This window comes from Streptomyces sp. NPDC058646 (genome assembly GCF_042716875.1).
Classification (GTDB): Bacteria; Actinomycetota; Actinomycetes; order Streptomycetales; family Streptomycetaceae; genus Streptomyces.
The window spans coordinates 1-55,352 of the sequence record NZ_JBHXRK010000030.1 but is presented as its reverse complement, the minus strand read 5'-3'; the positions used below and the strand labels follow the sequence as shown (position 1 = coordinate 55,352).

The following is a 55,352-nucleotide window of genomic DNA, read 5'->3' as shown; positions in this document are numbered from 1 at the left end:
TCCCCACCAGCGGCTCCCGCTCCTTCACGTCGATCACCGTGCCCTCGAAGGTCTCCCCGACGCGGTCCTTCAGCAGGGCGGCCTCCACCAGGTCCACGCACTCCCGCTCGACCGTGTTGGCCAGCCGGGTGCCCGCCGCCATCCCGCGCGGCAGCTCCGCCAGTGCGGACACCGCCCACCGCGGCGGCTCGGCCCCCGCCACGGCCGCCACGCACAGCTCGCCCGTGTACCGGTCGACGAGCCGGCGCAGGGGCGCGGTGCAGTGCGCGTACGGGGCGGCCACCGCGGCGTGGATCGCCGGGTCCGGGGTCTCGCCGCCGGTGAAGGAGGTGTAGCCCGCGCCGCGCAGCAGGGCCGTGCACTCCTGGAGGAAGGCGGCGTGGGCGGGGCGGTGCGGGTCGAGGGAGCGTACGAGTTCGGCGTACGGGACGTGGTGCGGCCAGTCGATCCCCAGGGCCCTGGCCGTCCGCCGGAGCCGGCCGACGGCGCCGTCGGGGGCGGTGGGCAGGGTGCGCAGGATGCCGGTCCCGGAGGCGAGCATGAGGTCGGCGGCGACCATGCCGGTCATCAGGGAGACCTGCGCGTTCCAGCCGTCCGCGGGGAGCGGGGCGCGGTACGCCAGGGAGTAGCGGCCGTCGTGCTCGACGACCTCCTGCTCGGGCACGTTCAGGGAGATGCCGCCGCGCTCCCGCTCCAGGGCTTCGCGCAGCCGGCCGACGTCCTTCAGCAGGGCCACCGGCTCCTCGGCCGTGCCGGTGTCGACGGCCTTCTGGACGCCTTCGTAGTCGAGTCGTGCCCGGCTGCGGACCAGGGCCCGGTGGACCTCCGCGGTCTCCACCCGGCCGTCCGCGTCCAGGTCGAGGCGCCACAGCAGCGCGGGGCAGGTCTGGTCGGGGAGCAGGCTGGCCGCGCCCTCCGAGAGCACGGCCGGGTGCAGCGGGACCTTCCTGTCGGGGAAGTACAGGGTGGCGACCCGGCGGTGGGCCTCCGCGTCGAGCGGGCCGCCCGGGGTGACGAAGGCGGCGACGTCGGCGATGGCGTAGTGCACGCGGTAGCCGGCCCCGCCGGGGCGTCGGGCGAGGTGCATGGCCTGGTCGAGGTCGACGGAGCCCGGGGGGTCGACGGTGAACAGGGGGATGCCGGTCGCGTCGACGCCGGGCAGGCGCGGCTCCCGGACGGCCCGCTCGGCCTCGGCGAGCACCTCCGCCGGGAACCCGTCCGGCACGCCCAGCCTGGTCCGCAGGTCGCGCAGCGCCGCCCGCAGGGCAGCCCCGTCTGCGCCGGTCATGTGCATAGGGCGGCGTGGCATGGGTCGAGCGTAGAGGCGGCGGGCCCGGGCGGCACGGCGAGCGGTGGGCGGCGGGCCGTCTACCCTGGCTCGGGGGCCGCATCCCCTGCGCCGTGTCGTACCGAAGGAGAACCACCGTGCTCGTGCTGCTGCCGCCGTCCGAGGGAAAGGCCGCCGGCGGCTCCGGCGCACCGCTGAAGCCGGAGGCGCTGTCCCTGCCCGGTCTGGCCGCGGCGCGTGCGGCGGTCCTGGAGGAGCTGGTCGAGCTGTGCGCGGGCGACGAAGCGGCGGCGCGCGAGGTGCTGGGCCTGAGCGAGGGGCTGCGGGGCGAGGTCGCCAAGAACGTGGAACTCCGCTCGGCGGCGGCCCGTCCGGCGGGTGAGATCTACACCGGTGTCCTGTACGACGCCCTGGGCCTCGCCGACCTGACCCCGGCGGCCCGCAAGCTCGCCGAGGACGCGCTGCTGGTCTTCTCGGGCCTGTGGGGCGCCGTGCGGATCACCGACCCGATCCCGTCCTACCGCTGCTCGATGGGCGTGAAGCTGCCCGGGCTCGGGGCGCTCGGCGCGTACTGGCGCGGGCCGATGGCCGAGGTGATGCCGGGCGCGGCGGGGGAGGGGCTGGTGCTGGACCTGCGTTCGTCGGCGTACGCCTCGGCGTGGAAGCCGAAGGGGGAGGTGGCGGGGCGGACCGCGACCGTGCGGGTGCTGCACGCGCAGGTCGTCGACGGGGTGGAGAAGCGGTCGGTGGTGAGCCACTTCAACAAGGCGACGAAGGGGCGGATGGTCCGCGACCTGCTGTCGGCCGGGGCCGTGCCCGCCGGGCCCGCGGAACTGGTCACGGCCCTGCGGGACCTGGGCTACGTCGTCGAGGCCGAGCCGCCCGCGAAGGCCGGCAAGGCCTGGTCCCTCGACGTGGTCGTCACCCGGATCCACTGAGGCGTACGGGGCGGGGGAGGGACCGCCGCGCGGAGCTGCCCCCCTCCCTCCGTTTCCCGGGCCTCCGCCCGGGACCCGGCGCCGGGTCCCGGCGGGCTATCGGCCCAGGGGCCAGGCCACCGCGGCCGGGGTCTGGGCGGTGGTGCCCGCGTACCGGGCGCAGGCGTCGGTGAGGGTTTCCAGCAGGGTGAGGGGGTCCGGCAGGGGGTGTTCCATGCCGCGGCGCCAGGTCACCGCCTGCTCACCGGGCAGGGCGGCCGGGGGGACCAGGACGTAGCTGCCGCGGCAGTGCCAGCGCAGGCCCGGGTGCTCGTCCATCGTCTCGGGGTGGCAGTCCAGTTCGCACGGCCACCACTCGTCCTCGTCCTCGGGGGTGCCGCGGGTGGCGGTGAAGAAGAGCATCCGGGCCTGTTCGCCCGTACCGCCCGACTCGGCGACGGGACCTACCTCGATGCCGGCCTCCAGCAGGCGCTCCAGCGCGGCGAGTCCGGCTTCCAGCGGGACGTCCAGTACGTCGTGGACCATGCCGGTGGCCGTGATGAAGTTGGCCTGGGGCTGGTTGCGCGCCCAGCGCTCGACCTGTGCGCGGTCGGTGGTCGACTGGGTCTGCCAGGCGAAGGAGAGGGGATGCCGTGCGGGCGTCGGACAGCCGATCCGGTCGCACGAACATCGGTAGCCGGCGGGATGGGCGGCGGGGGCGAGCGGCAGACCGGCGGCGGCGACGGCCAGGAGCAGCGCCTCGCGCTCCTGGCCGGGGTCTTCGGCGGTGGGTTTCTGCCGCCGGCGCAGCCACTGGGAAATCCTGCTCTGCTCGCCGCGTTTGACGCGGCCGGATTCAGACCCCATCTATCCCCTCACCTCACCGTTGCCCCGGCAGACCCTCACATGGTCCCACCATCCTGCGCCCCGGGTGACCGGTCTCCTCAACCGGGGGGCTGGGCATGGGGGGCCTGCAAGGCCCACATAACCATAGAATTAGTGCACATGTTCTCGGCTTGCCGTCGGTGGCTACCTGCCGGTGACGTTCGACACTCCGCCGAGCACCTGGTCCACCAGTGCGTCCACGAAGCCGTGGGTGAGCGGGGCCGTCCGCAGCAGCCAGCGGTGGGTCAGCGGTCCGACCAGCATCTCGACGGTCACCCGCAGATCGGCGTCGGGCGAGAGCTGGCCGGCCTCCCGCGCGGTGCGCAGCCGTGCCTCGTACAGGGCGAGCTGCGGCTCCAGCAGCTGCTCGGTGAAGCGGGCGCCCAGCTCGGGATCGGTCGCACCAGCTGCCGTCAGGGCGCGGGCGGGGGCCTCGTACTTCTCGTCGTTGAACTCGTCGACGGTCGCCCGCAGCACGTGCTTCAGGTCGGCCGCGAGGTCTCCGGTGTCGGGGAAGCCGGTCCAGCCGCCGTCCGTCTCCGCCTCCCCGGCGAGCGCCAGCGAGGCGTCGAGGAGGACCGCGGCCTTGGAGGGCCACCAGCGGTAGATGGTCTGCTTGCCCACGCCCGCGCGGGCGGCGATGGCCTCGATGGTGAGCTTGTTGTAGCCGACCTCCCCGACGAGGGCGAGCGCCGCGTCGAGGATGGCGCGGCGGGAACGGTCGCTGCGGCGGGTGGCGTCAGGGGACTTGGTCATCCTTCCAAGATATCAAACGAGACGTATCGTCTTCGACTTCTTCCGTAAACCACCCCATCAGTGCACTGCGCCGTCATCCTGGAGGAGAGACGATTCTGTCCACACCGGCATGAGCCGCAAAGCCATGCACGTCGTGCAAGTCGTGAGGAGCCTTCTTTGCGCAGAGACGCCACACCCCGGCGCTACCTGATGTGCCCACCCGCACACTTCAGGGTCACGTACTCCATCAACCCGTGGATGGACCCCACGAAACCGGTGGACCTGCCCCTCGCACACGCCCAATGGGAAGACCTGCGGGACCGCTACCGCGCCCTCGGTCACACCGTCGAGACCCTCGTCCCCGATCCCGCACTGCCCGACATGGTCTTCGCGGCCAACGGGGCGCTGGTCGTCGACGGCCGGGTGCTCGGAGCCCGCTTCGCCCACCCGGAACGGGCCGCCGAGGCCGAGCTCCACCTCGAATGGTTCCGCTCCCACGGCTTCCAGGACATCCACGAGCCCGCCCACATCAACGAGGGCGAGGGAGACTTCGCCGTCACCGCCAGCTACCTGCTGGCGGGCCGCGGCTTCCGCTCCAGCCCGCTCTCGCACGACGAGGCCCAGGAGTTCTTCGGCCGCCCGGTCATCGGCCTCGACCTGGTGGACCCGCGCTACTACCACCTGGACACGGCCCTCAGCGTCCTCGACGGCGACGAGGTCATGTACTACCCGCAGGCCTTCTCACCGGGCAGTCGGGCCGTGCTGCGGCGGCTCTTCCCGGACGCCCTGATCGCCACCGCCGAGGACGCGGCGGCCCTCGGGCTCAACGCGGTCTCCGACGGCCGGCACGTGGTGCTGCCGCAGGCCGCGACCGGGCTGCTGGAACCGCTGCGCGCCCGCGGGTTCGAACCGGTCCCCATGGACCTGGGAGAACTGCTCAAGGGCGGCGGCAGCGTCAAGTGCTGCACCCAGGAGCTGCGGCCGTAACTACTCGGCCGGCGGCCAGGCCTGACCCCAGTCGGCGTCCCGCGCCGCCTTGTACAGGTCACCGTGGCGCTTGGTCACGGTGGCCCGGGTCAGGCCCTCCGCCTCGGGACCGCACAGCTCCAGCAGGACCAGCCCCTTCCGGATCTGCGGCCTCCGCGTGATCCGGGAGGCGGCCGGTTCCACCGGGAAGCGTGTCGCGGCGACGTAGCTGAACTTCTCGTCCTCGTACGGCAGGGAGCCGCCCTTGACCTGCCGGTGCAGCGAGGACCGGCTCACCCGCGCCGAGAAGTGGCACCAGTCCTGCCCGACCTCGATCGGGCAGGCCCCGTCGTGCGGGCAGGGCGCGGCCACCCGCAGCCCGGCCGCGATCAGCTGCTCGCGGGCCTCACGGATGCGGAGGTAGCCCTCCGGGGTGCCCGGCTCGATCAGTACGACGGCCTGCCCGGCCCGCGCCGCCTCGGCGACGACCGCCGTGCGCGCCTGCGCCGTCAGCTCTCCCAGCACGTACGAGACCGTCACCAGGTCGGCTTCGGGGAGCGCCATCCCGGCCCCGATCACGGTCCGCCGCCAGTCCGCCCCGCGCAGCGCCGGCGAGGTGGAGGCCGCCGCCAGCTCCTTGCCCAGGGCCAGGGCCGGCTCGGCCCAGTCCAGCACCGTGGTCGGCCGCGGCCCGTCCCAGGTGGCGTCCACCGCCCAGGTCGCCGCGCCGGTCCCGCCGCCGACGTCCACGTGCGAGCCCGGTACCCAGCCCGGCGCGGCCTCCGCGAGGCCGTCCAGGGCGGACCGCACCGCCTCGAAGGTGGCCGGCATCCGGTACGCCGCGTACGCCGCCACGTCGGAGCGGTCGCGCAGCACGGGAGCGTCGGTCGGGGTCCGGCCCCGGTAGCTGGCGATGAGCCGCTCGACGGCGGCCGAGGCCTGCTTCGGGGGGATCCCGCCGAGCAGTCCGCCCAGCGCGGTGCGGAGGGTCTCGGCGGAGGTGGGGGTGGGGGCGGAGGCGTTCACCTGCGAAGTTTACGGCGCGGCCGGAGCCGCCGGCTCCCGGTCGCGCCACGGGCGGCACATCCCGAGGAAGCAGGCCGCCGCGAGCACCGCGCACACCAGCTGGACCACGGCCATCGGCACGGCCGTGTCCTCGCCGGCGATGCCGACCAGCGGCGAGGCGACGGCACCGACCAGGAAGGAGGCCGTGCCGAGCAGCGCGGAGGCCGACCCGGCGGCGTGCGGGGTGCGCATCAGCGCCTGGGCGTTGGTGTTCGGCAGGATCACGCCCATCGAGGACATCAGCACGAACAGGGCGGCGGCCACGGGGAACAGCCCGACCTCACCGAACACCCCGGTGGACATCAGCAGCAGGACCACCGAGGAGGCCCCCGCGACCGCGAGCCCGGCGGCCAGGACCTTGTCGAGGCCGACCCGGCCCACGAGCAGCTTGCCGTTGACCTGGCCCACGGCGATCAGGCCGACGGAGTTGAGCCCGAACAGCAGGCTGAAGGCCTGCGGGGAGGCCCCGTAGATCTCCTGGATCACGAACGGCGAGGCCGATATGTAGGCGAAGAGCGCGGCGAAGGCGAACCCGCCGGCCAGCGTGTACCCGGCGAAGACGCGGTCGCCGAGCAGCCCGCGCATGGTGCGCAGCGCCGCGCCCACCCCGCCGGTGTGCCGCCGCTCGGGCGGCAGCGTCTCGTCGAGCCGCCGCCAGACCAGCAGGGTCAGCAGGGCGCCGACACCGGTCAGGACGACGAAGACGCCCCGCCAGTCGGAGAAGCGCAGCACCTGGCCGCCGATGAGCGGGGCGATGATCGGGGCGGTTCCGGAGACCAGCATCAGGGTGGAGAAGAAGCGGGCCATCTCGACCCCGTCGTACAGGTCGCGCACGACGGCCCGCGCGATGACGATCGCGGCCGCGCCGGCCAGGCCCTGGAGCAGGCGGAAGGCGATCAGCAGCTCGGCGGTCGGGGCGAAGGCGCATATCGCGGTGGCGAGGACGTAGACGACCATGCCGGCGAGCAGGGGGGTGCGCCGGCCCCACCGGTCACTCATCGGACCGATCACGAGCTGGCCCAGGGCCATGCCGGCCAGGCAGGCGGTCAGGGTGAGCTGGACGGTCGCGGCCGGGCTGTTCAGGGCGTTGGTGACCTCCGGCAGGGCCGGGAGGTACATGTCCATGGACAGCGGCGGCAGGGCCGTGAGCCCGCCCAGCATGAAGATGACGAGCAGGCCCGTGCGGCGGGCCGCCGCCGGGGGAGCCGCGGCCGCACCCTGGGCCGGCCGGGCTGTCCGAGGTGTCCCGGCCGTCGGGGAGGCGGAGGGCGATGCGGGCGACGACGCGTCCGAGGGGGTCGTCGCTGGGGCTCTCTCCGGCATGCGGGTCTCCACTCTTCTCGTCCTTCTCGCGAACCCCTGACCGGCCCATGCTCTCAGCTGTCGGAACGTCCGGTACCCGATGCGCGGTGTGACGTACCCTGCCGCCCCATGGACGCACGTGTGAAGAAGACCGCTGTGGTGACCGGTGCCGGCTCCGGGATCGGCCGCTCCGTGGCCCTCGCCCTGGCCGGGGCCGGCTGGGCGGTGACCGTGGCGGGCCGCCGCCCCGAGCCCCTGGAGGAGACGGCCCGGGCGGCCGGAGCGGACGCGGACGTGCTGGCCGTCCCCGCGGACGTGAGCGCCCCGCAGGACGTGGCCGCGCTCTTCGCCGCCGTACGCGAGCGGTACGGGCGCCTGGACCTGCTCTTCAACAACGCGGGCACCTTCGGGCCGGGCGGGGTCCCGCTGGAGGACATCACCTACGAGGCCTGGCGCTCGGTCGTCGACGTCAACCTGACCGGTGCCTTCCTGTGCGCGCAGGCGGCCTTCCGGCAGATGAAGGAGCAGGACCCGCAGGGCGGCCGCATCATCAACAACGGCTCCATCTCCGCGCACGTGCCGCGCCCCCACTCCATCGCCTACACCGCCACCAAGCACGCGATGACCGGCCTGACGAAGTCCCTGTCGCTGGACGGCCGGCCGTACCGGATCGCCTGCGGCCAGATCGACATCGGCAACGCGGCGACCGAGATGACCGAGCGGATGCAGACCGGCATCCTCCAGGCCGACGGCCGGCTGGCGGTCGAGCCGGTGATGGACGCCGCCGACGTGGCGCGCACGGTCCTGCACATGGCGGAGCTCCCGCTGGAGGCGAACGTGCAGTTCGCGACGGTGATGGCGACGGCCATGCCGTACGTCGGCCGCGGCTGAGCCGGATCCCGGACCCGGTCGCCCGGCCCCGTTGCTCCGGCGCGGGGGCGTCGCCGATCATGAACGCATGACCGCTGCCGAGGTACTGCGCTACGCCGCCTTCTCCGCCGATCCGGACGGAGGCAACCCCGCCGGTGTCGTGCTCGACGCGGCCGGGCTGGACGACGGGGCGATGCTGGGGATCGCCGCCGCGCTGGGCTACAGCGAGACGGCCTTCCTGACGGCCCCGACCGCGGCCGCCCCGCCCGCGGGAGCGGTCGCGGAGGCCGGGCGCGGCTTCACCGTGCGGTACTTCAGCCCCAAGGCCGAGGTGCCGTTCTGCGGCCACGCCACCGTCGCCGCGGCCGTGGCGCTGGCCGAGCGGACCGGCGCCGGGGAGCTGGTCTTCGAGACGCGGGCCGGGACCGTACCGGTGTCCGTCACGGCCGTCGAGGGCCGCCTGCGGGCCACCCTGACCAGCGTCGTCCCGCACGTCGAGGAGATCGGCGCCGCCGACCTCGCAGAGGCGCTGGCCGCGCTGGACTGGCCGGCGGCGGACCTGGACCCGGCGTTCCCGCCGCGGATCGCCTACGCCGGAGCCCGGCACCTGGTGCTCGGCGCGGGCAGGCGGGCCCGGCTCGCGGACCTCGCCTACGACTTCGCCCGGCTGGAGACGCTGATGCGGCGCCTCGACCTGACCACGGTCCAGCTGGTGCACCGGGCGGGCCCGGCGCTGTTCCACGTACGGGACCCCTTCCCGGTCGGCGGTGTCGTCGAGGACCCGGCCACGGGGGCCGCGGCGGCCGCCTTCGGCGCCTACGCCCGCGAGCTGGGCCTGGTCCCGGCGGACGCCGTGCTCACCCTCCACCAGGGCGAGGACCTGGGCCGCCCGGGGGTGCTGACCGTGGAACTGCGCGCCGGGGACCCGCGGGTGCGGGTGTCCGGCGAGGGTGTACGGATCCCCTGATGCGGGTCCTGGCGTACGCGCGGGCGGCGCTCCCTGCGGAATTCGCCTGCCGGCCCTCGACGCGGTCCCGACGGCCTTCACCGCGCAGGGCACGGCGGTTTTCGTGAACCACGCCACCGGCTCGATGGACAGGGCCGGCGACGCCCTCGGCACGCTCGCCTTCCCGGTGGCCGCGGCAAGGACGCCACCCTCCCCGCGGGCGGCGGACCCGCGGGCGGCTCGGGCGCCGGTTCCGTCGGCGGTTCCGTCGGGGGAACCTCGCCGCCACCGGTGCCGTGTTCCTCGCGCGCAGGCATCGCACGGCCCGGTCTGAGCCGTGCTTCAATTCCCGCGTGAACGATCTAGACGTCCTCAAGGTCTTCTGCGCGGGTGACGGCCGGTTCGGCAACCTGCTCGGTGTCGTGCGCGACGGCCGGACCTGCCCGGACGACGCGTCCCGGCAGCGGCTCGCCGCCGAACTCGGCTACAGCGAGACGGTGTTCGTCGACGACCCCGAGCGCGGGGTCGTCGACATCCGAACCCCCGGCACGCGGATGTCCTTCGCGGGACATCCGCTGGTCGGGGTCGCCTGGCTGCTGGACATCGAGGAGCTCCGGCCGCCGGCCGGGTCCGTATGGGCGCGCGACGACGGGGAGTTCACCTGGATCACGGTCCGCGCCGAGTGGGTCGAGGACAAGCGCACGGAGCAGTACGCGAGTCCCGCCGAGGTCGAGGCGCTGCCCGCCCCGCCCCCGGGCGAGGGCTGGCTGTACGCCTGGGCCTGGGAGGACGAGGCGGCGGGCCGGGTACGGGCCCGCGGTTTCCCGCGCCGCCCGGACGGGGCCGTGGCCGAGGACGAGGCCACCGGTTCGGCGGCGGTCCTGCTGACGGCCCAGCTGAACCGCGCCCTGAACATCATCCAGGGCGCGGGCTCGCAGATCCTCACCGCGCCCGGGCCCGACGGCACGGTCGAGGTGGGCGGCCGTGTCCGCTTCGCCCCGGCGGGCCCGGGCCGGGAAACCCCGTAAGGCGGGACCGGTGCCCCGGGCCGGCCCTCCCGTGGTGTCGTGCGGGCGGCCCCGCAGGGCTACGCGCTGAGCGGGAACTGCTCGCCCAGCTCGCGGAAGACCGCGCCGTTGAAGTCGAAGGCGCGCTTGCACTCGTCGATGATGCGCTGCTTCTCCAGGTCGTCCGCGGCGATCGCGTCGAGCAGCTCGCGGTACGTCCGCTTGAAGGCCGCCGGGTTGGAGATGTCCGCGAAGACGTAGAAGCGGACGCCGTCGCCCTTGCGCTCGAAGCCCCAGGTGCGCTCGGCCTTGTCCCGGATGATCTGGCCGCCGGACAGGTCGCCCAGGTAGCGGGTGTAGTGGTGGGCGACGTACCCGCCCGGCCACCGGGCCGCGCACTCGGCCACGCGGGCGGCGTAGGCCTCGGTCGAGGGCAGCGCCGCGACCGTCTCGCGCCAGGACGGGCCCAGCAGGTGTTCGAGGTCGCGCTCGATCTCGGCGACGCGCATCAGCTCCGGCCGGATGAACGGCCCCGCCACCGGGTCGTCCTTGAGGGATCCGGCCGCGTCCTCCAGGGCCCGGTACACGAACCACAGCTGTTCGGTGTAGCGCGTGTAGGCGTCCACGCCGAGGCGGCCGCCGAGCAGGTCGCTCATGAAGGTCGACGTCTCCGCCTCGGTGTGCTGCTCGTGCGAAGCGACGCGGATGACCGTGGAGAAGGCGTCCAAGGCGGACCTCCGAAGAAGAGGAGACAGGCGCGGCGGCACCGCCGCCACACCTGATCCTCCTTCTTAGGCATACCTAAGTCAATGTGTTCCCGACGTTCTGTCGGTAAAAGAATCCGGCCCTGACCCGGACGGGCTACGGCAGGGTCAGGATCTCCGCCCCGCTGTCCGTCACCACCAACGTGTGCTCGAACTGCGCGGTGCGCTTGCGGTCCTTCGTGACGACCGTCCAGCCGTCCGCCCACATGTCGTACTCGTGGGTGCCCAGGGTCAGCATCGGCTCGATGGTGAAGGTCATCCCGGGCTCGATGACCGTGGTCGCGTGGGGGCTGTCGTAGTGCGGGACGATCAGGCCGGAGTGGAAGGAGGAATTGATGCCGTGCCCGGTGAAGTCCCGGACCACGCCGTAGCCGAAACGCTTCGCGTACGACTCGATGACCCGGCCGATGATGTTGATCTGGCGGCCCGGCTTGACGGCCTTGATGGCCCGGTTCAGCGCCTCGCGGGTGCGCTCCACCAGCAGCCGCGACTCCTCGTCCACGTCCCCGCACAGGTACGTGGCGTTGTTGTCGCCGTGCACGCCGCCGATGTAGGCGGTCACGTCGAGGTTCACGATGTCGCCGTCGCGCAGGACGGTCGAGTCGGGGATCCCGTGGCAGATCACCTCGTTCACCGAGGAGCACAGGGACTTCGGGAAGCCCCGGTAGCCGAGGGTCGACGGGTAGGCGCCGTGATCGCACATGTACGCGTGGGCGACCCGGTCCAGCTCGTCGGTGGTCACCCCCGGGGCGATGAGCTTGGCGGCCTCTTCCATCGCCTGGGCGGCGATCCGGCCGGCGACGCGCATCGCCTCGATGGTCTCGGCCGACTGCACCTCCGGCCCGGTGTAGGGAGTGGGCGCGGGCTTGCCCACGTACTCGGGCCGGCGGATGTTTCCGGGAACGGAACGGGCGGGAGAAAGCTCGCCTGGTACGAGCAGCGACTGGCCAGACATGCAAGCGAGTGTATCCAGCGGGGATGGGGCAGCATGGCGGCAGAGACGGCATCGAGAGGGGACTGACAGCGATGGCCCTGTTCAAGAAGCGCCAGGTGGGCAAAGCGGGCGAGTGGTACTACTGCCTCGTCCACCAGAAGGTCGAGGAAGGCCCCGACTGTCCGGCGAAGGACCGTTTCGGCCCGTACGAGTCGCGCGAGGAGGCCTCCCACGCCATGGAGACGGCGCAGGAACGCAACCTCGAATGGCAGAACGACCCCAAGTGGAACGACAAGTCCCGCGAGGAGGGCGACGGCGCAGCCCCGTGACGGTGCCCGCTACCAGCGGCTGGGCGGCGGCACGGTCAACTGGTCGGCCAGCCGCGCCAGGCGGTCCCGGAACCGGCGCGGCCCGCGCTGCGCCGGCAGGCCGTTCTCCCCGGCCGCGGCGCTGACCAGGTGCTGCACCGTGTCCAGGTCCAGCTCGGCCGCGGTGTCCGCCACCGACAGCGCGTCGTGCGCCAGCGTGCCCAGCTCCGGGTCGCCGCCGTCCAGGGACAGGACGGTCGCCCCCGCCCGCCGCGCGTCGTGGACCCGTTCCAGCAGGCCCTCCCCGGGCCGCTCCGGCGCCACCACCAGCAGCGTGTGCCCGCGCCGGGCCGCCGCCAGCCGGCCCAGCCCCACCGACAGGTGCGGCGGCTCACCGGGCCGCACGTGGTGGCGCACCAGGGTGGGAGCCAGCTCCGGCCGCCCCGACCAGGCGGCCTCGTCCACCAGGTGCGCCGCCAGGTGCCAGGGCTCGTACTGCGCCGTCCCCACCAGCAGCAGATTTCCCCCGGCCGGCACGACGGAGCGCCGCAGCGCGCCCGCGAAGCGGCGAGCGGCACCCGGCCACTGCGTACCGGCGAGCACCTCGCGCAGCAGCGCGACCCTCACGGCATCCATATCGGCATCCTGCACCATGGAAGGGACATAAGGGGGCCGCTTGCCCGCACCGCGCTGCGCCCGGGCCGGCAGACGGCCGTTCGAACCTTCCGGTCCCGGGGTTACCCTCGCCCCCATGACCTCCACAGACAGCAATCAGACGCCGCCGGCCACCAAGGCGCCGGCCAAGGACCCGTGGGACCTTCCGGACGTCTCCGGCCTCGTCGTCGGCGTCCTCGGCGGCACCGGCGACCAGGGCCGCGGCCTGGCCTACCGGCTCGCCCGGGCCGGCCAGAAGGTGATCATCGGCTCCCGTGCGGCGGACCGCGCCCGCGGCGCCGCGGAGGAACTGGGCCTCGGCGTGGAAGGCGCGGACAACGCAGACTGCGCGCGCCGCAGCGATATCGTGATCATCGCCGTGCCCTGGGAGGGCCACGCCAAGACCCTCGAAGCGCTGCGCGAGGACCTCGCGGGCAAGCTCGTCGTGGACTGCGTCAACCCGCTGGGCTTCGACAAGCAGGGCGCCTACGCCCTCCAGGTCGAGGAGGGCAGCGCGGCCCAGCAGGCCGCGGCCCTGCTCCCCGACTCCCGCGTCACCGCGGCCTTCCACCACCTCTCGGCGGTCCTGCTCCAGGACGAGTCGATCGACGAGATCGACACCGACGTGATGGTCCTCGGCGAGTCCCGCGCGGACACGGACCTCGTCCAGGCCCTCGCCGCCCGCATCCCCGGCATGCGCGGAGTCTTCGCCGGCCGCCTGCGCAACGCCCACCAGGTGGAGTCCCTGGTCGCCAACCTCATCTCCACCAACCGCCGGTACAAGGCCCACGCGGGCCTGCGCGTCACCGACGTCTGATCCACCCCGCCCGGCGGCCCGGCCCCACGGCCCGGCCGCCGGACACCACCCCCCCTCTACCCCTTCCGCCCGGCCCGCCCCTCAGCGGCGCCCAGGTGCGCCACCACCCCGTGGTAGAAGCGGTCCACGGCATCGTCGACGCTGCGGATGAACCCGGATTCCGCGTTGCCGCGGGTACTGCCCATGCCCTTGATCAGGGACAGCCGGAATCCGTTCACCGGGGCTCCGCTTCCGGGCAGCAGATCGCCCGGCTCGGGCCGCAGCCGCGCCAGGGTGCCGCGCGGCCCGTTCTCCCCGTCCACCAGGCTCTCCACGTGCAGATCGGCCGGGGCTTCGCCGAGCATCCGTACCAGCCGCTTCACCGTGGCCAGCGGAGAGGAGCCCTCCGGGGCCGGCACGTCGACGGAGGTGCGCACCTTCCCCGTCCGCAGATCGGCGGTCACGGCGATGACGCCGCTGGTCCCGTCGATGCGCAGCTCCGCCGAGAGCCTGCCCTGCAGGCACAGGGCCTCGGCCGCCGTGACGCGGCGCGCCCGCGGATCGCTTCCGCGCCGGGAGCGCTGCACCGGCAGGACCTTCTGCCCCAGCTCCCCGCCGAGCCGCAGGCAGACCTGGCGGACGAGCCGCTCCCAGCTCTCCACGACGTCGACGGCGCGGGGGTCGCCGGTGCTCAGGATCTCGTCCTCGATGCCCTTGCGCACGGGGACCCAGGCGGGGCCCATGTTCTGGAAACCGTGGCACCCCGAGTTCTCGTGCTGGAGGTACTCCAGCAGTTCCTGGAGGAGCCAGGCGTGCGCGGCGTTGCCCACGCCCTCGTGGCGGATCAGCATCTGGGCCTGGTGGGCCACCTCGGCCCACGGCAGGTGCCACAGGCTGACCTTGTGCTTGCGCCGCCCGTCGATCTTGACTTCCACCATGGGCGCGCCTTCGAGTTCCACGTCGTTGGAGAGCGTGATCACGGCCTCGTAGCCGCGGCGCGCGGCGATGTCCATGTACTGCTGGACCTGCTCGGCCTTGAGCGGATTGCCGTTCGTCTTGGTCTCCACGAGCGCCGTCCACAGCTTCCCCGCGCGTTCCACGCGGATCACGCCGTCCGGTCGCTTCGGGGTGTCGCCGTGGGGCAGGGAGACCTCGGCGAAGGTCTGCATACGGCCGGCGGGGGCGCCGAAGGCCGCCGTGAGCCGGCGGCCCAGCTCCGGGACCTGTTCCATGACCGACAACAGCACCGACGTCGCCCGTACTTCGCGTTCCCTGTCGCTCTTGAGGGACGGTACGGGGAACAGCCGGGCCGGGCGCCAGGTGTCGTTCTCGGCGAGGGACTTCCTGGCCACCCTGGGAAGGGTGATCTTCTTCTTGGTCGTCCGGGTACCCCGGCCGCGTGTCTGGGCCGGCACCGCAGGGGTCGCGGCGGTTCCCGCGGCGCCGTCGCCGGCGTCCGGGGTTCCGGCGGCCGGCCGCTCCGTTCCGCCGGCCGCCGCCGTGTCGGGTGCGACGGGGGCGGCGGCCGGGTCCGGACCGGCCACGGCGGCGTGCTCCTGCGCCGGCTCCGGGGCGGGCTCGTCGGCCTCCTCGACCACGGCGATGCCGAAGTCGGTGGCCAGGCCGGCCAGACCGGTCTCGTACCCCTGCCCGACGGCACGGAACTTCCAGTCGTCACCCCTGCGGTACAGCTCGCCGAAGATGAACGCCGTCTCCACGCCCGCATCGTCGATGGAGTACCCGACGAGCGGCTGGCCCGACCGGTCCGCGACCGTCATCCGCAGGTCGTCCAGGTCGCCGAACCGTGCGCCGCCGTACTGGCTGGCCGCCACCACGATCCTGGCGACGTCCTGCGGGACCGCGGTCAGGTCCACGCTGATGCGGTCCTCGTCGCCACTGTCCGTCGGCGTCTTGCCCAGGAGCTGCACGCTCCCGTCGGCGGCAGCCGGATGGTTGTAGAAGTAGAAGTCGTTCTCGCTGCGGATCTTGCCGTCCTGGTCCAGCAGCAGCACGGAGACGTCGGCATCGCCGGCTCCGGAGGCGCTGCTCCAGCCGAGGCTGACGACGACCGCACCGATGTCCTCGCTCAGGGCGGTCAGGCTGACGTTGGCGCCTTTTGAGATCTCCTGCATCGTCCCCCCACTCGCCCGGCGTCGTCCCTCACGGGCCGAGCGGGCCGGGCAGCCGTTCTGACGCGCGTAGGCGGGGCGCGTCTCCCGGCGAACCGTAGCGCCGGACCGGACGAAAGATCAGGTGAAGGCGGAAAGAGCGTGCTGCCGTGCGGGGAGCGGTTCCTTACGGGAGCACTGCGGGGCATGGGGGACACTGGAGGGGCTTCACCCCGTTCAGCGTGCCCGAGGAGCTTCTTCCATGCCCCGCCTTGCCGTCTTCGCCATCGTCTGCTGCGTCCTCGCCCTGGCCGCCGCCGCCGTCGCCTTCGTGGAGGGCAGCTTCCTCGGCATCGTCTGGGTGCTGCTGGCCGGTGTCACGTCCAACATGGCCTGGTACTACCTGCGCAAGGCGAAGGCCGACAAGGCGGCCGCCGCCCGCCAGGCCCCCTGACCCGCCGGGGCCCCGCCTACGGCTGGGGTACCGCGCAGAAGTAGCCGCCGTCCCCGCGCCAGAAGCTGTACAGCTCGCGGCCGCAGTAGGCCTCCAGCTCGGTGACGCCGAGGGAGCCCAGCAGGCCGTAGACCACGTCGAAGAAGAAGCGGTTCACGCCGGGGATCCACAGCAGCGCGAAGACGGCGATCAGGCCGAACGGCGCCAGCGGCTCCACCTGGCGGCGGACCCCGTACGACAGCCAGGGCTCGATCACGCCGTAGCCGTCCAGGCCGGGCACCGGCAGGAAGTTCAGGATCGCCGCCGACACCTGGAGCAGCGCCAGGAACGCGAGGGCCAGGCGGAACGGGCCCGGCACCCCGTCCAGGGCGTCCAGCCAGAACGGGGCCGTGCAGACGGCGGCGAAGAGGACGTTGGTCAGCGGGCCCGCCGCCGAGACCAGGCTGTGCTTCCAGCGGCCCCGGATCCGGTCGCGCTCGATGTACACGGCCCCGCCCGGCAGGCCGAGTCCGCCCAGGATCACGAAGACCACCGGCAGGACGATGCTGAGCAGCGCGTGCGTGTACTTCAGCGGGTTCAGCGTCAGGTAGCCCTTGGCGCCGACGCTGATGTCGCCGCCGTGCAGGGCGGTGCGCGCGTGCGCGTACTCGTGCAGGCAGAGCGAGACGATCCAGGCCGAGGTCACGAAGAGGAACACGGCGAGCCCCGTGCTCGTCGAGTACCCGGTCCACACGGCCCAGCCGGTGACCGCCATGACGGCCACGATGCCGAGGAATACCGAACTGATGCGCCGCTCGCCGCGGCTGCCCTGATGACCCATGCGGCGAAACCTATCCCGGCGGCCCGGCATAAATGGGGTCGGGTCCGGGACCCGGTCCGGGGACAATGGGCCGGTGCGTTACACGATCCTCGGCACCACCCAGGCCGTCCGCGACGACGGGAGTCCCGTCGCCGTCGGCGGAGCACGCCTGCGCGCGCTCCTGACGGCGCTCGCACTGCGGCCCGGCCGGGCGGTCCCCGCGCACCTGCTCGTCGCCGAGGTGTGGGACGGGGATCCGCCCACCGACGCGGTGGCCGCCCTGCAGGCGCTCGTCGCCCGGCTGCGCAGGGCCCTGGGGCGGGCGGCCGTGCGCTCCGCGGAGGGCGGCTACCTGCTCGCCGCCGAGCGCGAGGACGTCGACCTGTTCCGTTTCGAACGCCTCGCCCAGGCCGGCGGCGCGGCCCTGGCCGGGGGAGACCCCGCCGAGGCCGCCGACCGGTACGAGGAGGCACTCGCCCTGTGGCGCGGCCCCGCCCTCGCCGACCTCCCCGACCCGGCCGCGGAGTCCGCGCGCTGGGAGGCCGTGCGGGACGACGCCCGCAGGGGCCGGCTCGCCGCGGCCCTGGCCCTGGGCCGGGCGGAGGGCGCGCTGCCGGAGCTGACCGCGCTGTGCGCGCGCCAGCCGTTGGACGAGCCCCTGCAGGCCCTGCGCATCAGGGCGCTGCGTGACGCCGGGCGTCCGGCGGAGGCGCTGGCCGCCTACGACACCGTCCGGCGGGACCTGGCCGACCGCCTGGGCGCGGATCCCGGCCCGGCCCTGCGCGCCCTGCACGCCGAGCTGCTGTCCCCGCCGCCGGAGCCCGCGCCGGGGACCGCTCCCGCGTCCGGGTACGCGCCGGCGCGCGGGACCGCCCCGGGGTCGGGGACGGCGCGCGGGTCCACCCCTGCTTCCGGGTCCGCCCCTGCTTCCGGGTCCGCTCCCGCTTCCGGGTCCGCTCCCGCGCAGGCTCCCCGTCCCGCCCGGGCTGCCGGGCCGGCGCCCGGGTCCGGACCCGGGCCGGGTGCCGCGCCCGCGCCCGGCTCCGGGGACGCCCGCGCGATCAGGCCCGGTTACGCGGCCGCGGCGCCCCCGACCGCACCCCCGACCCCGCCCGCGGCGGGTGCCGGCCGCGCGCAGGCGGCCCCGGCGCCGGGGGACTGGTACGGGGCCCGGCCCGTACCGCCCGGCCCGGGGAACCTGAGGGCCCGGCTCACCACCTTCGTCGGCCGGGAGGACGACATCCGGGTCATCGGGGCCGACCTGGCGCGGGCACGGCTCGTCACCCTGCTCGGGCCCGGCGGGGCCGGCAAGACCCGGCTCTCCCAGGAGGCCGCCGAGGCGCACGCCGGAACCGGCTGGCCGGACGGGGTGTGGCTGGTCGAACTCGCTCCCGTGGACGATCCCGACGACGTCGCCGAGGCCGCGCTCGCCGCGCTCGGCGCCCGCGAGACCAAGCTGCGCGGCGCCTCCACCGAGGAGCTGCGGGCCCTGACCGACCGCGCCGGGTCCGACCCCCTGGACCGGCTCACCGAGCACTGCGCCCGGCTGCGGCTCCTGCTGCTCCTCGACAACTGCGAGCACGTCATCGGCGCGGCCGCCGCGCTCGCCGACCGGCTCCTCACGCACTGCCCCGGCGTCCAGATCCTGGCCACCAGCCGCGAACCCCTCGGCGTGCCGGGGGAGTCCCTGCGCCCGGTGGAACCGCTGCCCGACCCGGTCGCGCTCCGGCTCCTCGGGGACCGCGGGGCCGCCGCCCGGCCCGGGTTCAGCCCGTCCGACGACCCGGCCGCCGCCACCGAGATCTGCCGCCGCCTCGACGGCCTGCCGCTCGCCATCGAGCTGGCCGCCGCCCGGCTGCGGCTGCTCACCCCGCGCCAGATCGCCGACCGGCTCGACGACCGCTTCCGCCTCCTGACCAGCGGGTCCCGTACGGTCCTGCCCCGCCAGCAGACCCTGCGGGCCGTCGTCGACTGGTCCTGGGACCTGCTCGACGAGGCCGAACGCAGGGTGCTGCGCCGCCTGTCCGTCTTCGCCGGCGGCTGCGACCTCGCCGCCGCCGAGGAGGTGTGCGCGGACGCCTCGTACGACGTCGCCGACACCCTCGGCTCCCTCGTCGACAAGTCCCTCGTGGTCGCCGCCCCCGACCCCGACGGCTCCGGCATGCGCTACCGCCTCCTCGAGACCGTCGCCGAGTACGCCGCCGAGCGCCTCGGCGAGGCCGACGGCGACCGCGCGGCCGCCGAGCACCGCCACCTCGTCCATTACCGCGAACTCGCCCGCACCACCGAGCCCCTGCTCCGCGGCCACGGCCAGCGGGCCGCCGCCCGCCGGCTCGCCACCGAGTACGAGAACCTCCGTACCGCCCTGCGCCGGGCCGTCGCCGCCCGGGACGTCGGCGAAGTGCTGTGCCTCGTCCACTCCCTGGGCTGGTACTGGCACATGCACGACCTGCGCGCCGAGTCCCGGCACTGGTCCACCGCCGCCGCCGCGCTCGGCCCCAACCCGTTCGTCCCGCCCGTGGCCCCCGCCGAACCCGTCTACGAGCAGCTCGTGGCCTCGCCGCCGCCCTACTCGGGGGAGCTGCTCACCGAGGCCTGGCGCGCCGTCCACCTGGTCCAGCTGGCCTCCCGGGACCAGACCAACGAGACCTGGAACAGTCCGGACGCCCGGGCCCTGGTCGACGGGGTGCTCACCGCCTACCGGCCGGGACTCCCGCAGACCTGCCGCACCCCCAGCTCCCTGTGGATCTACGCCGTCATGATCGCCGGCGATCCGGGGCTGCTCCAGCTGGTCGTCGACGAGACCGTCGCCACCGCCCGCGCGCTGGGCTACCGCTGGGAGCTGGCCTCCGCGCTCCAGCTCCGCGCCAACGTCCTCGCCAACCGCGCCGACTGGGCGGGCGACGCCGCCCGCGACGCCGACGAGTCCCTGGCCCTCTTCCGTGAACTCGGCGACGCCTGGGGCTGCGCCGAGGCGCTGTCGGCGCGCGCCGAGTCCAGGGAGAAACGCGGTGAGTACGGCCCCGCCGCCCGGGACTACCGGGAGGCGATCGCCTACGCCGAACGCCTGGGCGCCAAGGCGCAGGTGGCGGTCCTGCGCGTACGGATGTCCGGGACGCTCACCGAGAGCGGCCGGTTCGAGGAGGCCGAGCGGATCCTCACCGAGGTCACCGCGACGGTGCAGCGGTACGGCAACGAGGCGCTGCCCGCCGCCCGGCTGTTCCTCGCGGGGATCCTCGGCCGCACCGGCCGGATCGCCGAGGCCCGCGCACAGCTCCAGGTCCTGCGCGACGAGTTCGCCTTCGGTGCGTTCGCCGTCTTCGACGGCTTCCTGCTCGGCACGATGGCCTGGCTGGACAACCAGGAGGGCCGGTACGAGGAGGCGCTCGGACAGCTGCGCCAGGCCATGGTGTCCGTCGACGAGCCGATGGCGCGGCTGGTGGCCCCGCAGATGCCGGCGGTCTACCTGATGACCGCCGCCCTGTCCCTGGCCTCGCTCGGCGGCCCCCGCCGGGAGTACGACGCGGCCCGGCTGCTCGGCGCCTACCGGGCCCACCTGCCGCCGGGGCACTTCCCCGTGACGACGGAACGCGAGGACAGCGCCCGCGCCGAGAAACTGGCACGGGCGGCGCTGGGCGACGATGCCTACGAGGCGGCGTACGCCGAGGGCGGCGGCCTCACCCTGGAGGAGGCCACCGCCCTGTTCTGATCCGGGGCCGGTCCGGGGCCCGTCCGGGACGCGATCCGAACGGACCGATCCGACCCCGGCCGGATCAGGTCTTCTGACGGAACTTGCGGACGGCGAGCGGCATGGTGACCGCCGTGATGGCGAGCGACCAGGCCAGGGTCATCCACACCGAGTTGCCGACCGGCGTCCCGTTGATCAGGGCGCGGGCGGCGTCGGCCAGGTTGGACAGCGGGTTGTAGTCCGTGAAGGACTGCAGCCAGCCCGGCATGGTGGACGGCGGGGCGAAGATCGAGCTGCCGAACTGGAGCGGCATCAGGACCAGCATCGCCATGCCCTGGACGGCCTGTGCGGTCTTCATGGTGAGACCGAGCAGGATGAAGATCCACATCAGCGAGGCGCCGAAGACGGCGGACAGGCCGATGGAGAAGAGCAGGTCCAGGACCGAGCCCTTGATCGACAGGCCGAGCATGAAGCCCACGCAGAGCAGGATCGTGATGGCGACCATCATGCGGCCGATCTCGACGACAATCTTGGCGAGGAGCACCGACGACCGGGCGATGGGCATGGACCGGAAGCGGTCCATCACGCCCTTCTTGAAGTCGTCGTTGACCCCGGTGCCCACCGCCATGGCGATGTTCATGCCCATCATGGCCATCAGGCCCGGGACCACGTAGTTGACGTAGTCCGCCTGGTTGCCCTTGCCGGAGATCGCGCCGCCGAAGACGAACACGAACAGCAGCGTGAAGATGATCGGCATGAACAGGACGTCGAACATCGACTCGGGGTCCTGCTTGATCTGCAGGGCGTTGCGGCGCACCAGGGCGCCGATGTGCCGCAGGTTGGCGCGCAGGCCGATCCGGCCCTCGCCGGAGGGCACGGCGGGCGCGGCCGGGGAGGCCGCGGTGACGGTGGTGTTGCTGGGCTTCGTCGTGGTTCCGGTGCTCATGCCGCGACCTCCTCGGTCTTCTCGGTGGGGACGGAGTCCTCGACGGAGGCGGGCTTCTGTCCGGTGATGGACAGGAACACCTCGTCGAGGCTGGGCAGGTAGGTGCCGAGGTCGGCGATCGCGTACCCGCGGGCGGCCAGCAGGCCGACCACCGCGGTCAGCTGCTCGTCGCTCAGGATCGGGACCAGCAGGACGCCCTCGTCGGGCACGGCCTGGGAGCCGGCCACGCCGTCCAGACCGGCCTCCGCCAGCGAACGGGCCATGCCCGGCAGGTCCGAGGCGGACACGGGGCGGATCTTCAGGGTGCGGCCGCCGACCCGTGCCTTCAGCTCGTCGACCTTGCCGTTGGCGATGACCTTGCCGCGGTCGATGACCGTCAGCTCGCCGGCGAGCTGCTCGGCCTCCTCCATGTACTGGGTGGTGAGCAGCACGGTGGCCCCCTCGGCGACCAGCCGCTGCACCTCGTCCCAGACCTCGTTGCGGGTACGGGGGTCCAGGCCGGTGGTCGGCTCGTCCAGGTAGAGGACGGCCGGGTTGCCGATCAGGGAGGCGGCGAGGTCGAGCCGGCGCCGCATGCCCCCGGAGTAGTTCATGACGGCCTTCTTCGCCGCCTCCGTCAGGGAGAACCGCTCCAGCATCTCGTCCGCGCGGCGGCGGGCGTCCTTGCGGGACAGGTCCAGCAGCCGGCCGATCATGTAGAGGTTCTCCCAGCCGGAGAGCTTCTCGTCGACCGAGGCGTACTGGCCGGTGAGGCCTATCGTGCGGCGCAGCTGCCGCGGCTGGCGGACCACGTCGAAGCCCGCGACCCGCGCCGTCCCGGCGTCCGGGACGATCAGGGTGGACAGGCAGCGCACCAGCGTGGTCTTGCCCGCGCCGTTGGGCCCGAGGACCCCGAGGACGGTGCCCTCGCGGACGTCCAGGTCGACACCGTCGAGGGCTTTGGTCTCGCCGTAGTGCTTGACCAGCCCCCGTACCTCTACGGCGTGGGGGTTCTTGTCGTTTCGCGTCATGCCCACCATGGGACCATCCGCCACTGACAAACCACCGACAGCCGACCGACATCCGCCCTACGGCCCGCCGCCGCAGCCGGGCCACGTCATCAGTGGAAGGCGTGCTCCTCCTGCGGGAACGTTCCGCCGACGACGTCCTCGGCGAAGGCCTTCGCCGCGTCGCCCATGGTCTTGCGGAGGTTCGCGTACTGCTTCACGAACCGGGGCAGCTTCCCGGCGGTCAGGCCCATCATGTCGGTCCAGACCAGCACCTGGGCGTCGCACTCCGAGCCGGCGCCGATGCCGACGGTGGGAATGTGCAGGGACCGGGTGACCTCGGCGGCCAGCTCGGCCGGGACCAGCTCCAGGACCACCGCGAAGGCACCCGCGTCCTGCGCCGCCTTCGCGTCGCGCAGCAGCTGGTGGGCGGCCTCGTCCCCGCGGCCCTGGACCCGGTAGCCCATGGCGTTGACGGACTGCGGGGTCAGCCCCAGGTGGGACATGACGGGGATGCCGGACTGCACGATCAGCTCGGTCTGGTGCAGCGAGCGCTCGCCGCCTTCCAGCTTCACCGCTCCCACGCCGGCCTCCTTGACCAGGCGGGTGGCACTGCGCAAGGCCTGCACGGCGCCTTCCTGGTAGGAGCCGAACGGCAGGTCGCCGACGATCAGGGCCCTGCTGGTGCCCCGTACGACGGCCGCCGACAGCAGGGTCATCTCGTCCATCGTCACGGGGACGGTGGTCTCGTAGCCGAGGTGACAGTTGCCCATCGAGTCGCCGACGAGGATGACCGGGATGCCGGACTCGTCGAAGACGGACGCGGTCATCGCGTCGTAGGCGGTGAGCATGGGCCACTTCTCGCCCCGCTCCTTGGCGAGGGTGAGGTCGCGGACGGTGATGCGCCGGGTGCCCGTGCCTCCGTACAGGGTGGGGGAGGCCGCCTGGGCGGGTTCGCGGGCAGGCGAAACGGCGTGCGTCATTGCAACTGCTCCTTGTGTCATCTCGAGGCGCCCTCACGGCGTCCCCGGACTCACCCCCCATGGTGGCATCCGGGCGGCCCGGGGCGGAAGTGGGCCGGGCCGGGGTACTCCAATGTGCGTGTTTCGTGACAACCGGAACCCGTGGCGCACGGCTGTTCGTCCTCCCGGACGTACGACCGCGACGGGCGGTCGTGACGTACGGCACGGAAGGCTCCGTACATCGCCTAGGGTCAAGGGGCGGGGACGGAGCGCGAGCACGGCAGCGAGGGCAGTGGCATGGCACAGGCGTACATGACGGAGACGGGGAACGGCGGCTCGGAGCGCGAGCCCTCCCGATCCCGCCTCCGGCGCCGACTGGCCGCCCGGCGCGGTGACCGGGGGATCTGGCGGCGCGGGATCGTGCTCGCCGCGCTCTCCCTGCTGATCTCCCTGATCATGATCCTCCACGCCGAGCTGCCCAACGACGTGGGCAACCTGGGCAGCCTCACCGAGACCTTCCTGCCCTGGCTGGGCGTGGCCGTCCCGCTGCTGCTGGTCGCCGCCGTCCTGCGCAAGTCCGCGACCGCGCTGATCGCGGTCCTGCTGCCGGCCGTCGTCTGGGTCAACCTGTTCGGCGGACTGGTCAGCGACAAGTCCGGATCCGGCGGCAACCTCATGGTCGCCACCCACAACGTCGACGCCGACAACCCCGATCCCCGGGGCACCGCCGAGTCGGTCGCGAAGTCCGGAGCGGACGTACTGGCCCTGACCGAGCTGAAGGCGGGCGCCCTCCCGGCGTACGAGAAGGCACTGTCGGGCACGTACAAGTACCACGCGGTCGAGGGGACGGTCGGCGTGTGGAGCAAGTACCCGCTGACCTCCAGCCAGCCCGTGGACATCAAGATGGGCTGGACCCGGGCCATGCGCACCACCGTCGCCACGCCCTACGGGGACATCGGCGTCTACGTCGCCCACCTGCCCTCCGTCCGGGTCAAGGCCAACGCCGGGTTCACCGCCAACCAGCGCGACAACAGCGCGGACGCGCTGGGCGCCGCGCTCGCGGCCGAACCCCTCAGGAAGGTCATCCTGCTCGGCGACCTCAACGGCACCATGAACGACCGGGCCCTGTCCGAGGTCACGTCTCAGATGCGCTCCACGCAGGGTGCGGCGGGCGACGGCTTCGGCTTCAGCTGGCCGGCCCCGTTCCCGATGGCCCGCATCGACCAGATCATGGTCCGCGGGATCACGCCGGAGGCCTCCTGGACGCTGCCGCGCACGGGCAGCGACCACCTTCCGGTCGCGGCGCGGGTCACCGCCGTGCTGTAGGCCGCCGCACTCCGGGACGCATTGCTGCGGGACGCGGTGCCCGCAGGACGCTCTGCCTGCAGGACGCGCCGCGGGCCGCCGGAGGGGCGGCCCGCGGCGCGTCCGCGTCAGGCCTGTTCGCGCCAGCCGTTCGTGAGGGGCAGCCGGCGGTCCTTGCCGAAGCCCTTCGCGGAGATCTTCGTGCCCGGCGGGTACTGGCGGCGCTTGTACTCGGCCGTGTCCACCATCCGCAGGGTCCTGGCGACCAGCTCCCGGTCGAAACCGGCTGCCACGATCGCCTCCATGCCCTGGTCCCGGTCCACGTACAGGGCCAGGATCGCGTCGAGCACCGGATAGTCCGGCAGGGAGTCCGTGTCCACCTGCCCCGGGCGCAGCTCGGCGCTCGGCGGCTTCGCGATCGAGTTCTCCGGGATCGGAGGGGTCTCGCCGCGCTCGGCCGCGGCCCGGTTGCGGTACCGCGCGAGCCGGAAGACGTCCGTCTTGTACACGTCCTTGATCGGGCCGTACGCGCCCACCGAGTCGCCGTACAGGGTGGAGTAGCCGACGGCCAGCTCCGACTTGTTGCCCGGGGCCAGCACCAGGTGCCCCTCCTGGTTGGAGAGCGCCATCAGCAGGGTGCCGCGCAGCCGGGACTGGAGGTTCTCCTCGGCGAGGCCGGTGAGGCCCAGCGACCCCATGTACGCGTCGAACATCGGCTCGATCGAGACCGTCCGGAAGTGCAGACCGGCCCGCCGGGCCAGTTCGGCCGCGTCGCCCCTGGAGTGCTCCGAGGAGTACTTCGAGGGCATCGAGACGCCGTGGACGTTCTGCGCGCCGACCGCGTCGCAGGCGATCGCGGCGACCAGCGCGGAGTCGATGCCGCCGGAGAGCCCGATCAGGACCGATCGGAAGCCGTTCTTGCGGACGTACGCGCGCAGGCCCACGACCAGCGCGTCGTAGACCTCCTCGTCGTCGTCGAGGCGGTCCGCGTACCCGCCGGGGACGACCGGATCGTACGGCTCCACGGGCTCCTCGGAGAGGATCACGCGGTCGATGCGCAGCCCGTCGCCCACCACGCCCTCGGGGGCGTCGGCGGGGGCGGCCGGCAGGTCGAGGTCGACGAGCACGCAGCCCTCGGAGAACTGCGGGGCGCGCGCGATGACTTCGCCGTCGCGGCCGACGACGATCGAGTCCCCGTCGAAGACCAGGTCGTCCTGGCCGCCCATCATCGCCAGGTAGGCGAGGGTGCAGCCGGCCTCCTGGGCCCGCTTGCGGACCAGTTCGAGGCGTTGGTCGTCCTTGTCGCGCTCGTACGGGGAGGCGTTCACGGAGATCAGCAGTCCGGCCCCGGCGGAGCGGGTGGCCGGGACCCGGCCGCCGTCCTGCCAGAGGTCCTCGCAGATGGCCAGGGCCACGTCGACGCCGCGCACCCGGATCACCGGCTGCGTGTCGCCCGGCACGAAGTACCGGAACTCGTCGAACACGCCGTAGTTGGGGAGGTGGTGCTTGGCGAACCGCAGGACGACCTCCCCGCGGTGCAGCACGGCGGCCGCGTTCTCCGGGGAGCCGGCCGGGCGGCCGAGCCGGGGCGTGGCCCGCTCGGAGCGGTCGAGGTAACCGACGACGACCGGCAGTTCGCCGAAGCCCTCGTCCGCCAGCCGCCGCGCGAGTGCGCGCAGCGCCGTGCGGGAGGCCTCGACGAAGGACTCGCGCAGGGCGAGGTCCTCGACGGGGTACCCGGTCAGCATCATCTCCGGGAACGCCACCAGGTGGGCGCCCTGCTCGGCGGAGTGCCGGGTCCAGTGGACGACCGAGTCGGCGTTGGCGGCGATGCTGCCGACGTGCGAGTCGATCTGATTCAGAGCGAGACGAAGTTGAGGCACGGGCCCAGTCTAATCGTCTTTCTGACGCGATGTCCTGGAACCCGTACGGCGGAAGGGCCGGGAACGCCGTGAGGCGCCCCGCCGGGGGCGCCTCGGGAGCGGCCGCGAGGAGGGGGTCGGCCGGTCGGGTCGGCCGGTCGGGTCAGCCGATCGGGCCGCTCCAGATCGCGTCGTCGTAGTCGTTCGTGATGCCGGGGGAGATCTCGAAGTGCAGGTTCTTCGAGTCCTTGGCGACGTCGAAGACGAACCCGCCGGTGGCCGACTCGCCGGGCAGGACCGAACCCTTGAACAGCTTCGGCAGGGAGCCGTCGAAGACCATCTCGCTCTCGGTTCCCTTGTCGTCACGGGCGTGCGGCAGCGCGGTGGTCACGTCGATCGGGGCGTCGGACCTGTTGGTGATCTTCACGGTCACCTTGACCCCGCGGCCGGTGCGGTTCTGGGGGTAGGCGGTCTTCCCCACGGTGTACGCGGTGGCCTCCTGCACGGTGATCTCGACGCCGTCCGGGTAGGTGAACGTGCTGCCCCAGGGGAGCGCGGAGGTCTTGCCGGGGATGTCGGAGGGCGAGGGCTTCGGCTTCGGCGTCGGGTAGCCCGGGTAGCTCGGCGAGCTCGGGGAGTAGGGCGGGTCGATGTCCAGCTCGGCGAGGTCCTCGTCCTCCCGCCTCTCCACCTCCTTCACGATGGCTGCCGTGAAGTAGATGCCGCCCGCCATCGCACCGAGGCTGAGGAAGCCGAGGACCATGCCGGTGACGGCCATGGCCTTGCGAGGCGCGCCCTTGTTGGCCTTGACGAGACCGGCGATGCCGAGGCCGAAGCCGGTCAGGCCGAGGAGGGCGCCGGCCCAGAAGAGGAAGGGCGTGACGCCGCCGAGGATGCCGAGGATGCCGAGGACCAGTGCGGCGATCGCCAGCCCGTTGGTGGTGGGGGCCGCCTGCGGGTACGTCGGGTACGGGACGCCGCCGAAGCCCGCGCCCGGCTGGGCCCAGGGGTTGTTGGGGACACCGGGTCCGCCGGGTCCGCCGAATCCGGCGCCGGCCGGCGGGGCGGGGGCCGGGGTGAGCGGAGCGAAGGGCGACGGCGCGGGGGCGGGGGCCGGGGCCGGGGCCGGGGGGCCCGACGGGGCGGGCGCCTGCGGGGCGGAGGCGGCGGGAGGGGCGTCGGCCGGGGTGGCCGCGGCGGGAGGGGCGTCGGCCGGGGCCGGAGCCTTCTCCAGCGACGGGCCCTTCGCCGGCGAGGGGGCCGCGGCAGGGGTGGGCACCTTCTCCAGCGATGGGGCTCCGGCGGGCGGGGGCGCCTTCTCCGGCGACGGGGGCTGCGCGGCCGCGGGCGCCGGGGCCGCCTCCGGTATCGAGGCCGCCTCGGGTACGGGCGTACCGGCCGGCTCGGTCGACGGGCCGGGCGTGTTGCTGGGCGGGTTCGGCGGGGTGCTCATACCGGCGGGCGCATCCTTATGTCGCGGCAGTGGTGATCACCGGACAGGGTGCCACGCCGCAGCGCGCGCCCGGCCGCCATTTTCCCCGCCGCCCGGCACGGCCCGTACGCCCCGGCGCCGCCCCGGTACCGCCCCGTCAGGGCCCGGACCCGGCGGGAGGGTCCGGGGGCGGCCGCGTACGGGGGCCCCAGGGCGCCGCATCGTTGCCGAGTCGTTGGACCCGGGGCCGCCCGGTCCGGCCCGGGCCGCCGGACCGGCCGGTACGCGGCCCGCACCCCCGAGCGGCGCGGTACCGCGGGACCCGGCCGGTCCGGAGCGGTCCGGGACGTGGTGCGTCTCACCCTGCCTGGCCGGGGCCGAGGTGGACGCGGAGGCAACGCGGCGTGTCGCACCTACGTCTTCCACGGCGTGGGGCCCGGTCGGACGGACCAGGGCGTGCGGGGCGAAGGAGCCCGGCAGCGGCGGCGGAGCGGCTCGCCGGGCTCCGCACGTCATGACCGGAACCCTGACCGGGGTGGGGATCCGACCAGAGGACCGACCCCGGGCGCGCTTAGGATTAGTCGCAATATGTCCAGAAATGGCACTTCTTCGTACACCGCCTGGCCGGTCGCCCTCCTCATAGGCCTCGGGGCGGCCGCCTACACCGCATGGGTACTCGAAGTCGTCGTCTCGACGGGCCTCAACCCGATCGAGACCTACGTCAGCGAACTCGCCGCCCAGGACCAGCCGCTCGGCGGCCTGTTCCGGGCCACCGACTTCACCGCCGGCCTGCTCGTCTTCGCGGGCGGCCTGACGTCCCTGAGCCGCCTGGTGCGCTACGCCGAGTCCCGTCGCCGCTGGGCCGTCCTCGGCTGGGCCGGCCTCGCCCTCTTCGGCGCGGCCACCGCCGCCGACGCCTGGCTGCCGCTGAGCTGCACGCCCACCGTGGACCCCGAATGCGCCGCCCGGGAGACCGCCGGACTGGTCCCCGCCACCCACCAGGCCCATGCCGTCAGCAGCAGCCTCGCCATGGCCGGTGCCCTCGTCGGCCTGGTGGCCCTCACCGTCGCCGCGCGCCGCTACGACTGGTTCGCCCCCCTCGCCCGCTACGGCCCCGCCCTCATCGCCCTGGAACTGCTCGCCACCGCCTGGACCCTGACGTCCATCGCCCTGTTCACCGCCGGCCGCGGAACCTGGGCCCTCGGCGCCGGCCAGCGCCTCCAGGTGCTGCTCGTGGCGGTCTGGCTCGGCCTGCTCGCGTACTCCGTCCACAAGGAGCGCCGTACGTGACCCCGCGGACGGGCCCGGACACCGGCCGCATCGTCCACGGTGCGGGTGACGACGGGGTCCCGCTCCACGTGGTCGTCGAGGGCAGCGGCCCGGTGTGCGTCCTGAGCGCCGGACTCGCCATGGCCTGGTTCGACTGGGACGCGGTCGCCGCGCTGCTCGTCGCCGCGGGCCGCACCGTCGTCCGCTTCGACCGCCCCGGCCACGGCCTCAGCGGCCCGGCCCGCACCCCGGCGGGCGCCGCCGGCGAGGCCCGCCGGATCGCCGGTCTGCTGGACGCGCTCGGCCTGCCCGGCCCGGTCACCGTCGCCGGGCACTCCATCGCAGGCTTCCACGCCGAAGCCTTCGCCCGCCTGTACCCGGAGCGCACCGCGGCCCTGGTCCTCCTGGACTCCAGCGTGGAGGAAGCCCCCCGCGCGGTGCTGCCCGCCGCACTGCGCACGGGGGCCGCCCGGGCGCTCGGCCGGGCGGTGACCGCCGCCGGACTGCCCGCCGCCCTGGGCCCGCAGGTCCGGCGGGCCACCGTACGCGCCTCCCGGACCGGCGGCTCCGACCCGGCCGCGCGGGAGCTCGTACGCCGCTGCTACCGCACCGGCCGGGTCTGGCGCGGGGCCCTGCTGGAGAACGCCGGCTACCCGGACGCGGCCGCCGAGCTGCCGGCCCTGCGCCGTACGCACCCGCTGGCCGCCCCCGTCACCGTCCTCGCCGGCCACGACGGGAGCGACGGCCGGGGTGCCCGGCGCTGGCTGGCCCGCCAGGCCGCCCTCGCCGACCGGCTCGGGGCCCGCTTCGAGGTCGCCGAGCCCGCCGGGCACCTCGTCATGCTGGACCGCCCGGACCAGGTGGCCCGGGCGGTCCGCACGGCGGCTCGCGGGTCCTAGGCCCTGGCGTCACCGTGGCGCCGGTCAGGCCCCGCGCGGCGCCGCCCCGCGCCCGCGGAGCATGTCCGCCATCAGGGTGAGCTCCGACTGCTGGGCCTCGACCATGCCCCGGGCCAGGTCCCGCTCGGCCGGGGTCGCGCACTGCCGCGCACAGCCCTCGGCCATCGCGACGCCCCCCTTGTGGTGGTCGGTCATCAGCTGGAGGTAGAGCACCTCCGCGTCCCGGCCCCCGGCGGTGCCCAGCTGCGCGAGCTCCTCCTTGGTGGCCATGCCCGGCATCAGCGCGCCCGGCACGGCCTCCTGCGCCCCGTGCCCCGAGTGCTCGCCGCCCGTGCCCATCCAGGACATCGGCGGCTCGCCGGCCACCACCTTCGGCAGCCCCCACAGGTCGAGCCAGCCCAGCAGCATGCCCCGCTGGTTGGCCTGGGTGTTGGCGATGTCGTACGCGAGGGTGCGTACCGCCTCGTCCTGGGTGCGGTCCCGTACGACGAAGGACATCTCCACCGCCTGCTGGTGGTGGACGGCCATGTCCCGGGCGAAACCCGCGTCCGGGGAGTGCAGCCCGGGCGGGCGGGACGCCGTGCCCGCGCCGTCACCGCCGTCGCCGCCGCTCGCGGCGGAAACCGTGGCCGCCGTCGCGAACAGCAGCGCGAGCAGGACCGCCGCGCCCGCCGCCCAGTACGTGCGGCTCACTTGTCGGCCACCCCGTTCGTGCAGGCCGCGCCCGGCTCGGGGGTCTGCGGGCCCTGCACGTACTTGGTGAAGAACTGCGCCACCCGCGGGTCGGACGCCTCGTCCACCGTCAGCTGCTTGCCCCAGGCGCTGAGCATGATCGTGCCTGCCTGCTCCTTGACCGGGCTCATCAGCGTGTACGGGGTCTTGCGGACCGTCTCGGCGAGCTTGTCCACGTCGGCCTTGCCGGCCTTCTCGCTGTACGTCACCCAGACCGCGCCGTGCTCCAGCGAGTGGACGGCGTTCACCTCGGGCACCGGGTTCGCGTAGACGTCGCCGTTGCAGTTCGCCCAGCGGGGGTGGTGGTCCCCGCCGACCGGAGGCGTCATCTCGTACTTCACCGGGGTCTCGACGTGGTTGCGGCCCAGCGTCTTGGCGTCCCAGGTCTGCTCGCCGCTGACGGGGGCCTTGAGGGCCGCCTTCCTGGCGTCCTCCTTCTCCCGCTGGTCGATCATCACCCACGCGCCGAAGCCGACGAGCCCGGCGACGACGAGAGCCGAGGTGGTGATCGCGATGGCCTTGTTGCGCCGGTCGCGCGCCTTGTCGGCGCGGCGCATCTCGGCTATCCGGGCCTGGCGGGAGTGCGGGTCGTTCGGGTGGTTCCGGTCGCTCTTGCCGGTCCTGCTTGCCATGTGCCGTGGTTCCTTCTGCTGGGGGGTGGAAGGTGGATCCGTCGGTGCGCGTGCGGCGCCGGACCCGTCAGGTCCGCAGCACTTGGAGGGCGTGGAGATCGGGAGCGCGCGCGAGCGTCCCCACCGGCCGGACCTGCCCGGCGCGGGCGGGACGGGCGCCGGGTGCGGGCCCGGTCCGGCCCACGGCCACGGCGGGCGGCGGGGCGGGCAGGACGCCCGGGGCGACGTGCGAGAGGCCGGAGCAGCCCGGCGGCTCGTACGGGGACAGGCAGACGACGTGCGTCCCGTGCCCCGGCACCCCGGTGGCGGCATGGCCCCCACCGGTGGCGGTACGGACCTCACCGGGCCGGGCACACAGCAGCAGCGCACCGGCCAGCACCCCGAAGGCCATCAGGAGGACGCCGAGGCGCGCCACGGGACGCCCTCGGCGTCCACCCCGCGTGTGCTCCCAGCCCCCCATGGGCGCAGATGGTAATGCTCATGACGGGCCCGAGGTCAGTGCGGGGGTGCCGCGACCTTCGGCAGGTGCGTAATCTGGCGGAAACCACCGTTGGTGATACTGGGGCGGCCCGACTGTGCCCGAGCCCCCGCGGCATTGGTGCACAGGCCGTCTGAACTGCGAGGATGAAGGCATGGACAAGCAGCAGGAATTCGTCCTCCGGACGCTTGAGGAGCGGGACATCCGCTTCGTGCGCCTGTGGTTCACCGACGTACTGGGCTTCCTCAAGTCCGTCGCGGTCGCACCCGCGGAGCTGGAGCAGGCCTTCGACGAGGGCATCGGCTTCGACGGCTCCGCGATCGAGGGCTTCGCCCGCGTCTACGAGTCCGACATGATCGCCAAGCCGGACCCGAGCACCTTCCAGATACTGCCGTGGCGCGCCGAGGCCCCCGGGACGGCCCGGATGTTCTGCGACATCCTGATGCCGGACGGCTCCCCGTCCTTCGCGGACCCGCGCTTCGTCCTCAAGCGGATCCTGGCCAAGACCTCCGACCTGGGCTTCACCTTCTACACCCACCCGGAGATCGAGTTCTTCCTGCTGAAGGACAAGCCGCTGGACGGGACCCGCCCGGTCCCGGCGGACAACTCCGGGTACTTCGACCACACCCCGCAGAACGTGGGCATGGACTTCCGCCGCCAGGCGATCACCATGCTCGAATCGATGGGCATCTCGGTCGAGTTCAGCCACCACGAGGGCGCCCCCGGCCAGCAGGAGATCGACCTCCGCTACGCCGACGCGCTGTCCACGGCCGACAACATCATGACCTTCCGCCTGGTGATGAAGCAGGTCGCCCTGGAGCAGGGCGTGCAGGCCACCTTCATGCCGAAGCCCTTTTCGGAGTACCCGGGTTCGGGCATGCACACCCACCTCTCCCTCTTCGAGGGCGACCGGAACGCCTTCTACGAGTCGGGCGCCGAGTACCAGCTCTCCAAGGTCGGCCGCTCCTTCATCGCGGGGCTGCTGAAGCACGCCGCCGAGACGGCGGCGGTCACCAACCAGTGGGTCAACTCGTACAAGCGCATCTGGGGCGGCTCCTCCCGCAGCGCCGGGGCGGGCGGCGAGGCCCCCTCGTACATCTGCTGGGGCCACAACAACCGCTCGGCGCTGATCCGCGTCCCGATGTACAAGCCGGGCAAGACCGGCTCCTCCCGGGTCGAGGTCCGCTCGATCGACTCGGGCGCCAACCCGTACCTCACCTACGCCGTCCTCCTCGCGGCCGGCCTCAAGGGCATCGAGGAGGGCTACGAACTCCCGGCGGGCGCCGACGACGACGTCTGGGCCCTCTCCGACGCCGAACGCCGGGCCATGGGCATCGAACCCCTCCCGCAGAACCTCGGCGAGGCCATCGCCCTGATGGAGCGCAGCGAACTGGTCGCGGAAACCCTCGGCGAGCACGTCTTCGACTTCTTCCTGCGCAACAAGAAGCAGGAATGGGAGGAATACCGCTCGGAGGTCACCGCCTTCGAACTCCGCAAGAACCTCCCGGTGCTGTAAGGCAAGGTCAGAGCCCTACAGAGGGCTGCACGACACTCCGGGCCGGTGGTCATCGACCACCGGCCCGGAGTCGTCTCACCGGCCCTGGGCCGTCTGTGGGCCGTCCGACGCGGAACCCGAGGCCTTGTAGACCCCGTCCACGGCCTTCCGGGTCCGGCCCTCGCTGCTCGGCATGAGGTGCGTGTAGGTACGGAGGGTGAAGCCGGGGTCGCCGTGCCCGAGGTACGTACTGAGTGCCTTGACGTTCTCCCCGGCGTCCAGGAGCACCGAGGCGTAGAAGTGCCGCAGCGCGTGCATCCCGTGCTCACGCGCGGCCTGGTGCCGCTCCCCGGGCTTCGGCTCCTCCAGCACCCCAGCCGCGACGAGGGCGGGCTTCCACACGCGGGTGTTGAAGTCCGTCCGCCGCACGGCCCCGCCGCCGGCGAGCGAGAACAGGAGCCGCTTCGTGACGAGCGGCCCATCCGGCCGGAGCCAGGGGAGCGTCACGTCGACGGGCGGGAACTCCTCGCTGTGCTGCTTGAGCACATGGGCCACGCTGTCGGGAAGCGGTACGTCCCGCTCCTTGCCGCGCTTGGGCGGTGAGAACACGAGGTGCCCATTGACCACCTTCACCTGGCAGTCCACGTGGACCCACCCTGTCTCGCCGTTCACCGCGCCCACGGCCAGCCCGAAGATCTCGCCCTGCCGCAGGCCGCAGCCGCCGCCGACATCGGCCATCGCCCGGTACCGCGCGGGGAGCGCGGACCGCACGGCGAAGACGCGCTCAGCGGTCCACGGACGTACACGGGGCGTCGCGGCCAGGGAAGCGCGGACCGAAGTCGCCCGGCACGGATTCTTGACCAGGTGCCCGTCTTCCACGGCCGCGGTCAGCACGGCCGACACGGTGTTGAAGATGACGCGCCGGTAGGACGACCTGGGGAGCAGGTTCTCCAGCACGCCGAGCCACTCCCGAATGTGCTCGGGCTTGAACGAGCCCAGGGGCCGGGTGCCGATGTGCGGGAACGCGTGGAGCCGGAGCTGTACCTCCACGGTGGTGCGGGTGGTCATGTCGGTGGTCTGTGCTGCGATCCACTTCTCGCCGTACTGGCGGAAGGTGGTCCGGCCGGCGGCCGGGTCGACGTAGGCACCCCGGGACATGTCCGCCTCGATGTTGGCGAGCCACTGCTCGGCGAGACGCTTCTCTCGGTCCCGGAACGACTTGCTCTTCTCGGTGCCGTCGGGCCCGATGTACCGGGCGCGGTAGCGAAGGCCGGTGCCGTAGCGGTCGGTCTTGACCCGGACGGGCTTTCCGGCAGGACCAGGCTCGGTCTTGTACCAGCGGTCTTGGATGTGGCCAGCCACGTAATGGCCTTTCTGTGAGGAATCGGGAGGGCGGGTTCCGTAGACCCGCCCTCCCTTGGTGTGGTGGCGTCTCAGACGGCCTGGCTGATGTCTGCCTGCATCTGTGCGGTGATCCAGCTGTGCACGGTGTCGGGGCAGTAGCGCAGGTGCTTGCCGACCCGGAATCCCGGAGGGCCTGTGCGCTTCTTGCGCCACTGGTAGACGGTCTCCACAGGCACTCCGAAGAGAGCCGCGATGTCGTCCGGGGTGAGGTAGCGCTCGGGCAGGGTGATGCTCACGCGAACTCCTTCGGCGGTCTCAGCAGCAGGGGTGGGTGGTGACCTCAGGTCCGGAGGCGGGGTCCATGGGCTCCTGACACGTCACGCAGAGGCGGTGGGGACAAGAGATTGCGTGTTTTCCAGCGTCCGCAGTGTCCGCAGCGTCCGGTGACCTCTGTTCGCGCAGGTCAGAGGACGTGCCGGATGCGGACGCTGAGGTGGAGCCAGCGTCCGGTCCAGCGTCCGCAACGGCGGCTTGAGGACGCTGACCGGACATTGAGCGGACGCTGGCGGGTCGGCTAGCGTCCGTTGGAAAGCCCAGGTCAGGGCGGATTGCGGACACTGTGGACGCTGCGGACGCTGTAATCCGGGCATCTCTGGTGTCCGGGGTCGCGGTCAGCGTGTAGAGACGCTGGCGGTGCCGGTCCGGAGTGCGCTTGGAGTCGTCGAAGGTGATGCCGACCGAGCGCAGGATCGGTGCGAGACGCTTGAGCTGTCCGCCGGCGCGGGTGGCGTCCTTGGGCCACTTCGCGTGGACGGTGTCCGGGTGGGGCAGGTGCTCCAGCAGCATCCCCGCGGTTCCCGACCAGGAACCGTCGGCCTCGACGAGCGAGACGACCGCGCTGCCGAAGGGGTCTCCCTCAAGGGCATCGGCAGCGACTTCGGCAGAGGACGTGGTGTACGACGCGAGGGTGCCCCACCCGTTGATCTGGTCGACGGCGGCGAGGACCCGGGCGAAGTCGGCCATGCGGGGCATTCGTTCGAGCCGTACGCTCGGCAGCTCCCGCAGCACCGCCGAGAGCAGGTCGAAGAGTGCGGCGAGGATTGCCGGGCGCGCTTCGCTGAATGCGTCGTCGAGTTCCTCCTCGGTACGGCGCCGGTTCTCATCGATCAGCTGGAGGTCCAGCACGAGGAGCCGTTCGGCGAGGTCGCCGGCCAGCGCGCCGGCGTCGATGGTCGTCATCGCGAGCACGCGCCGGAAGGTGAGGACCACGACGTCGTCATCCGTGTAGAGGGCCCGGTCGACGATGCCGTCGCCGGTAACGGCCTTGCAGAGGGTGTCGGACAGCCACGGTGGGATCGTGCTGATGTTGTCCAGGCACAACGCCCAGGAGTTGAAGGCCTGCGTGGCCCACACCTTCACGTCCCGCGGCTGGCTCCTCTTGGCAGCCGGGGAGGGGTCGACCAGGTTCACGATCGTCTGCGCGGCCTTCGACTTGCCAGTGCCCTGCTCGCCCTTGAACGTGAGGACGGGGTGGGGGATGTGCGGGATCCAGGCGGCGACCAGCCACGCGACCAGCTGGTGAAAGGCCTCGTCGTCCATGTTCACCAGGTCGCGCAGCAGGGCCAGGCCCTCGCCGGACCGAACCTGCACGGGTTCCGGCATGACGGCCATCGCCCCGGAGCGGCGGAACAACACCGGGGAGCGGTCCCGCAACGACCAGCCTTCGGGGGTGGCGACCACGCAGCGACCGTCTGCCGTACCCAGGTCAACCACGACCTGGTGGGCGTCGCCGGCCACGCGCAGCATCACGGGGACCGGGTCGTTGGCCGCAGCCATGCCTTCGAGGACGGTCATCGCGTCCGCGAGTGCTGACTGGGAGGCCACCGCTCCCTCGTTGATGTCGGTGAACAGCCGGGCCATCTGTGAGCGCAACCCAGCCTTCCCGCGGAGCGGCATGGCAAGGTTCGGGCCGTGCTTCCTGACCCCGTACGGGCGGCCGTCCTCGGAGGTCACCAGGTCGTAGCGCTCCCGAGCGAGGGCGACGAGCTGCGAGGCCTGCGAGGGCCCCTTACCTTCCTTGGCGCTCACCGGGCACTCCGTCCGGCACGAGTCTTGGCGCTGTCGATGGTGCGGGAAGCTCCCCGTTCGGGGTGGCCTTTGGCGCACGCTGCCCTGAGCAGCTCGGCTGCGATCCCTTCGTTGCCCTGGTACTGCTCGAAGGCGCGACAAGCAGCCCAGAACAACCGGTTGTTCAGCTCGCCCTCTGGGGCCTCGAGGACGAATCGCACCAGCGCGTCCCCTCGGTCCGCACTGTCCCGGGGCATTGGGACGGTAACCGGGCGGGGCGCCTTGCGCTCCTCAGCGGTCGCCAGGTGGAGGAGCGCGGCCGGTACGGCCGCGATGTCGGCGTGCGGCTCGCTGATGGCCTCGTAAACGCCCTTGCGGGTCCAGGACCCGGGGCCGACGAGGTACCCGCCGGCACCTCGGATGTCGATGCCCGGAGCGACTCGGCTCGCCGAGTTCGGCACGAGCGTGCCGGCGGGAGTCGCGTAGTACCTGTGGAGCCCGCCGCTGGGCGTCAAGACGGTGATCGTGGGCGTCAGGGTGAAGCTGTGCCGGACGGCCAGAGCGTCGAGCGCGGCGACTCCGTCGACACCGTTCTTGCGGTCGAGGTCCACACCGACCAGCCACCTCTGGGGAACACCGCATGCGATCCCGTACCCCGTGGCGCGGGGAGCCGACTTGAAGAGGTGATGGACCCGGATGGGGTCGGAGCTGGCGTCGTGGACGCCGTGGCCCAGAAGTCCGCATTCGCCCCGGCACAGCTCGCCAGGGTGGGGGCTACGCAGGGCGGGGAGCTTGTTGGGCGCCAGTGGGAACACGGGCAGGCCGTGGTCGGCGGCGGCCAGGGCGCGGTGCAGCGCCTTGGACCAGAACAAGGACAGGGGCATGCTTGAGAGACCTCCGGTCTCGTGGAAGTGGGATGGAGGAGCGGGGCGGGCCGGATTCTTTGCCGAGAGACGGCCCGCCCTAGCCATGGCTAGTCGCAGGTGCAGGGGGAGCTAGTCGTCCCCGAGGGTTTCGTGGTGGTTCAGGTGTTCTCCCTTCGCGTCGCTATGGACGGAGTGAGACCCGGATTCGTTACACCTCGCGCGACCGCGCGCGCGTGGGACGGTCTCATGAGTTCCACCGATGTTCCTTTTCGCAGGTCAGAAGCCTGAGCCCGGGTCTCGCGGTGAGTCCCTCCACCTCTAGTACGTTTTTTCGGAGAATTTGTTACACCTGCGGGCTGGAGTGAGACAGACGTGGGTGGGCGCTGGTGGAGCAGCGTTCGCGCCCGCGCGCGTAGGGCGGTGCAGAAAGTGCAGAAACCCCGGCGCTCATCTGCTCGCCCGGTCAGTGACGGTGGTTCCGGGCAATGCGGTCCTCGGCACGGCTGAGCTGGCTGGACTCGGTCCGCAGGGCGTTCGTGAACCAACAGAACGGACGGATCGAGTCGGCGGCCTGGAAGGCGCGCGTGGCGGCGCCGGGAACGCTGCCGGGCTCAACACGGGCGCCGTCGAGGGAGGCCAGGAGCCGAGCAGCGTGGTGCTCGCATCCGGCGGCCTCGCCTCCGTGGCTGTCGAGGACGATCACGGCGTCGCGGGGCCCTGCACAGTTGGTCGGGTCCTCAGGGTGGGCGGCGATGCAGCGGCTGGGCGCCGGCGCGCGGCGGTGCTCGTAGGCGGTCACTGGCCGTCCCTGCGGGCGTTGGCGGCCGCGGCACGGACCAGAGCGAGGACCTGCTCGCGGGTCCTGTCCGGGTGGGAGTTCCACACCTGGTACGACCCGGCTTCGGCGCCGAGGGTGTTCTGCAGGTAGCCGGAGGCAAGGCGCATCGTGTGGACGTCGCCGTATCCGAGGCGGTGAAGGGCGTACTGGGCGCCGAAGATGCACCGGCCGCCCTGCTGGTCGCGCTGGGAGCCTCGGGCCCAGCCGAATGCCTCGATGACCAGGGCGGTCAGTTCCAGGGATTCGGCGGCGCTGATGTAGCGGCCTCCTCCGTGCCAGGCCCGGACGACCGGGAGGGACAGACACCAGTCGGGCAGGTGGCGCAGGATCGCGGCCGGCGGGCGCACCTGCGGCGCGGGTGCGGCGACGGGGGCCGGGGAGGCGGCGAGTTCACCAAGGGCTTCGGCGACGAGTTCGGCGGTGGTCTTGGTGACGAGCGGGTGGGCGGTGCGGACGCGGGCGGCGAGGTACCGCTCGATCTCGCCGACCAGGACGTCGGCAGTGACGTCCAGGTCGTCCAGGTGTGGGGTTGCCGAGGGGAGCGTGCGCGTGCTCATCTGGGGGTTCCTCCGTGGGCTTGCTCGCGGTTGGGGTGGGGGTGCTCCCGGGCTGTCCAGGCGTGGGGAGCACCCCCGTTTTGCGTGCGGGCTACTGCTGGTCGGTCAGAACCACTTGCCCCGCTTGGCCTTCTCCTTCTGGTACTCGTCCTCGGCGTCCTGCGCGTGACCCTCGAACCGCTCGATCTCGTCGAGGTCGAGGCGTCCCCTGAAGATCTGGCCGGGGCCCAGGCCGCGGTAGCCGTTGCTGCCCTCGGTGCGGCAGTCCGGCTCGGGACCGGCCAGGTCGCGCAGCCCGGGCGGCGGGGTCTCGTACACCCGACCGTTCGCGCTGCCGCACAGGAGGTACTTGGCGGAGACGGTGTTGAACATCCAGTTGCCGAAGATCGGGTGGCGGCCGGTGCAGGTGTGCGCGCTGTAGGTGAACTGCTCGAACTGTCCGGCGATGGCGAGGGAGTGCTCGTTGACCGCGTAGACCGTCTTTCCCTTGCTGAGCCAGCGCTCGAAGTCCCTGATGTCGCGGGGGGTGTTGCGCCAGACCTTGCTCATGGGGTTCTCCCTTGCGGGTGGAGTGGGGCGCCCTGGGCTGTCCAGGCGTGCAGGGCGCCCTGCGGTTGGGGTGGGTCAGCGGCCGAGGTTCGCGATGGCCGCGGCGATGGCGGCCGGGTTGCCTTCTCGGACCGCGTAGACGGTCTTGAGGGCGTCCAGGGCTGCCTTGATCGCGGGCTGGGGCCAGCGGCCGCAGAACGCGTGGCCGGCCTTCTGAGCAACTGGAGTGGTCGCCCCCTCGCTCAGGAGGAGCGGCTCCACGTTGGCCTGGTAGTCGGCGACGATCTGGCCGAGGTAGGCGCTGGTGTAGCGGGCCATGACGAGACTCCCGTGTTTTTGGGTGGATTTGCGGGGTGGTTCGGGGGGTGGTCACCCCCCGGTCGCTGTCCAGGTTTGCGCCGGTTTGGCGTACGGTCGCGGAGGTGGTCAGGGTGGTCGGCCGACCGGTTTCGGGCGCTCGCGACCACGGGTCAGACTGGTTGATATCGGGCAGCGACCGGGGGTGGACCGGGCCTGTGACCGGGTGGGTTGCCCTTATTTGCTGGCTTCGGTGAGCTGGTCGCGGGTGTAGCCGTTGGGGTTGGCCAGCCCCTCGCAGGCGCCGAGCTTGCGGGTGCCTCCGGCACCGGCCTCGCGCAGGCGGGCCTGGAGCTGGGGGCCGGTCAGCTCGCCGTACACGCCCGGCTTGTAGGCGGCGAGGAAGCCGAGGAGGGTCTCGGTTCGGGCCCGGTCCACGCCGTTGGCGTCCAGCGCGGCGATGCAGTCAGCGAGGAGGGCGGAGGTCGCGGCGGCGGCCTGGTCGACCTTGCCGTACTCCAGCGCGTCGCCGGTCAGGGTCCCGGCGGCGAGGCGGAGATCGCGGCCGCGCAAGCAGATGTCCTTGAAGGCGGGCAGGTCGATGACGTCGGCCTTGATGGTGATGTGGCCGGCCTCGTCGCCGAGCTCCAGGACAACGACGCCCTTGGAGTCCTCGCCGAGGAGGTGGGGAGCGGCGCCCTGGTTGACCGGGTCGTCGCCGAGGACCATCTTGGCGCTGTTCTGACCCTTGACCCGGAAGGATCCCCGCTTGGCGCAGACGTCGCGGAGCTTGGTCGGGACGCTGTCCGAGCTGGGGCGCTGGGTGATGAAGACGCCCATGCCGAGCACGAAGCGGGTGACGCGTACGTACCGGGCGAAGCTGTCGACCAGGATGTCGCGGGCGTTCTTCGTCTTGGGCCGGCCGCCCTCGGGGGTGGTCTCCTCGTCGATGGCGACCTGGACCAGGGCGGCGCCGTCCAGGAGTTCCTGCAGCTCGTCGACGACCAGGAGGACCGGGCCCATGCCGTTGGCCGCGAGCTCGGGGGTGACCTTGCCCTCGGGGACCTTCTCCGGGCTGACCTCGTACAGACGGTCCAGCTCGGTGCCCCGCTCCTGCATCTCGCTGATCGTCTGGTCCATTACCCGCAGGACCTTGCGAATGATGTCCGGGGAGGCCCCGGCGATCCACTGGTGCGCGACGTTCTTGAGCGGGGCCCAGTCCGGGCCGGTCTTGCCGGTGATGACGATGATGCGGACGGTCGGGTCGAGCGCGGCCGCGGCCGCGACGAGGCGGGCGAGGTAGCTCTTTCCGTAGCCCATCAGGCCGCCGATCATGATCGAGGACCAGATCAGATCGAGGGTGTGGCGGTTGTTGCGGGCGTCCGGGCCGAGCGGGATTCCGTCCTTCCAGAAGTCCCAGCGCTTCGCGGCGATGAGTTCGCTGTCGGTCTTGCCGCTGCCGTAGGGGTTGTCCTGGTCGGCGACCCAGAGCACGAGGCGACCGTCGTGGCCGTCGGCGGAGTTGTCCGGGCGGATCTCGATCCGGGAGCGCTTGATCCGCATCGCGGAAGCGAGCTCCTCCAGCTTCCCGATCGCGTTCGAGGCGGGCATGCCCCGGGGCAGTTCGATGGTCGCGGTCCAGCCCGGCCCGGACGGCTGGATGACTCCGGCCAGGTGCGTCTGGTCCCTCTGCGCCTCCGAGATGATCCCCGCTTTGACCAGTGCCGTGACCAGGTCGCCCTCCCCCTGGACCCGGGCGGACTCGGGCTTGACGAGGGAGACGCGGCCCAGCGACGCGAGGGTGTCGGGTACGAACTGCCGGGCCGGAGCGGGCACCGGGACGGGGGGCCCGTCCAGGCCGGCCTCCTGCACAGGCACGGGGACCGGGGTCCCGTCCGGGCCGACGCTCTGAACGGGTACAGCCTGGCCGGGGATGGACGGGGCGACTCCCGCCTTCGGCTGCTGGTTCTCGGCGGGCCGGGACAGGTACCACCAGGCGAACGGAGCGGCGCCGAGTGAGGCCAGCGCCAGCAGCGGCTCGACGGCGACGCCGTTGACGTACCCGTACGCGCCACCGAGGCTCAGCGCCAGACGGCCCGCCTTCTTGCTCCAGCGGGCCCGGCCAAGGTCCCGGCCGCCGATCTTGTAATGGTCGGCGTCCGTCTCCTTCAGTGCCTGGAGCTGGGCTTCGGCTCCGGCCAGCTCGAACGCGAGGGCACCGGACATCTCCGGGTCGGCGTGGCGGAGCTGGAGCTTGAGGCCTTTGACCCGGGCGCCCAGCTCGACCTCGCCGTGCTTGGTCTGCGACCGGCGCTTGCGCTCGATCTCCCGGGCCAGGTCCTCGTCGGTGACGTCGGCGGTGGCGTACCAGGCGCTGATCCGGGCGAAGACCCGGACGCGCTGCTCGCCGAGCGCGGTGCCGGCCTGCTGGGCGCGGGCCTTCGCCGCGTTCTTCATCTGCTCGCGGCGGGAGACCTCTTCGACGTCGATGACCTCGGCGTCGGGGATGTCCTCGGGATGGATCTCGATGGCCATGCGGTGCTCCTCCAAAGCGGTGGTGCTACGGGGGCTACGCCTCGCACCCGTGCGACTTCTCGCACGGGTGCGAGGCGCATCGCTGCTGGTCGGTGCCGTGCAGGGGCTACAGGCTGTTGAAGATGGAGCCGATGGCAGTGGCGCCGGTGGCGCCGAGCTGGTTGACGAGCGGGCCGATGAAGGTGCCGCCGAGAGTGACCCCGAGGGCGCCGCAGGTGATCGCCCAGCCCTTGGTCACCTTGTTGTTCTTGATTCCGAAGAACAGGACGATGCCGAGGATCGCGGCGACGAACGCGCCGGTGCCGATGGCGGCTCCGCTGGTGCCGGCCTGGGTCTGGATCTGCTGCTGATTGCCGAGCTGGGCGCTGGGCCCCTGGATCGGGGCACCGGTTCCACCACCGTCGGCGAGGGTGATGACGGCCTGGTGGTGGGCGGACTCGGCCCGGTAGGCGGCGGAGTCGAGTCCGCGGACCGACATGATCTTCCCGGAGGGGAGAGTGACCGGGGCGCCGACCGCCTTGTCCACGGCGGCCTGGACGACGGTGGCCTGCTGCTCGGGGGTTTCGGCGGAAGCGACGGGGGCGGCGGCGAGGATCGCGGCGGCCGCGGCACCGGAGACGGCGAGGGTGCGGATGATGCGAGACATGGCAGAGCTCCTTCGAGGTTCGGTACGCGGGGTCAGGCGTCGGTCTTCGAGGCGGCGCGGCGCCGGCCTTCGTTGCTCATCTCGGTGCGCGCGGCGGCGCTGTACTTGACCTCGCCGGGGACCCGGCGCGGAGGGGTGCCGCTGTTGTTCTTCCGGCCGTCCTCGCCGGACTTCTTCGGGGCCTTGGAAGGCCGTTCGTCGTCGGGGTCCATTTGGGAATCGAGCTGCGTGTTCTCGTCTTTCAGCGGGCCGTTCGAGGCGATGCGTACGGCCCTGCGGGCAGCGCGGCGGGCGGCGATGATTTCGGCGGTCTGGCCCGGGTCGGTGCCATGGATCTCGTCCCAGGCGCGGCGGTAGGTGCGGTCACTGGGCGTCAGCTCTCCAAGGGCGGCGGCAAGGTAGACCGCACGCTCCCAAACGGTCTCGTCCTGCTCGATCCGCGCGGCGATGAGCTTCTTCGTCCTGACCTGCTCGGCGCGGGCTTCGCGGCGCTCAGTCCAGCGCTGGCTCCACGTCTTGCGGCCCTCCCTCTTGGCGATCCGGCCGTTCTCGTGGAGATCCCAGATCGCGGGGCCGATCAGGGAGCAGAGCGCGCCGCCGAGGCCGGTCGCGATGCCGAAGGCTGCGGAGCCGTGGTCGAAGTTGATCCAGGCGGCGATGGAGGCCTGGGCGAGTGCGCCGAGGCGGTAGTGCCAGGACGGGCGGCCGTCGTCGACGGCGGCTTCGGCTCCTTTGAGGAGGGCCCAGGCCACTCCCTCCAGGACGAAGGGCGCGGCGACAAGGAACCAGGCGGTCGGGTCCCAGAACGCCATGATCTGGAGCGGGAGACTGACGATGACGCAGACGATCGCAATGGTCTTCGCCGCCCTGCGCCACTGCTCGGCGGACTTCTCGGCCTTGGCCTTGCGGGCGGCTGCCTCCCGGCGGGCCTCGTCCCGGCGCCGACGTTCGTCGGCCGCGTCGGCCAACGAGGTCTCGATGTCGGCCTGGGCCTTCGCGGCGGCCTTCTCGTCCGCGAGCTTCGCGCGGCGCCGGTCGGACTCGTTCTTGATCCGCATGGCCTCGGCCTCGGCGGACGCCATCTCGGCGGCGGCCAGGCCCTCGGTGTAGGTGCCGCCGCCCTCGGGGCGCAGCTCTGTGACCGTCATGCCGCGACCTCCAGCGGCGTGGGCTCCTGACCCAGCATCGCGAGCACCACGGTGTTGGCAAGCGCCTCGTCCTCAGCGGAGGGGACGGTCGGGAGCAAGAGGCCGGCGGCCAGGCTGGTGAAGTCGGTGGTGGTTTCGCGGCGGGTGCCCCGCATGTGGGCCAGCGTCGCGGCGCGGGCCAGTTCGGCGATCCAGCCGAAGGCCTCGTCGTCGGCGATGCCGCACTTCGCGAGGCGCTCGGTGACCAGCACCCAGGTCGCCTGGGCGATGTCCTCGGCGGACTCCCACCGGCGCCCCAGTCGGGCCCGCAGGTGGCGGACCAGCCTGGCGTTGTAGATGACGTACAGCAGAGACAGTCGGTCACGGTCCCCCGGGGTACCGTCGACATCGAGCATGGTCGGTGCTCCTCTTCACAGGTCGATCGGCCCTGCTCAGTGGCCTCGGTGTTTGCCCACCGGGGCCACACCCGTATTCGGGTGCAGGCATGCGCCTTCACAGCCGCTTGGACATGGCTGTGCCGTCACGCTTCGTGAGTTGCCATTACGTGGTGTTTCGATGGGATGACATTCCCAGGATTGCGAGCGGGTGTCAACGGCGCCAGCGACTGCAATCCTGGGAAAGTAGGCCTCTGTAAATCAGTCCCGGGACTGTGATTGACTGGTGGCGCCAAGACGGAGGAGCGCCGGACATGCCGTCCAAGTGGAGAGAACTCGCCGACGAGATCGCCGCGAAGATCAACAGCGGCGAGTACGCGCCTGGCGATCGCCTGCCCAAGATCGAGGACCTGGCTCGGGAGGGGAAGGGCTCCAAAACGACGGTCCACGCGGCGTACAAGGCCCTGGAGGCTGATGGGCTGGTCGCCTCGTCTCGCGGCCACGGGACTGTCGTGCGAGCACGGGTCTCCCTCTCCACCGGCGCCGAGCGCGAGGAACGCAGCAAGCTCACCGGTTCCTCCTGGCGTGCCGGGGAGCGGTCCGACTCCCACATGGCCGGCGTCGTCGCCGCGCCTGATGATGTCGCCGAGGCCCTGGGGGTGACCGCTGGCGAGCCGGTGCTACGGCGCACCCGGGTCTATCGCGACGAGCACACCAACGCTGTCATTTCACACTCGACCTCTTGGATCCCCGCGGTCTTCGCCGAAGAGCTGCCAGAGCTGGTCATGGGCAAGAGGCTGAGCGGCGGCACTTCGATCGACGTGATTACGCGGCACACTGGGCGCCCGGTCTCGAAGCGTTTCAGCACCATGTGGGCCCGTACCACCACGCCCGCCGACGCCGGGTCGCTCGAGATTCCCGAGGACACGCGCGCGGCTGTCATCGTCCTGACCGTGCGAATCGTCGACACCAGCGGGATGACGATCGAGTACGGCGTCGACTTGGGAGGCCCCGGCTGTCGCTGGGCCAAGGAAGAGTCCGCCGAATGACCGACCCGCTCCTCGACGATGACCTCGTCCACGTGGTCGAGGAACGGCTGAGCGCTCTCCTGATCGCCAAGCGTCTCGGCACCCTGCCGCCCGACGGCAAGGCTGAGATCGCGCACATCATGCGGACGCTCGCTGGGCGAGCCGGCCCAGTCCGACTGGTCTTGATGGCTGGCCTCCCGGGTTCGGGGAAGACCACGCTCGCCCACGAGTTGGAGCTCCGCGGGTTCCTGCGCCTCTGCCCTGACGAGCGGGTCTGGCGCGCGCATGGGCACTACGGGCGGGACTTCCCGAGAGGGGAGTACAAGGTCAGGGAGCGCCCGATCCTCGAAGAGATCGCGGCTGAGCTGCGCACTGCCCTCGCCGCCGGCCGTGACGTGGTCATGGATCACGGGTTCTGGACCGTCGACGAGCGCCAGGAGTGGCGCCGTATCGGCGAACAGGCCGGGGCGGCCGTGACGCTGGTGTACCTGCCCGCCACCCACGACGAGCTGTGGGAGCGAATCGACGAACGGAATCAGCAGACCTTCGACGATCCGAACTCCATGTACTTCAGCGAGGACGACCTGCGGCGCCACGCCGGCCGCTTCGAGGCGCCAGGGGCGGATGAGCCGCACCTTGTCTACGGCGGATGTCCGGCGACCGTACTGGGGGCGCTTGGCTACGCCGCTACCTCAGAATCGGCGTGCTAGTTGCGCGCCAGTCTTGAACGCCATCCCGGGCCGGCGGCTGCTGTTCCTGATGAGGAGCTTCAGGTCGGCCAGCGCTGCTTGCCGCATCCCCCGTTCCGTCACTCAATCTCCTTCTCCTGTCGGTAGCGCGTGGTGGGCGTCGGCGGCATCCTGCTCGGCGAAAGCTGTACCGAGGAAGACGGCCGGCGGAGGAACGTCTTCATGGACGAGGGACCGCACGTCGGCAAGGAACTTTTCGGGATCCGTGTCGACGTACGCCCCAAGGGCATCGAAGTCCATTCCGCTCTGCCACTGGTGTAGGAAGTCCAGGTAGACGTCGGGGTCGGCGACCGCTGCTTCCGCAGGGCCGGATTCGGTGAGCGCGGTGGTGACTGTGCTGACCATCCACATGGCCTTGGGCTCGGTAACGTCGTCCGGCTTCAGCAGGGCGCCGGTGTCGGTGTAGTCGACGTACAGACCGCGGAACTTCACCGCGTTGGTCTGGCGAGCCGACGCGATCACGTCCTCCAGCAGCCGTTCCAAGGTGGCTGGCACCTCATCGGCGACCACCGCCAGAACCAGATGCGTGCACGTCGCCTTCGTCTGATGGTCGATGAACGCCTTGTTAAACCCGGGGCGGAACTCCTCGCGTGCGGCGGGCGGCATGCCAAGCATCGTCATACAAAGGACTGCCTTGCCAACCTCTTCGAGAGCCAGAGCGGCTATGGAGAAGGCTGCCGGCCACTGCTGTTCGTTCAAGACAGCTTGGGCGCCGGTGAGCAGTGCACGCGCGTTCTTGAAGGCCGCCGCCGCGAGGTCGACGACCACCCGCTCCATCAGGCGCGGGTCGGTGGGGAGCTTCGCCATGCGGCAACTGTGACAGGTGGGAACCTCTCGCCGCACCTCGATAGGCGAGGCTGTGACAGCCAGTCCGGATGGCCCGCAATCAATGCACATACCTGCGAATCCCCGCGTGGTGACCGGCTAGTTCCCTGGAGGCTCATGACCCGATGTCTAGAATATCGGCTATGTCACTCTCGAAGGGTTGCTGTGAATACAGTTGCACTGGCCCTTGTCGTCAGCACTGCCAGCGCCACTTTCACAGCCCTGGGGCTGTCCGTCACCTACGCCACGTTCAAACGGGCGAGGCCTCGGGTCAAGCTCAAGGTCACGTGGGACATTGAGCCGGGACGGGTGCCCTTCAGCCAAGCCAGCCCGGAAGACTTTCGGCACTGCTACCACGTGCGCGTGATCAACAAGGGGGCCGCAACTGTCGTGGTGGATGAGGTGAAGGCCCTACTCCGCTTTCCCGGCGGCAAGGCACACCTCTTCGATCCTGCCCACCACCCGTCTCCGCCACCTCCGTTGACCCTTGGCGTTGTCTGGATCGACGGGCAGGAGCGCATGCAGGTGGGACCGTTTGGTGAGGCGCGCTGGATGTTCAGTCAGCCCTTCACCCTCGAACCGACGGTTATGCACGGGATCCGCTTCCGTGCCACGTTGTCCAACGGCAGGACGGTGAAGAGTCGGTGGCTATCCGTCCATCGCATGCTCCGCAGAGAGCAGCGGTCGAGAACGAGGCTCGTGGATCTCCAACGCCTCATGGGGGAGGGCGTCGAGCAGCTCACATTCGATGATCTCGAGAAAGAAGGCCACTAGTCTTCCAACTAGCTACGCGGGTTAGATTCCCGTCACCCGCTCTGAAGCACAGGGGACCAAGTCAGAGGAAAGTTCCTCGACTTGGTCCTTCGTCGTTTCCGGGACTGTGATCAGTGCGGACCCGGCTGAACTGTCGACGCTTCCCGCCAGGGGTTCGCCGTCGCTTCCGGGCCGACATCGCACGGTAAGACTTTCCCTACTTCATCAAGCACCCGGCTGCGCTCCGCTCCGCCGGGCGGGCTTCCCGGCTCCGCTCGGGGCGACGCTCCTGCCTTCGGCCCGCTCCGCCCCCGCTGCGCCGACGCCCGCCCCTGCAAGACGGGATAGGCCAAAGGGCATGAGTCGAGCCCCACCGGCCGCAAATTGCATCGCTCACCGACATGCCTCCGGCGGGGGCGCTCAGACTCCGGGATGGACGGGGCGCCGTACGCGGGTGCTGGCGCGCTGTGGCGAGCGTGGGGAGGCTCCCATCCCGTCTGCCGTCGACCCAGGCAAGCCGAGCAGACACGGGCCCTGGCGTCCAGGTCGTTCGTACAGTGGCGCGCTCCACCTGGACGCCAGGGCCCGCGCCCGCTCCACATACGTGTGGGTCGACGGCAGACGGGATGGGAGCCGGGGCAGTCGTGGGTAGAAGCAGGTTGGGTTGGCATTGCGTCTCAGGAGTAAAAGCCGGTCCAGTACTCATCGGGCGCCACGGCGAACGCGTCGGGCTGTTCACGCTGGAGGACTTCGTACCGCTCGTGGAAGGTTAGGAACGCCTCTTGGAGAGAACATCCGAGATGTTCTCGGATGGCCTTGATGCCCGGCAGGATGCGTCCAGCAAAGATCTCACTGTCAGCGACGGTTACGGGGGTCGGGGGCGTCTCGCTCATGCTGGCAAGATCGCACAGTGCAGTAGTACGGCGCTGCTGAGATTTGGGCTTCCGGGGCCCGCCGGGCGCTGATCTCGTGCCCCATGCGTGCCCGTCGTAGCGGGGAACCAAGGGTGTCAGCAGTGACGGACGGCGTCCGCACTGTCAAACGGCCCCTGATCATATCTCCTGGTCAGGGGCCGTTCATCTGCGGTGGGTGTGGGTTTTGAACCCACGGTGACATCGCTGCCACGACGGTTTTCAAGAGCGTCGCACCCTGAGCCTCCGCAGGGCTCTGACCTCTATCGATACGCAGCCAAGTGGCTCGCCTGACTGTGCTGGCCCAGACATGGCCCACAGCGCTCGGTTGAGCGAGGCCGAACAAAGCATGCAGATGTAGATCGACACCCGCTTTAGGAGATCATCCGGGCGTTCCGCTGGTCAGCGGTGAGGCTTGCCCGTCTCCGGCGAATGGTGTGCGATCGGTCCTCCCAGTACGGCAACGTGCGTTGGTGTTGCCGTCAAAGACTGCCGTCACTCCACTGCTTACCCAGACCCGCTTGGAGTCGCCTGTGAGTCCCGCGCGAGCCAGGACAGCCTCTCCAGCAGGCACCGGAAGGTAGAACTGACTACGTGCCAGGGAGCGCTGCGGCAGGCAAGAATCGACCGCTCCTGACCAGCCCGCTACCCATGGTCGTTGGTCGTCATTGGTCGCTGTCTGGCACCGTCGGACGGCCCAGGGAGGGCCGCACGGGTGTAGATCTGTAAGGCCCCTCTAATGGATGCCCCGAAAATCTTTGACCGGCGCCGCACTTGTTGCTTGCGGCGCCTAGGTGTCACGGAATGCTTCTAGAGAGATCACTCTGTCACCAAGAGACTGCTTGTGATCTGCGTTACGGTCGAGAGGGTGGAGGGAGTAGCTGGTCATGGATCGTGCCGTTGTCCTCATAGGGGTAAGCCAGGCCGCTGGTTTCCCTGCACTGGAAGCAGTCAATCGTGGGCTCCGCGACATGGAGTCATGGGCTAAGTCCCAGCAAATCCCTCGGATCGAAGTTCTCACCGACATCAGTGGCGGCGCAGTCGACGCTGCGACTGTCCGCGAGACCGTGCAGTCGCTCGCGAGTTGCCTCTCCCTGGAGCAACTCATTGTGTACTTCTGCGGACATGGAGTGAACCTCAACAAGAACGAGTACTGGTTGTTGTCGGAAGCCCCTGACGAACCGAACGAGGCCATCAATGTCTCGCTCAGCACCGTCTACGCATGGGACACCGGCGTACGGCATGTGATCCTTATCTCCGACGCCTGTCGAACGGCGCCGCAGGACGCAACTATTGGCATCCACGGTCAGTCGCTCTTCCGAAATGGGACGTCGCAGACCGACTGGGTAGACCTCTTCTATGCGTGTAGGCCGGGAGAGGCAGCCTACGAAGTCGCCGATCGGCAGGAGTCCAGCAGGCTGTATCGAGCTCTTTACACCGAGGTTCTCGCCAAGGCGCTAGGGGGCGGCTACTCTCAGGTGCTCGAACGGGAGCAGCAGGACAGCAGGGCGTTCGATCTCGTCCGCCCCTACCCGTTGAAGGAGCATCTCCCCGAGTACGTGAGCCGGCGGATCGTCGAGTTGGGAGCACAGATGGCCGTCAACCAAAGACCGGAGGGGCGGGTCACTTCCGGCGGCTCAAAGAACGCCTGGCTGTCGCGGCTCCCAGCAGCGGATCGAACCGGCCTAGGCGTTGTGTCCCTCAAGGCTGGGGCTTTCGAGTCCACGCCGCCAGAAGATCCGGCGTTCGGCGCCGCCAGGCTCGCCGCCGAGCGCCTCGCGGTTCCCCCGCCGGACCCCGGAAAGATTAAGGCACCCTCCGCAGTACAGGTGGAGGGCGCATACATCCAGGCGATTTACACGGACGGTACTGTAGCGGAGCAGGTGGCGTCGAATGTCGTGCAGATCCATGTTGCGGGCGGCCGACGTGCCGCCAATCTGCTGCTGCACCTCACATCCGGCCGGTGCGCGGTTATCCCCGCCCTGTGGGGGCGCATGGGGACGATGGTCTTTGAAGACGACCAGTTGGTCGACGTCTCCTATGCACCTTTGAGCGAAGGCGCCTGGGGGCGCAGAGAAGAGCTCGAAAAGCACTACATGGAACGTCGAGCACAGATTGCTGCGGCGTCGCGCTTTGGCTTGACCTGGTGGGAGGGCGACTCTCCTGAAAGGTTGGTGCGTCTCTTCGAAGACCACGGCGAAGCTGACCCGTCACTGGCGATCTATCTTGCTTACGGCTTGGCGGACCTTGGCCGACGGGACCTGGTCGGCCACCTGCTAACGCGGGAAAACCAGGTGGCAGGAAATGCTCTCTATGATGTAATGCTCCTTGCCAGGGATTGGGGCCGTCCTGTGGTTCCCTTTATGCCGCTACTTTCGCGGGGATGGGCACTGCTCGGTCCTCTCACTGGTGGCGAACCGCCCGACGTGCCCATTCCGCAGGTTTCACACTGGACGCTCTTCTCCGAGGCCGATCTCCCTCGCCTTCAGGACCTCGTAAAGCGATAGGAGGTGGCGCTATGCGCCAGCTCGTTTTCGTTCACGGACGTTCCCAGCAGTTCAAAGACGCTGCTGACTTGAAGCAGCAGTGGATAGAAGCCCTCCACCAGGGACTGGCTGATGCAGGTATCGACGCAGCGGTTCCTGATAATCGGATCCGATTCCCCTACTACGGAGATGCGCTGCATCACTTTTCGGAGGGCCTTCCCGGCAACGCACCTGATGTGATCACCAAGGGCTACAGTGAAATGGCCGCGGGGGAGAAGCAATTCATCGCTCAGATGGTTGCGGACGCTGTGCAGCAACTTGGTATACGAGAAGAAGACATCACTGCCGCCGCAGACCAACCTGGTCAGATCGAGAAGGGAGTCCAGAATTGGCCATGGACAATCGCCGCTCTGCGCGTGATCGAAGACATCCCTGGACTGGCCGGCCTCGCCCTGGAATTCGTCACGCGCGATGTGTTCCGTTACCTGCGTTACCCCGGGATTCAGACAGTGATCGAAGATGGTGTTCAGCAAGCCCTCACGCCCGATGAGGAGCACGTCATTGTCGCCCACTCACTGGGCACGGTCATCGTCTACAACCTGCTCAAGCGCAAGGCCCATGAATTCAGTTGGAAAGTGCCCACCCTCGTCACCCTCGGATCACCACTTGCAGTCCGCCCGATCGCACAGGCCCTACGGCCCACGGGTCGCCCTCACGGCGTCAAGGACTGGTTCAACGCGTTCGACCCACAGGACGTCGTAGCCCTCAATCCGCTCGACAATGACCACTTCCCGGCGCATCCGGAAATCGAAAACTACGGCCAGATGCGAAATGGCACTCCTGACCATCATGGGATCAGCGGCTATCTAGAGCATGCCGTCGTAGCGCGACGCATCCACGACGCCTTGCTCCGGTGAACGCTCACAGGCGCCGCAGGCCCCTCGCAATTCCCTCGTCGAGGATCATGGTGGGAAGATAAAGGCTGTCCCGCAAGTGATCTCGGGCATGCTCGCCCGCATGCACGCAGCGCGCCGTCGAAGTGGCGGACGCCCGCGCCGTGCGCGGGCCTTGACAGAGTAGGGAAGGTTCTACGGCTGCCCGCGCCTGGGGAGCGCTGTACAGCAGCGGAGTACCGCAACCACGGCAACCGTAGCCAACCACTACCGTCTGTCCGAGGCTGGGCTGCGGCCGATGTGGCCGTCGTTGACCGGTCTGGCTAGAGCTACGGATCAGAAGCCGGCGGCGGGTCGCTTTCGGTGAGGGCCTGAAATCGAGGATCATCTCTCAGATCCTTGAACGCATCGTCACTCCTCGCCATGGCGCGATACTTGTCGGGATTTGCAGAAATAGCAACGGTGAGCAAATTCAGCGCTTGCGCAGTCTGCCCCCTGCGCTTTTCGTTGCAGGCTAGATTGTATATCGCCGAGATGTGAGTCGGGTCTACGATGATGGCCTTACGGTAAAGCTTCTCCGCACCCTCATAGTCAGCCATATATTTTCCTCGAATAACGCCCGCAAGATTAAGCGGCACGGGATTGGTGGGCTGCAGCTCTGCCGCCTTCAAATAAGCACTCTCGGCTTCTACATATTTGCCGGCACGCTTGAGCTGACGAGCCAGGAGCAGGTATGCATCGGCGTCGAGCCTTCCGCCAGCCTCCTCCAGCCGGTGAACCCTTGCCTCCACTTCGACCACTCTAGTTCGCTCACCAGTTTCCATCTGTTCGGCGTCAGGAATCTCTTCGGCGCTATCGACATTCGCCCTGATGGCGTCTTGCACCGCGAGTTCCTCTTGGCGGATGGCTGCTTCTGCTGAACTCAGCGCGTGAGCCATGCGTAGCCGAGTTACGAGGTATCCGATGAGGAAACCGGCAACGGAATTGAACACTACCAGGCCGATTGCGAACGTCTCACTGCTGGCCACATTCCCAAGCGCCGGTTTGAGCGTCTTACCTAGCGATTGCATCGCAGTGGGAACATTAACCAGTTGTATGAGACTGACACCGACAAGAATCTTGGTCAACCAGTCGGAGATTTGCTCCAGGTTGGTATTGGATCGATAGATCGGCCAAGGCTTTTCACGCGCCCCCAAACCGCCCTGCAGTGTTGACAAAGTTTCCCCGTCGGGGAGAGGGGGGAGCCCGTCAAGTGTACGAGGGAGACCGAATAGGAAGCCCAGGAGTAGACCGAGAGCGAATGCAGACGCTCCTATAATCACGGTCACGCCGAGCACGGACCAAGCTTTGGACCACGAGAACTGAATAAGATAGGCGACGACGGAAATCGCGTATATTGCGACGGCTGTGGTAGACCACAGCCCGATCTCGTGGGCAGCGTCAAATTTAGGGGGCCTGCTTAGTGACTTCTTCTGGCGCGAGGTGCTCATGGATTCAACGGTTGTCAGCGCCAGTGGATGCTGCAACCTTGGCTGGCCGCTCAGGACGGCAGGAAGCCTGCTTCGATCTCTAGTAGTAGGCAAGGTAGGGGCGTCGTGAGGGCCACCAGGCCCGTGGGCGTAGAGGGTCTCAGACATGGAGCCATTCGAGTGGTTGTGGCCCGTTGGCGGGCTACGCAGCAGCTGTCGGGACTTCAGGGGCACCACTCTCAGTAGCTTTCCAGCCCTGCAGTTCGCATTGAGAAGTGGTCTGACATCCGCAGCTGACATGGTGGCGGCAGCGACGGCATCAGGTGCTCCCAGGCAGCACCGCCCCATGGAGTGAGCCAGCACAACTGATGGCAGTGCGAGCTTTCAAAGCGGGTGTCTCCTCAGGCACACATACTCAGATGTTCGGAGCAGTGCGCGCGCTTCCGTTTCGGCCGGCACACGTCGTGCTGCGGGATCCGGCTGAAACGTGGTGAGAGAGCGCATCGATCTCTGAGAACGCGTGCCAAATGCCATTCGAGCGGTCAGCGACGGCATTTGAGGGGCACCGCAACGTCCGACGACCATCGCAGCGTGCGGACGGCATGAGCTGGTGTGATGGCTTCAGTTACCGCTACGGGCCCGCCACCGACCATGAGAGGGGGCGGGACTCGCGGCCTATTCGTGGACCGGCGTGGCAGGATCGACCAGCTACGAGACCTTGACCTGCTGAAACGAGTGAGGCGCACGGGGCCTCCGGAGCCGTGTGCGCTATAGCCGCTCACCGGCTGCCGCACAGGGCCCGAGATAGGCTGCCCGGCATGTCTAGTGGCCCTCCCATATGCCCGCAGTGCGGGCAGGCGATGAAGACCCGCGGTCTCGCCCTCTACAGACGGGAGGACGACGGTCTGCGGGTGTGCCGGGCGCTCTGGCGGTGCCCCGAGAAGCAGCTCTGGTGGCACTGGGCGGATACGGCCGGACGAGGCCATGGAGTTGTGTCCGACCCCGCATCTCTTCGGCGGATGACCGGCTTGCCGGCTGGGCGGCGGTGTGTCCCTGGCGTGCCCGGTTGAGTGGGGGCGGGCGGGTAGTGCGGGGAACCGCGGTGGCAGGGCAAGGGAAGCGCAGGTCAGCGTCTTGGCTGGTCAAGGTGGGTCCGCGTACGCGATCTTCCGAACTGGTCGGGGTGAGTGCCCTGGGGGCGGCGTCCAGTTGCGGATGCGCTATGACGGCCACAGATTCTTTCAGGATTCCGCTGAGCTTCTTGGGGTGAATCGCCGATCATGACGCGCATGTCTTACTCACACTTAGAGCTCGTAACACGATCTTGATGAGATGCTCTGGTCAGCCGTGACCGGTGTGACGATTCGGCCGTTCGTGGTGATGTGAGTACTCGGTCGTGGATCGTGGACGACGACTTGTGGGCGCTGATCGAGCCGCTGCTGCCGCCCTGGCCGGCGAGGTCACCAGGGCCGCGGCCGGTGGCGGACCGGTTGTGCCTGCAAGGCATCTTGTACGTGCTCCGCAACGACATCG

Annotated in this window: 52 protein-coding genes (1 of these 52 running past the window's edge); 19 read left to right on the top strand and 33 right to left on the bottom strand. The window is 70.9% G+C overall.

Annotated elements, in window-relative coordinates:
* A protein-coding gene (locus tag ACFWUZ_RS29790; protein ID WP_384379631.1) for an RNB domain-containing ribonuclease crosses the window boundary here: on the bottom strand, nt 1-1,309 show its 5' portion. The gene continues 137 nt to the left of window position 1, outside the view; 1,309 of the gene's 1,446 nt are visible here — the first part of the coding sequence; its start codon is at nt 1,307-1,309; the stop codon falls past the left edge of the window.
* Nucleotides 1,310-1,425: 116 nt separating this feature from the next.
* Between ACFWUZ_RS29790 and yaaA the strand changes: the two genes are divergently transcribed.
* Nucleotides 1,426-2,226: a peroxide stress protein YaaA gene (gene yaaA / locus ACFWUZ_RS29785; protein ID WP_384379627.1), complete on the top strand. Its 801-nt coding sequence runs from the start codon at nt 1,426-1,428 to the stop codon at nt 2,224-2,226.
* Nucleotides 2,227-2,322: 96 nt separating this feature from the next.
* Here the strand turns inward: yaaA and ACFWUZ_RS29780 are convergent, their stop codons facing one another.
* Nucleotides 2,323-3,072 (bottom strand): bifunctional DNA primase/polymerase, encoded by a 750-nt coding sequence (locus ACFWUZ_RS29780; RefSeq protein ID WP_384379625.1) that lies wholly within the window; start codon nt 3,070-3,072, stop codon nt 2,323-2,325.
* Nucleotides 3,073-3,234: 162 nt separating this feature from the next.
* On the bottom strand, nt 3,235-3,846 hold the full coding sequence (locus ACFWUZ_RS29775; protein ID WP_384379622.1) for a TetR/AcrR family transcriptional regulator: 612 nt from the start codon (nt 3,844-3,846) through the stop codon (nt 3,235-3,237).
* A 78-nt stretch (nt 3,847-3,924) separates the two neighbouring features.
* Here ACFWUZ_RS29775 and ddaH point away from each other — a divergent pair, with 78 nt between their 5' ends.
* Nucleotides 3,925-4,812 (top strand): dimethylargininase, encoded by an 888-nt coding sequence (gene ddaH, locus ACFWUZ_RS29770; RefSeq protein ID WP_384379737.1) that lies wholly within the window; start codon nt 3,925-3,927, stop codon nt 4,810-4,812.
* Here ddaH and ACFWUZ_RS29765 read toward each other — a convergent pair whose 3' ends face one another.
* On the bottom strand, nt 4,813-5,817 hold the full coding sequence (locus ACFWUZ_RS29765; protein ID WP_384379619.1) for a small ribosomal subunit Rsm22 family protein: 1,005 nt from the start codon (nt 5,815-5,817) through the stop codon (nt 4,813-4,815). It lies immediately after the preceding gene.
* Between the two features lie 9 nt (nt 5,818-5,826).
* Nucleotides 5,827-7,179 carry a Bcr/CflA family multidrug efflux MFS transporter gene (locus ACFWUZ_RS29760; RefSeq protein ID WP_384379616.1) on the bottom strand — a complete coding sequence of 451 codons (1,353 nt, stop codon included), beginning with the start codon at nt 7,177-7,179 and terminating at the stop codon, nt 5,827-5,829.
* 108 nt (nt 7,180-7,287) lie between these two features.
* Here ACFWUZ_RS29760 and ACFWUZ_RS29755 point away from each other — a divergent pair, with 108 nt between their 5' ends.
* The 3 genes from ACFWUZ_RS29755 to ACFWUZ_RS29745 all read left to right on the top strand — a co-directional run bounded on the left by ACFWUZ_RS29755 (nt 7,288) and on the right by ACFWUZ_RS29745 (nt 10,002).
* Nucleotides 7,288-8,049 (top strand): SDR family oxidoreductase, encoded by a 762-nt coding sequence (locus tag ACFWUZ_RS29755; RefSeq protein WP_384379613.1) that lies wholly within the window; start codon nt 7,288-7,290, stop codon nt 8,047-8,049.
* A 67-nt stretch (nt 8,050-8,116) separates the two neighbouring features.
* Entirely contained in the window at nt 8,117-8,995 is an 879-nt protein-coding gene (locus tag ACFWUZ_RS29750) for a PhzF family phenazine biosynthesis protein (RefSeq protein ID WP_384379609.1), read from the top strand.
* Between the two features lie 332 nt (nt 8,996-9,327).
* Complete coding sequence (locus ACFWUZ_RS29745; RefSeq protein WP_384379606.1) at nt 9,328-10,002, top strand: PhzF family phenazine biosynthesis protein; 675 nt, start codon at nt 9,328-9,330, stop codon at nt 10,000-10,002.
* Between the two features lie 59 nt (nt 10,003-10,061).
* Here the strand turns inward: ACFWUZ_RS29745 and ACFWUZ_RS29740 are convergent, their stop codons facing one another.
* Both ACFWUZ_RS29740 and map read right to left on the bottom strand, forming a co-directional pair.
* On the bottom strand, nt 10,062-10,709 hold the full coding sequence (locus ACFWUZ_RS29740; RefSeq protein WP_384379603.1) for a heme oxygenase (biliverdin-producing): 648 nt from the start codon (nt 10,707-10,709) through the stop codon (nt 10,062-10,064).
* A 133-nt stretch (nt 10,710-10,842) separates the two neighbouring features.
* Complete coding sequence (gene map, locus ACFWUZ_RS29735) at nt 10,843-11,700, bottom strand: type I methionyl aminopeptidase (protein WP_384379600.1); 858 nt, start codon at nt 11,698-11,700, stop codon at nt 10,843-10,845.
* A 71-nt stretch (nt 11,701-11,771) separates the two neighbouring features.
* Here map and ACFWUZ_RS29730 point away from each other — a divergent pair, with 71 nt between their 5' ends.
* A complete protein-coding gene (locus ACFWUZ_RS29730) occupies nt 11,772-12,008 on the top strand; it encodes a hypothetical protein (RefSeq protein ID WP_384379597.1) in 237 nt (78 codons plus the stop codon).
* A 9-nt stretch (nt 12,009-12,017) separates the two neighbouring features.
* Here the strand turns inward: ACFWUZ_RS29730 and ACFWUZ_RS29725 are convergent, their stop codons facing one another.
* Entirely contained in the window at nt 12,018-12,623 is a 606-nt protein-coding gene (locus ACFWUZ_RS29725; RefSeq protein WP_384379594.1) for a hypothetical protein, read from the bottom strand.
* A 115-nt stretch (nt 12,624-12,738) separates the two neighbouring features.
* Between ACFWUZ_RS29725 and npdG the strand changes: the two genes are divergently transcribed.
* A complete protein-coding gene (gene npdG, locus ACFWUZ_RS29720) occupies nt 12,739-13,458 on the top strand; it encodes an NADPH-dependent F420 reductase (RefSeq protein WP_384379591.1) in 720 nt (239 codons plus the stop codon).
* A 56-nt stretch (nt 13,459-13,514) separates the two neighbouring features.
* Here npdG and ACFWUZ_RS29715 read toward each other — a convergent pair whose 3' ends face one another.
* Entirely contained in the window at nt 13,515-15,569 is a 2,055-nt protein-coding gene (locus tag ACFWUZ_RS29715) for a TerD family protein (protein WP_384379588.1), read from the bottom strand.
* A gap of 238 nt (nt 15,570-15,807) precedes the next feature.
* On the opposite strand from ACFWUZ_RS29715, the gene ACFWUZ_RS29710 reads away from it, so the two are divergent.
* Nucleotides 15,808-15,999 (top strand): hypothetical protein, encoded by a 192-nt coding sequence (locus ACFWUZ_RS29710; protein WP_384379585.1) that lies wholly within the window; start codon nt 15,808-15,810, stop codon nt 15,997-15,999.
* Nucleotides 16,000-16,015: 16 nt separating this feature from the next.
* On the opposite strand, the gene ACFWUZ_RS29705 is transcribed toward ACFWUZ_RS29710, so the two are convergent.
* Nucleotides 16,016-16,819: a site-2 protease family protein gene (locus ACFWUZ_RS29705; RefSeq protein WP_384379582.1), complete on the bottom strand. Its 804-nt coding sequence runs from the start codon at nt 16,817-16,819 to the stop codon at nt 16,016-16,018.
* Between the two features lie 73 nt (nt 16,820-16,892).
* Here ACFWUZ_RS29705 and ACFWUZ_RS29700 point away from each other — a divergent pair, with 73 nt between their 5' ends.
* Nucleotides 16,893-20,507 (top strand): BTAD domain-containing putative transcriptional regulator, encoded by a 3,615-nt coding sequence (locus ACFWUZ_RS29700; protein WP_384379579.1) that lies wholly within the window; start codon nt 16,893-16,895, stop codon nt 20,505-20,507.
* Between the two features lie 64 nt (nt 20,508-20,571).
* On the opposite strand, the gene ACFWUZ_RS29695 is transcribed toward ACFWUZ_RS29700, so the two are convergent.
* From ACFWUZ_RS29695 to panB, 3 genes are all read right to left on the bottom strand, one after another.
* A complete protein-coding gene (locus tag ACFWUZ_RS29695; protein WP_384379576.1) occupies nt 20,572-21,432 on the bottom strand; it encodes an ABC transporter permease in 861 nt (286 codons plus the stop codon).
* Nucleotides 21,429-22,451 (bottom strand): ATP-binding cassette domain-containing protein, encoded by a 1,023-nt coding sequence (locus ACFWUZ_RS29690; RefSeq protein ID WP_384379573.1) that lies wholly within the window; start codon nt 22,449-22,451, stop codon nt 21,429-21,431. The genes ACFWUZ_RS29695 and ACFWUZ_RS29690 overlap by 4 nt, the downstream gene beginning before the upstream one ends.
* An 80-nt stretch (nt 22,452-22,531) precedes the next feature.
* A complete protein-coding gene (gene panB / locus ACFWUZ_RS29685) occupies nt 22,532-23,401 on the bottom strand; it encodes a 3-methyl-2-oxobutanoate hydroxymethyltransferase (protein WP_384379570.1) in 870 nt (289 codons plus the stop codon).
* A gap of 276 nt (nt 23,402-23,677) precedes the next feature.
* On the opposite strand from panB, the gene ACFWUZ_RS29680 reads away from it, so the two are divergent.
* Nucleotides 23,678-24,706, top strand: a complete 1,029-nt coding sequence (locus ACFWUZ_RS29680) for an endonuclease/exonuclease/phosphatase family protein (protein WP_384379567.1) — start codon at nt 23,678-23,680, stop codon at nt 24,704-24,706.
* A gap of 107 nt (nt 24,707-24,813) precedes the next feature.
* Here ACFWUZ_RS29680 and ACFWUZ_RS29675 read toward each other — a convergent pair whose 3' ends face one another.
* Nucleotides 24,814-26,568 carry an NAD+ synthase gene (locus ACFWUZ_RS29675; protein ID WP_384379564.1) on the bottom strand — a complete coding sequence of 585 codons (1,755 nt, stop codon included), beginning with the start codon at nt 26,566-26,568 and terminating at the stop codon, nt 24,814-24,816.
* Nucleotides 26,569-26,710: 142 nt separating this feature from the next.
* The gene (locus ACFWUZ_RS29670) at nt 26,711-28,000 is read right to left on the bottom strand and encodes a DUF4352 domain-containing protein (RefSeq protein ID WP_384379561.1); all 1,290 of its coding nucleotides are present in this window, start codon (nt 27,998-28,000) and stop codon (nt 26,711-26,713) included.
* Nucleotides 28,001-28,567: 567 nt separating this feature from the next.
* Here ACFWUZ_RS29670 and ACFWUZ_RS29665 point away from each other — a divergent pair.
* Together ACFWUZ_RS29665 and ACFWUZ_RS29660 are read left to right on the top strand one after the other, a co-directional pair.
* Nucleotides 28,568-29,269, top strand: a complete 702-nt coding sequence (locus ACFWUZ_RS29665; RefSeq protein WP_384379559.1) for a DUF998 domain-containing protein — start codon at nt 28,568-28,570, stop codon at nt 29,267-29,269.
* Nucleotides 29,266-30,147, top strand: coding sequence for an alpha/beta fold hydrolase (locus ACFWUZ_RS29660; RefSeq protein ID WP_384379556.1), 882 nt, complete (start codon nt 29,266-29,268; stop codon nt 30,145-30,147). Before ACFWUZ_RS29665 ends, ACFWUZ_RS29660 begins: the two co-directional genes overlap by 4 nt.
* A gap of 24 nt (nt 30,148-30,171) precedes the next feature.
* On the opposite strand, the gene ACFWUZ_RS29655 is transcribed toward ACFWUZ_RS29660, so the two are convergent.
* The 3 genes from ACFWUZ_RS29655 to ACFWUZ_RS29645 form a co-directional block, all read right to left on the bottom strand.
* Nucleotides 30,172-30,840 carry a DUF305 domain-containing protein gene (locus ACFWUZ_RS29655; RefSeq protein ID WP_384379552.1) on the bottom strand — a complete coding sequence of 223 codons (669 nt, stop codon included), beginning with the start codon at nt 30,838-30,840 and terminating at the stop codon, nt 30,172-30,174.
* Nucleotides 30,837-31,511 carry a DUF3105 domain-containing protein gene (locus ACFWUZ_RS29650; RefSeq protein ID WP_384379549.1) on the bottom strand — a complete coding sequence of 225 codons (675 nt, stop codon included), beginning with the start codon at nt 31,509-31,511 and terminating at the stop codon, nt 30,837-30,839. Before ACFWUZ_RS29650 ends, ACFWUZ_RS29655 begins: the two co-directional genes overlap by 4 nt.
* A gap of 67 nt (nt 31,512-31,578) precedes the next feature.
* A complete protein-coding gene (locus tag ACFWUZ_RS29645; protein WP_384379547.1) occupies nt 31,579-31,926 on the bottom strand; it encodes a hypothetical protein in 348 nt (115 codons plus the stop codon).
* A 217-nt stretch (nt 31,927-32,143) separates the two neighbouring features.
* Here ACFWUZ_RS29645 and ACFWUZ_RS29640 point away from each other — a divergent pair, with 217 nt between their 5' ends.
* Entirely contained in the window at nt 32,144-33,505 is a 1,362-nt protein-coding gene (locus ACFWUZ_RS29640) for a glutamine synthetase family protein (protein WP_384379544.1), read from the top strand.
* Between the two features lie 75 nt (nt 33,506-33,580).
* Here the strand turns inward: ACFWUZ_RS29640 and ACFWUZ_RS29635 are convergent, their stop codons facing one another.
* The 12 genes from ACFWUZ_RS29635 to ACFWUZ_RS29580 all read right to left on the bottom strand — a co-directional run bounded on the left by ACFWUZ_RS29635 (nt 33,581) and on the right by ACFWUZ_RS29580 (nt 44,726).
* Nucleotides 33,581-34,846: a tyrosine-type recombinase/integrase gene (locus ACFWUZ_RS29635; RefSeq protein WP_384379541.1), complete on the bottom strand. Its 1,266-nt coding sequence runs from the start codon at nt 34,844-34,846 to the stop codon at nt 33,581-33,583.
* Nucleotides 34,847-34,917: 71 nt separating this feature from the next.
* Entirely contained in the window at nt 34,918-35,124 is a 207-nt protein-coding gene (locus ACFWUZ_RS29630) for a helix-turn-helix domain-containing protein (RefSeq protein ID WP_266945152.1), read from the bottom strand.
* Between the two features lie 19 nt (nt 35,125-35,143).
* The gene (locus ACFWUZ_RS29625) at nt 35,144-36,916 is read right to left on the bottom strand and encodes an ATP-binding protein (RefSeq protein ID WP_384379538.1); all 1,773 of its coding nucleotides are present in this window, start codon (nt 36,914-36,916) and stop codon (nt 35,144-35,146) included.
* Nucleotides 36,913-37,779 (bottom strand): bifunctional DNA primase/polymerase, encoded by an 867-nt coding sequence (locus tag ACFWUZ_RS29620; protein WP_384379535.1) that lies wholly within the window; start codon nt 37,777-37,779, stop codon nt 36,913-36,915. The genes ACFWUZ_RS29625 and ACFWUZ_RS29620 overlap by 4 nt, the downstream gene beginning before the upstream one ends.
* A 445-nt stretch (nt 37,780-38,224) precedes the next feature.
* Nucleotides 38,225-38,560 (bottom strand): hypothetical protein, encoded by a 336-nt coding sequence (locus ACFWUZ_RS29615; protein ID WP_384379532.1) that lies wholly within the window; start codon nt 38,558-38,560, stop codon nt 38,225-38,227.
* Nucleotides 38,557-39,156, bottom strand: a complete 600-nt coding sequence (locus ACFWUZ_RS29610) for a hypothetical protein (RefSeq protein ID WP_384379529.1) — start codon at nt 39,154-39,156, stop codon at nt 38,557-38,559. The genes ACFWUZ_RS29615 and ACFWUZ_RS29610 overlap by 4 nt, the downstream gene beginning before the upstream one ends.
* Before the next feature lie 105 nt (nt 39,157-39,261).
* Nucleotides 39,262-39,705 (bottom strand): hypothetical protein, encoded by a 444-nt coding sequence (locus ACFWUZ_RS29605; protein WP_384379526.1) that lies wholly within the window; start codon nt 39,703-39,705, stop codon nt 39,262-39,264.
* 75 nt (nt 39,706-39,780) lie between these two features.
* Entirely contained in the window at nt 39,781-40,023 is a 243-nt protein-coding gene (locus tag ACFWUZ_RS29600; protein WP_384379523.1) for a hypothetical protein, read from the bottom strand.
* 216 nt (nt 40,024-40,239) lie between these two features.
* Nucleotides 40,240-42,537, bottom strand: coding sequence for a hypothetical protein (locus ACFWUZ_RS29595; protein WP_384379520.1), 2,298 nt, complete (start codon nt 42,535-42,537; stop codon nt 40,240-40,242).
* A gap of 106 nt (nt 42,538-42,643) precedes the next feature.
* Nucleotides 42,644-43,183 carry a hypothetical protein gene (locus ACFWUZ_RS29590; protein ID WP_384379517.1) on the bottom strand — a complete coding sequence of 180 codons (540 nt, stop codon included), beginning with the start codon at nt 43,181-43,183 and terminating at the stop codon, nt 42,644-42,646.
* A 32-nt stretch (nt 43,184-43,215) separates the two neighbouring features.
* On the bottom strand, nt 43,216-44,331 hold the full coding sequence (locus ACFWUZ_RS29585; RefSeq protein ID WP_384379514.1) for a hypothetical protein: 1,116 nt from the start codon (nt 44,329-44,331) through the stop codon (nt 43,216-43,218).
* The gene (locus ACFWUZ_RS29580) at nt 44,328-44,726 is read right to left on the bottom strand and encodes an RNA polymerase sigma factor (RefSeq protein ID WP_384379511.1); all 399 of its coding nucleotides are present in this window, start codon (nt 44,724-44,726) and stop codon (nt 44,328-44,330) included. Before ACFWUZ_RS29580 ends, ACFWUZ_RS29585 begins: the two co-directional genes overlap by 4 nt.
* Before the next feature lie 293 nt (nt 44,727-45,019).
* On the opposite strand from ACFWUZ_RS29580, the gene ACFWUZ_RS29575 reads away from it, so the two are divergent.
* On the top strand, nt 45,020-45,754 hold the full coding sequence (locus ACFWUZ_RS29575) for a GntR family transcriptional regulator (RefSeq protein WP_384379508.1): 735 nt from the start codon (nt 45,020-45,022) through the stop codon (nt 45,752-45,754).
* A complete protein-coding gene (locus ACFWUZ_RS29570; RefSeq protein ID WP_384379505.1) occupies nt 45,751-46,443 on the top strand; it encodes an AAA family ATPase in 693 nt (230 codons plus the stop codon). Before ACFWUZ_RS29575 ends, ACFWUZ_RS29570 begins: the two co-directional genes overlap by 4 nt.
* A 102-nt stretch (nt 46,444-46,545) precedes the next feature.
* Here ACFWUZ_RS29570 and ACFWUZ_RS29565 read toward each other — a convergent pair whose 3' ends face one another.
* Entirely contained in the window at nt 46,546-47,289 is a 744-nt protein-coding gene (locus ACFWUZ_RS29565; RefSeq protein WP_384379502.1) for an AbiV family abortive infection protein, read from the bottom strand.
* A gap of 183 nt (nt 47,290-47,472) precedes the next feature.
* Here ACFWUZ_RS29565 and ACFWUZ_RS29560 point away from each other — a divergent pair, with 183 nt between their 5' ends.
* The gene (locus tag ACFWUZ_RS29560; protein WP_384379499.1) at nt 47,473-48,081 is read left to right on the top strand and encodes a hypothetical protein; all 609 of its coding nucleotides are present in this window, start codon (nt 47,473-47,475) and stop codon (nt 48,079-48,081) included.
* A 656-nt stretch (nt 48,082-48,737) separates the two neighbouring features.
* On the opposite strand, the gene ACFWUZ_RS29555 is transcribed toward ACFWUZ_RS29560, so the two are convergent.
* Entirely contained in the window at nt 48,738-48,953 is a 216-nt protein-coding gene (locus ACFWUZ_RS29555) for a hypothetical protein (RefSeq protein WP_384379496.1), read from the bottom strand.
* 905 nt (nt 48,954-49,858) lie between these two features.
* On the opposite strand from ACFWUZ_RS29555, the gene ACFWUZ_RS29550 reads away from it, so the two are divergent.
* Nucleotides 49,859-51,478, top strand: a complete 1,620-nt coding sequence (locus tag ACFWUZ_RS29550) for a hypothetical protein (protein WP_384379493.1) — start codon at nt 49,859-49,861, stop codon at nt 51,476-51,478.
* An 11-nt stretch (nt 51,479-51,489) separates the two neighbouring features.
* The gene (locus ACFWUZ_RS29545) at nt 51,490-52,374 is read left to right on the top strand and encodes a hypothetical protein (RefSeq protein ID WP_384379490.1); all 885 of its coding nucleotides are present in this window, start codon (nt 51,490-51,492) and stop codon (nt 52,372-52,374) included.
* A gap of 305 nt (nt 52,375-52,679) precedes the next feature.
* Here the strand turns inward: ACFWUZ_RS29545 and ACFWUZ_RS29540 are convergent, their stop codons facing one another.
* Nucleotides 52,680-53,840 carry a tetratricopeptide repeat protein gene (locus tag ACFWUZ_RS29540; RefSeq protein ID WP_384379487.1) on the bottom strand — a complete coding sequence of 387 codons (1,161 nt, stop codon included), beginning with the start codon at nt 53,838-53,840 and terminating at the stop codon, nt 52,680-52,682.
* Nucleotides 53,841-55,219: 1,379 nt separating this feature from the next.
* Between ACFWUZ_RS29540 and ACFWUZ_RS29535 the strand changes: the two genes are divergently transcribed.
* Nucleotides 55,220-55,352: transposase (locus tag ACFWUZ_RS29535; protein WP_384379734.1), on the top strand; the 133-nt coding region annotated here is incomplete at its 3' end.

Excerpts from the sequence above, each read along its gene's own strand:
- ACFWUZ_RS29780 (WP_384379625.1), bottom strand. The coding sequence starts at position 3,072 with ATGGGGTCTGAATCCGGCCGCGTCAAACGCGGCGAGCAGAGCAGGATT.
- ACFWUZ_RS29775 (WP_384379622.1), bottom strand. The coding sequence starts at position 3,846 with ATGACCAAGTCCCCTGACGCCACCCGCCGCAGCGACCGTTCCCGCCGC.
- ACFWUZ_RS29760 (WP_384379616.1), bottom strand. The coding sequence starts at position 7,179 with ATGCCGGAGAGAGCCCCAGCGACGACCCCCTCGGACGCGTCGTCGCCC.
- ACFWUZ_RS29755 (WP_384379613.1), top strand. The coding sequence starts at position 7,288 with ATGGACGCACGTGTGAAGAAGACCGCTGTGGTGACCGGTGCCGGCTCC.
- ACFWUZ_RS29750 (WP_384379609.1), top strand. The coding sequence starts at position 8,117 with ATGACCGCTGCCGAGGTACTGCGCTACGCCGCCTTCTCCGCCGATCCG.
- map (WP_384379600.1), bottom strand. The coding sequence starts at position 11,700 with ATGTCTGGCCAGTCGCTGCTCGTACCAGGCGAGCTTTCTCCCGCCCGT.
- ACFWUZ_RS29730 (WP_384379597.1), top strand. The coding sequence starts at position 11,772 with ATGGCCCTGTTCAAGAAGCGCCAGGTGGGCAAAGCGGGCGAGTGGTAC.
- ACFWUZ_RS29725 (WP_384379594.1), bottom strand. The coding sequence starts at position 12,623 with ATGGATGCCGTGAGGGTCGCGCTGCTGCGCGAGGTGCTCGCCGGTACG.
- npdG (WP_384379591.1), top strand. The coding sequence starts at position 12,739 with ATGACCTCCACAGACAGCAATCAGACGCCGCCGGCCACCAAGGCGCCG.
- ACFWUZ_RS29715 (WP_384379588.1), bottom strand. The coding sequence starts at position 15,569 with ATGCAGGAGATCTCAAAAGGCGCCAACGTCAGCCTGACCGCCCTGAGC.
- ACFWUZ_RS29710 (WP_384379585.1), top strand. The coding sequence starts at position 15,808 with ATGCCCCGCCTTGCCGTCTTCGCCATCGTCTGCTGCGTCCTCGCCCTG.
- ACFWUZ_RS29705 (WP_384379582.1), bottom strand. The coding sequence starts at position 16,819 with ATGGGTCATCAGGGCAGCCGCGGCGAGCGGCGCATCAGTTCGGTATTC.
- ACFWUZ_RS29695 (WP_384379576.1), bottom strand. The coding sequence starts at position 21,432 with ATGAGCACCGGAACCACGACGAAGCCCAGCAACACCACCGTCACCGCG.
- ACFWUZ_RS29690 (WP_384379573.1), bottom strand. The coding sequence starts at position 22,451 with ATGGTGGGCATGACGCGAAACGACAAGAACCCCCACGCCGTAGAGGTA.
- panB (WP_384379570.1), bottom strand. The coding sequence starts at position 23,401 with ATGACGCACGCCGTTTCGCCTGCCCGCGAACCCGCCCAGGCGGCCTCC.
- ACFWUZ_RS29680 (WP_384379567.1), top strand. The coding sequence starts at position 23,678 with ATGGCACAGGCGTACATGACGGAGACGGGGAACGGCGGCTCGGAGCGC.
- ACFWUZ_RS29670 (WP_384379561.1), bottom strand. The coding sequence starts at position 28,000 with ATGAGCACCCCGCCGAACCCGCCCAGCAACACGCCCGGCCCGTCGACC.
- ACFWUZ_RS29665 (WP_384379559.1), top strand. The coding sequence starts at position 28,568 with ATGTCCAGAAATGGCACTTCTTCGTACACCGCCTGGCCGGTCGCCCTC.
- ACFWUZ_RS29650 (WP_384379549.1), bottom strand. The coding sequence starts at position 31,511 with ATGGCAAGCAGGACCGGCAAGAGCGACCGGAACCACCCGAACGACCCG.
- ACFWUZ_RS29640 (WP_384379544.1), top strand. The coding sequence starts at position 32,144 with ATGGACAAGCAGCAGGAATTCGTCCTCCGGACGCTTGAGGAGCGGGAC.
- ACFWUZ_RS29620 (WP_384379535.1), bottom strand. The coding sequence starts at position 37,779 with ATGCCCCTGTCCTTGTTCTGGTCCAAGGCGCTGCACCGCGCCCTGGCC.
- ACFWUZ_RS29610 (WP_384379529.1), bottom strand. The coding sequence starts at position 39,156 with ATGAGCACGCGCACGCTCCCCTCGGCAACCCCACACCTGGACGACCTG.
- ACFWUZ_RS29605 (WP_384379526.1), bottom strand. The coding sequence starts at position 39,705 with ATGAGCAAGGTCTGGCGCAACACCCCCCGCGACATCAGGGACTTCGAG.
- ACFWUZ_RS29600 (WP_384379523.1), bottom strand. The coding sequence starts at position 40,023 with ATGGCCCGCTACACCAGCGCCTACCTCGGCCAGATCGTCGCCGACTAC.
- ACFWUZ_RS29595 (WP_384379520.1), bottom strand. The coding sequence starts at position 42,537 with ATGGCCATCGAGATCCATCCCGAGGACATCCCCGACGCCGAGGTCATC.
- ACFWUZ_RS29590 (WP_384379517.1), bottom strand. The coding sequence starts at position 43,183 with ATGTCTCGCATCATCCGCACCCTCGCCGTCTCCGGTGCCGCGGCCGCC.
- ACFWUZ_RS29585 (WP_384379514.1), bottom strand. The coding sequence starts at position 44,331 with ATGACGGTCACAGAGCTGCGCCCCGAGGGCGGCGGCACCTACACCGAG.
- ACFWUZ_RS29580 (WP_384379511.1), bottom strand. The coding sequence starts at position 44,726 with ATGCTCGATGTCGACGGTACCCCGGGGGACCGTGACCGACTGTCTCTG.
- ACFWUZ_RS29575 (WP_384379508.1), top strand. The coding sequence starts at position 45,020 with ATGCCGTCCAAGTGGAGAGAACTCGCCGACGAGATCGCCGCGAAGATC.
- ACFWUZ_RS29570 (WP_384379505.1), top strand. The coding sequence starts at position 45,751 with ATGACCGACCCGCTCCTCGACGATGACCTCGTCCACGTGGTCGAGGAA.
- ACFWUZ_RS29565 (WP_384379502.1), bottom strand. The coding sequence starts at position 47,289 with ATGGCGAAGCTCCCCACCGACCCGCGCCTGATGGAGCGGGTGGTCGTC.
- ACFWUZ_RS29555 (WP_384379496.1), bottom strand. The coding sequence starts at position 48,953 with ATGAGCGAGACGCCCCCGACCCCCGTAACCGTCGCTGACAGTGAGATC.
- ACFWUZ_RS29550 (WP_384379493.1), top strand. The coding sequence starts at position 49,859 with ATGGATCGTGCCGTTGTCCTCATAGGGGTAAGCCAGGCCGCTGGTTTC.
- ACFWUZ_RS29545 (WP_384379490.1), top strand. The coding sequence starts at position 51,490 with ATGCGCCAGCTCGTTTTCGTTCACGGACGTTCCCAGCAGTTCAAAGAC.
- ACFWUZ_RS29540 (WP_384379487.1), bottom strand. The coding sequence starts at position 53,840 with ATGAGCACCTCGCGCCAGAAGAAGTCACTAAGCAGGCCCCCTAAATTT.